Annotated in this window: 51 protein-coding genes and 8 pseudogenes; 31 read left to right on the top strand and 28 right to left on the bottom strand. The window is 75.1% G+C overall.

The window, feature by feature from the left end:
• On the top strand, positions 1-328 hold a 328-nt coding region (locus tag BJF88_RS19540; protein ID WP_222843951.1), incomplete at its 5' end, for a hypothetical protein.
• Position 329: 1 nt separating this feature from the next.
• Here BJF88_RS19540 and BJF88_RS07565 read toward each other — a convergent pair.
• The gene (locus BJF88_RS07565; RefSeq protein WP_075828372.1) at positions 330-1172 is read right to left on the bottom strand and encodes a VOC family protein; all 843 of its coding nucleotides are present in this window, start codon (positions 1170-1172) and stop codon (positions 330-332) included.
• 154 nt (positions 1173-1326) lie between these two features.
• Between BJF88_RS07565 and BJF88_RS07560 the strand changes: the two genes are divergently transcribed.
• A complete protein-coding gene (locus tag BJF88_RS07560) occupies positions 1327-1512 on the top strand; it encodes a hypothetical protein (RefSeq protein WP_075828365.1) in 186 nt (61 codons plus the stop codon).
• Positions 1513-1521: 9 nt separating this feature from the next.
• On the opposite strand, the gene BJF88_RS07555 is transcribed toward BJF88_RS07560, so the two are convergent.
• Positions 1522-3219, bottom strand: coding sequence for an FAD-dependent oxidoreductase (locus BJF88_RS07555; protein ID WP_075828364.1), 1698 nt, complete (start codon positions 3217-3219; stop codon positions 1522-1524).
• A gap of 91 nt (positions 3220-3310) precedes the next feature.
• Here BJF88_RS07555 and BJF88_RS07550 point away from each other — a divergent pair, with 91 nt between their 5' ends.
• From BJF88_RS07550 to BJF88_RS19535, 4 genes are all read left to right on the top strand, one after another.
• Complete coding sequence (locus tag BJF88_RS07550) at positions 3311-4075, top strand: DUF4062 domain-containing protein (protein WP_075828363.1); 765 nt, start codon at positions 3311-3313, stop codon at positions 4073-4075.
• The gene (locus BJF88_RS21670; protein WP_255371857.1) at positions 3973-6933 is read left to right on the top strand and encodes a tetratricopeptide repeat protein; all 2961 of its coding nucleotides are present in this window, start codon (positions 3973-3975) and stop codon (positions 6931-6933) included. Before BJF88_RS07550 ends, BJF88_RS21670 begins: the two co-directional genes overlap by 103 nt.
• Before the next feature lie 277 nt (positions 6934-7210).
• On the top strand, positions 7211-8191 hold the full coding sequence (locus tag BJF88_RS07540; RefSeq protein WP_139315966.1) for a ScyD/ScyE family protein: 981 nt from the start codon (positions 7211-7213) through the stop codon (positions 8189-8191).
• Between the two features lie 20 nt (positions 8192-8211).
• Positions 8212-8361 (top strand): hypothetical protein, encoded by a 150-nt coding sequence (locus BJF88_RS19535; protein WP_158068899.1) that lies wholly within the window; start codon positions 8212-8214, stop codon positions 8359-8361.
• Between the two features lie 111 nt (positions 8362-8472).
• On the opposite strand, the gene BJF88_RS07535 is transcribed toward BJF88_RS19535, so the two are convergent.
• Positions 8473-9861 (bottom strand): pyridoxal-dependent decarboxylase, encoded by a 1389-nt coding sequence (locus BJF88_RS07535; RefSeq protein ID WP_075828361.1) that lies wholly within the window; start codon positions 9859-9861, stop codon positions 8473-8475.
• Between the two features lie 240 nt (positions 9862-10101).
• Between BJF88_RS07535 and BJF88_RS07530 the strand changes: the two genes are divergently transcribed.
• From BJF88_RS07530 to BJF88_RS07500, 7 genes are all read left to right on the top strand, one after another.
• Positions 10102-11487 (top strand): asparaginase, encoded by a 1386-nt coding sequence (locus BJF88_RS07530; protein WP_075828360.1) that lies wholly within the window; start codon positions 10102-10104, stop codon positions 11485-11487.
• The gene (locus BJF88_RS20325; protein WP_222843950.1) at positions 11433-11720 is read left to right on the top strand and encodes a hypothetical protein; all 288 of its coding nucleotides are present in this window, start codon (positions 11433-11435) and stop codon (positions 11718-11720) included. Before BJF88_RS07530 ends, BJF88_RS20325 begins: the two co-directional genes overlap by 55 nt.
• 165 nt (positions 11721-11885) lie before the next feature.
• Positions 11886-12302, top strand: coding sequence for a hypothetical protein (locus BJF88_RS07520; RefSeq protein ID WP_139315965.1), 417 nt, complete (start codon positions 11886-11888; stop codon positions 12300-12302).
• A gap of 555 nt (positions 12303-12857) precedes the next feature.
• Positions 12858-14207 (top strand): hypothetical protein, encoded by a 1350-nt coding sequence (locus tag BJF88_RS07515; protein ID WP_139315964.1) that lies wholly within the window; start codon positions 12858-12860, stop codon positions 14205-14207.
• Positions 14192-14590: a hypothetical protein gene (locus tag BJF88_RS07510; protein WP_158068898.1), complete on the top strand. Its 399-nt coding sequence runs from the start codon at positions 14192-14194 to the stop codon at positions 14588-14590. The genes BJF88_RS07515 and BJF88_RS07510 overlap by 16 nt, the downstream gene beginning before the upstream one ends.
• Complete coding sequence (locus BJF88_RS07505; RefSeq protein WP_075828355.1) at positions 14587-15204, top strand: hypothetical protein; 618 nt, start codon at positions 14587-14589, stop codon at positions 15202-15204. The genes BJF88_RS07510 and BJF88_RS07505 overlap by 4 nt, the downstream gene beginning before the upstream one ends.
• Entirely contained in the window at positions 15201-15443 is a 243-nt protein-coding gene (locus tag BJF88_RS07500; RefSeq protein WP_139315963.1) for a hypothetical protein, read from the top strand. The genes BJF88_RS07505 and BJF88_RS07500 overlap by 4 nt, the downstream gene beginning before the upstream one ends.
• Before the next feature lie 36 nt (positions 15444-15479).
• Here the strand turns inward: BJF88_RS07500 and BJF88_RS07495 are convergent, their stop codons facing one another.
• Positions 15480-16229 (bottom strand): DUF305 domain-containing protein, encoded by a 750-nt coding sequence (locus BJF88_RS07495; protein ID WP_222843949.1) that lies wholly within the window; start codon positions 16227-16229, stop codon positions 15480-15482.
• A 79-nt stretch (positions 16230-16308) separates the two neighbouring features.
• On the opposite strand from BJF88_RS07495, the pseudogene BJF88_RS23275 reads away from it, so the two are divergent.
• The 3 genes and pseudogenes from BJF88_RS23275 to BJF88_RS07485 all read left to right on the top strand — a co-directional run.
• Positions 16309-16683, top strand: a pseudogene (locus BJF88_RS23275) (hypothetical protein); the annotation flags it as partial.
• A 1138-nt stretch (positions 16684-17821) separates the two neighbouring features.
• Entirely contained in the window at positions 17822-18079 is a 258-nt protein-coding gene (locus tag BJF88_RS23270) for a carbohydrate-binding protein (protein ID WP_369824515.1), read from the top strand.
• 147 nt (positions 18080-18226) lie between these two features.
• Positions 18227-18691: a YchJ family protein gene (locus BJF88_RS07485; RefSeq protein ID WP_255371856.1), complete on the top strand. Its 465-nt coding sequence runs from the start codon at positions 18227-18229 to the stop codon at positions 18689-18691.
• Between the two features lie 7 nt (positions 18692-18698).
• Here BJF88_RS07485 and BJF88_RS07480 read toward each other — a convergent pair whose 3' ends face one another.
• The 7 genes and pseudogenes from BJF88_RS07480 to BJF88_RS07450 all read right to left on the bottom strand — a co-directional run bounded on the left by BJF88_RS07480 (position 18699) and on the right by BJF88_RS07450 (position 25773).
• A complete protein-coding gene (locus BJF88_RS07480) occupies positions 18699-19679 on the bottom strand; it encodes a ribokinase (RefSeq protein WP_255371855.1) in 981 nt (326 codons plus the stop codon).
• A gap of 62 nt (positions 19680-19741) precedes the next feature.
• Complete coding sequence (locus tag BJF88_RS21665; RefSeq protein ID WP_075828351.1) at positions 19742-20599, bottom strand: dihydrodipicolinate synthase family protein; 858 nt, start codon at positions 20597-20599, stop codon at positions 19742-19744.
• Between the two features lie 100 nt (positions 20600-20699).
• Positions 20700-21637 (bottom strand): annotated as a pseudogene (locus BJF88_RS21660) (exo-alpha-sialidase).
• Between the two features lie 167 nt (positions 21638-21804).
• A pseudogene (locus tag BJF88_RS07465) lies at positions 21805-23330 on the bottom strand (tripartite tricarboxylate transporter permease).
• A gap of 49 nt (positions 23331-23379) precedes the next feature.
• Positions 23380-23964 carry a tripartite tricarboxylate transporter TctB family protein gene (locus BJF88_RS07460; RefSeq protein WP_075828350.1) on the bottom strand — a complete coding sequence of 195 codons (585 nt, stop codon included), beginning with the start codon at positions 23962-23964 and terminating at the stop codon, positions 23380-23382.
• Positions 23964-24941: a tripartite tricarboxylate transporter substrate binding protein gene (locus tag BJF88_RS07455; protein WP_075828349.1), complete on the bottom strand. Its 978-nt coding sequence runs from the start codon at positions 24939-24941 to the stop codon at positions 23964-23966. The genes BJF88_RS07460 and BJF88_RS07455 overlap by 1 nt, the downstream gene beginning before the upstream one ends.
• Positions 24942-25053: 112 nt before the next feature.
• Entirely contained in the window at positions 25054-25773 is a 720-nt protein-coding gene (locus BJF88_RS07450; protein ID WP_222843948.1) for a GntR family transcriptional regulator, read from the bottom strand.
• A gap of 157 nt (positions 25774-25930) precedes the next feature.
• Between BJF88_RS07450 and BJF88_RS07445 the strand changes: the two genes are divergently transcribed.
• The 4 genes from BJF88_RS07445 to BJF88_RS21655 all read left to right on the top strand — a co-directional run bounded on the left by BJF88_RS07445 (position 25931) and on the right by BJF88_RS21655 (position 30206).
• Complete coding sequence (locus tag BJF88_RS07445) at positions 25931-26956, top strand: LacI family DNA-binding transcriptional regulator (protein ID WP_075828348.1); 1026 nt, start codon at positions 25931-25933, stop codon at positions 26954-26956.
• 78 nt (positions 26957-27034) lie between these two features.
• The gene (locus tag BJF88_RS07440) at positions 27035-28558 is read left to right on the top strand and encodes an FGGY-family carbohydrate kinase (protein WP_075828347.1); all 1524 of its coding nucleotides are present in this window, start codon (positions 27035-27037) and stop codon (positions 28556-28558) included.
• Positions 28555-30045 carry a fucose isomerase gene (locus BJF88_RS07435; RefSeq protein WP_255371854.1) on the top strand — a complete coding sequence of 497 codons (1491 nt, stop codon included), beginning with the start codon at positions 28555-28557 and terminating at the stop codon, positions 30043-30045. Before BJF88_RS07440 ends, BJF88_RS07435 begins: the two co-directional genes overlap by 4 nt.
• Positions 30021-30206: a hypothetical protein gene (locus BJF88_RS21655; RefSeq protein WP_255371853.1), complete on the top strand. Its 186-nt coding sequence runs from the start codon at positions 30021-30023 to the stop codon at positions 30204-30206. Before BJF88_RS07435 ends, BJF88_RS21655 begins: the two co-directional genes overlap by 25 nt.
• Before the next feature lie 123 nt (positions 30207-30329).
• Here BJF88_RS21655 and BJF88_RS07430 read toward each other — a convergent pair whose 3' ends face one another.
• Positions 30330-30788 carry a VanZ family protein gene (locus tag BJF88_RS07430; RefSeq protein WP_075828346.1) on the bottom strand — a complete coding sequence of 153 codons (459 nt, stop codon included), beginning with the start codon at positions 30786-30788 and terminating at the stop codon, positions 30330-30332.
• 131 nt (positions 30789-30919) lie between these two features.
• Between BJF88_RS07430 and BJF88_RS07425 the strand changes: the two genes are divergently transcribed.
• Together BJF88_RS07425 and BJF88_RS07420 are read left to right on the top strand one after the other, a co-directional pair.
• A complete protein-coding gene (locus BJF88_RS07425; protein WP_075828345.1) occupies positions 30920-31897 on the top strand; it encodes a TIGR03885 family FMN-dependent LLM class oxidoreductase in 978 nt (325 codons plus the stop codon).
• A pseudogene (locus tag BJF88_RS07420) lies at positions 31894-33596 on the top strand (alpha-amylase family protein). Before BJF88_RS07425 ends, BJF88_RS07420 begins: the two are co-directional and overlap by 4 nt.
• Positions 33597-33627: 31 nt before the next feature.
• On the opposite strand, the gene BJF88_RS07415 reads toward BJF88_RS07420, so the two are convergent.
• Positions 33628-33936 (bottom strand): hypothetical protein, encoded by a 309-nt coding sequence (locus BJF88_RS07415; protein ID WP_075828344.1) that lies wholly within the window; start codon positions 33934-33936, stop codon positions 33628-33630.
• Here BJF88_RS07415 and BJF88_RS19530 point away from each other — a divergent pair.
• Both BJF88_RS19530 and BJF88_RS07410 read left to right on the top strand, forming a co-directional pair.
• Positions 33935-34075 carry a hypothetical protein gene (locus BJF88_RS19530; protein WP_158068897.1) on the top strand — a complete coding sequence of 47 codons (141 nt, stop codon included), beginning with the start codon at positions 33935-33937 and terminating at the stop codon, positions 34073-34075. The two genes, BJF88_RS07415 and BJF88_RS19530, sit on opposite strands and share 2 nt — an antisense overlap.
• A complete protein-coding gene (locus BJF88_RS07410; protein ID WP_075828343.1) occupies positions 34072-35190 on the top strand; it encodes a low specificity L-threonine aldolase in 1119 nt (372 codons plus the stop codon). The genes BJF88_RS19530 and BJF88_RS07410 overlap by 4 nt, the downstream gene beginning before the upstream one ends.
• Before the next feature lie 87 nt (positions 35191-35277).
• Here BJF88_RS07410 and BJF88_RS07405 read toward each other — a convergent pair whose 3' ends face one another.
• Positions 35278-36261 (bottom strand): hypothetical protein, encoded by a 984-nt coding sequence (locus BJF88_RS07405; protein ID WP_139315962.1) that lies wholly within the window; start codon positions 36259-36261, stop codon positions 35278-35280.
• Between the two features lie 107 nt (positions 36262-36368).
• On the opposite strand from BJF88_RS07405, the gene BJF88_RS07400 reads away from it, so the two are divergent.
• Positions 36369-36782: an SRPBCC domain-containing protein gene (locus BJF88_RS07400; RefSeq protein ID WP_075828341.1), complete on the top strand. Its 414-nt coding sequence runs from the start codon at positions 36369-36371 to the stop codon at positions 36780-36782.
• A 57-nt stretch (positions 36783-36839) separates the two neighbouring features.
• Entirely contained in the window at positions 36840-38054 is a 1215-nt protein-coding gene (locus BJF88_RS07395; protein WP_075828340.1) for a glycoside hydrolase family 3 N-terminal domain-containing protein, read from the top strand.
• A 17-nt stretch (positions 38055-38071) separates the two neighbouring features.
• On the opposite strand, the gene BJF88_RS07390 is transcribed toward BJF88_RS07395, so the two are convergent.
• The 3 genes and pseudogenes from BJF88_RS07390 to BJF88_RS07380 all read right to left on the bottom strand — a co-directional run.
• A complete protein-coding gene (locus tag BJF88_RS07390) occupies positions 38072-38353 on the bottom strand; it encodes a hypothetical protein (RefSeq protein WP_255371852.1) in 282 nt (93 codons plus the stop codon).
• 11 nt (positions 38354-38364) lie between these two features.
• Positions 38365-39633, bottom strand: coding sequence for an inorganic phosphate transporter (locus BJF88_RS07385; protein ID WP_083648961.1), 1269 nt, complete (start codon positions 39631-39633; stop codon positions 38365-38367).
• Positions 39634-39699: 66 nt separating this feature from the next.
• A pseudogene (locus BJF88_RS07380) lies at positions 39700-42056 on the bottom strand (S9 family peptidase); the annotation flags it as partial.
• A 60-nt stretch (positions 42057-42116) separates the two neighbouring features.
• On the opposite strand from BJF88_RS07380, the gene BJF88_RS21650 reads away from it, so the two are divergent.
• Positions 42117-43214, top strand: coding sequence for a diguanylate cyclase domain-containing protein (locus BJF88_RS21650; protein WP_255371850.1), 1098 nt, complete (start codon positions 42117-42119; stop codon positions 43212-43214).
• 59 nt (positions 43215-43273) lie between these two features.
• Here BJF88_RS21650 and BJF88_RS21645 read toward each other — a convergent pair whose 3' ends face one another.
• The 9 genes and pseudogenes from BJF88_RS21645 to BJF88_RS21625 all read right to left on the bottom strand — a co-directional run.
• Positions 43274-43846 (bottom strand): PQQ-binding-like beta-propeller repeat protein, encoded by a 573-nt coding sequence (locus BJF88_RS21645; RefSeq protein WP_255371860.1) that lies wholly within the window; start codon positions 43844-43846, stop codon positions 43274-43276.
• A 518-nt stretch (positions 43847-44364) separates the two neighbouring features.
• Positions 44365-45063 carry a hypothetical protein gene (locus BJF88_RS21640; RefSeq protein ID WP_255371849.1) on the bottom strand — a complete coding sequence of 233 codons (699 nt, stop codon included), beginning with the start codon at positions 45061-45063 and terminating at the stop codon, positions 44365-44367.
• A gap of 29 nt (positions 45064-45092) precedes the next feature.
• Positions 45093-45812 carry an ABC transporter ATP-binding protein gene (locus BJF88_RS07360; protein WP_075828336.1) on the bottom strand — a complete coding sequence of 240 codons (720 nt, stop codon included), beginning with the start codon at positions 45810-45812 and terminating at the stop codon, positions 45093-45095.
• Positions 45799-46749, bottom strand: coding sequence for an ABC transporter ATP-binding protein (locus tag BJF88_RS07355; RefSeq protein ID WP_075828366.1), 951 nt, complete (start codon positions 46747-46749; stop codon positions 45799-45801). Before BJF88_RS07355 ends, BJF88_RS07360 begins: the two co-directional genes overlap by 14 nt.
• A 98-nt stretch (positions 46750-46847) precedes the next feature.
• A complete protein-coding gene (locus BJF88_RS21635; RefSeq protein ID WP_255371848.1) occupies positions 46848-47102 on the bottom strand; it encodes a hypothetical protein in 255 nt (84 codons plus the stop codon).
• The gene (locus BJF88_RS07350) at positions 46991-47878 is read right to left on the bottom strand and encodes a branched-chain amino acid ABC transporter permease (protein ID WP_255371847.1); all 888 of its coding nucleotides are present in this window, start codon (positions 47876-47878) and stop codon (positions 46991-46993) included. The genes BJF88_RS21635 and BJF88_RS07350 overlap by 112 nt, the downstream gene beginning before the upstream one ends.
• Before the next feature lie 373 nt (positions 47879-48251).
• Positions 48252-49196: pseudogene (locus BJF88_RS07345) on the bottom strand (branched-chain amino acid ABC transporter permease); the annotation flags it as partial.
• A gap of 117 nt (positions 49197-49313) precedes the next feature.
• Entirely contained in the window at positions 49314-49856 is a 543-nt protein-coding gene (locus tag BJF88_RS21630) for a branched-chain amino acid ABC transporter substrate-binding protein (RefSeq protein WP_304441367.1), read from the bottom strand.
• A 106-nt stretch (positions 49857-49962) separates the two neighbouring features.
• Positions 49963-50184: pseudogene (locus tag BJF88_RS21625) on the bottom strand (ABC transporter substrate-binding protein); the annotation flags it as partial.
• A gap of 785 nt (positions 50185-50969) precedes the next feature.
• Between BJF88_RS21625 and BJF88_RS07335 the strand changes: the two are divergent.
• From BJF88_RS07335 to BJF88_RS07325, 3 genes are all read left to right on the top strand, one after another.
• Positions 50970-51479, top strand: coding sequence for a nitroreductase family deazaflavin-dependent oxidoreductase (locus BJF88_RS07335; protein WP_075828335.1), 510 nt, complete (start codon positions 50970-50972; stop codon positions 51477-51479).
• Between the two features lie 315 nt (positions 51480-51794).
• Entirely contained in the window at positions 51795-51998 is a 204-nt protein-coding gene (locus tag BJF88_RS07330; protein ID WP_024841308.1) for a cold-shock protein, read from the top strand.
• Between the two features lie 448 nt (positions 51999-52446).
• Positions 52447-53256 (top strand): hypothetical protein, encoded by an 810-nt coding sequence (locus BJF88_RS07325; protein WP_075828334.1) that lies wholly within the window; start codon positions 52447-52449, stop codon positions 53254-53256.
• Positions 53257-53302: 46 nt separating this feature from the next.
• Here BJF88_RS07325 and BJF88_RS07320 read toward each other — a convergent pair whose 3' ends face one another.
• A complete protein-coding gene (locus BJF88_RS07320; RefSeq protein ID WP_075828333.1) occupies positions 53303-54898 on the bottom strand; it encodes an ATP-binding protein in 1596 nt (531 codons plus the stop codon).
• Here BJF88_RS07320 and BJF88_RS19905 point away from each other — a divergent pair.
• Complete coding sequence (locus BJF88_RS19905) at positions 54857-55108, top strand: hypothetical protein (protein WP_187346204.1); 252 nt, start codon at positions 54857-54859, stop codon at positions 55106-55108. The two genes, BJF88_RS07320 and BJF88_RS19905, sit on opposite strands and share 42 nt — an antisense overlap.
• 281 nt (positions 55109-55389) lie before the next feature.
• On the opposite strand, the pseudogene BJF88_RS23265 reads toward BJF88_RS19905, so the two are convergent.
• Positions 55390-55620, bottom strand: a pseudogene (locus BJF88_RS23265) (ribonuclease H-like domain-containing protein); the annotation flags it as partial.
• Positions 55621-55833 lie beyond the last annotated feature (213 nt).

Here is a 55833-nt window from a genome sequence, read left to right as displayed (position 1 = left end):
TCGGTTCCACGCGCCGGGCGCGTCGCGCCGCGGCCTGGTCACGTTCACCGCCGTCCACGTCCACCCGCTGGTCGTCGCGGCGCTCGTGGGGCCTGCCGTGGTCGACGGCGCTCGTCACCTACGCGGGGATCCTCGGCGTGGTCGCCGTCGTCGCGCTGCTCGTGCCCCCTGCCGTGCGGGCGCCGTCGCGTTCGCGGGCGCCGCCGTCCTGGTCGCGCTGCTCGTCACGGTGCTCGCCCCCGAGCCGTGGGTGGCGTGGGTGGGGCCGCTCCTCGTGCTCAAGCTCGTCCTGTCCCACGCGCTCCCGCACGCGCCCGCGCCGGCGTGACTCAGTCCGGCACCTCCGGCACGCCCTGCGGCGCGAACTCCGAGAGCGTGAGCTCGGCCCCCTGCGGGTCGCGGACCACCGCCTCGCGGGTCCACTCCGTCTCGACCGTCGACACGATCGCGGCACCGGCGGACTCGGCCCGGGCCGCCGCGTCGTCGCGGTCCGCCACGGCGAACGTCACGGTGAACCGGGCCGGGCCCCCGTCCTTCTCCATCCCCGCGACGACGTCGGCGAAGCCCGGGGGCGCGAACGACTGACGCTCGTGGATGTCGGGGTCGACCGTGCGCGCGAGGTGCTCGCCGTACGCGTCCACGCGGACCATGCCCGCGCCGAGGTCGGGCTCGACCTCCCACCCGAGCAGCGGGCCGTAGAAGTGGAGGGCGTGCTCGGGGTCGGGGGTGCGGAGGATGCTGAAGTTCCACGCCCCCGGCTCGTTGACGCGCTGCGCGCCGAGGCGCTCTCCCGCCTGCCAGAGCCGGAAGGTCGCGCCCTGCGGGTCGCGCACGACGGCGACCTCGCCCGCGTCGCCCACCTCCGTCGGGCCGTCGAGGACGGCGCCGCCCAGGTCGGGCACCCCGCGCGCCGACGCGTGGACGTCGTCGACCGCCACGTACGTGGTCCACGTCGGCGTGCCGTCGGCCGCGCCGATCGCCGCGACCTCCTGCCCGCCGAGCTGCGCGACGACGTAGCGGCCGCCGGGCGTCGGGCGCTCCTCGAACGACCAGCCGAACAGGGCACCGTAGAACGCGAGCGCCGCGTCGACGTCGGGCTGCGCGGTGTCCACCCAGCACGGCACGCCGTGGGGGTAGGTCCGCGGCCGTGCCGCGGGAGAGCCGTCGCTCATCGCGCCTCCTTCGTGGACGCTCGTCGTGCGCCTACTCTTCGCCGGTCGGTCCGCGGGCGCAAGGGATCGGCCGGCGTCGTCGCCGCCGCGCGAGCGGGACCCCGTCGGCCTAGCGTCGAGGTCCGACGACACCTCACCGAGCTGGAGGACGACCATGTGGGCCTTCCTGGGACGCCGCGTGCGGACCCTCGTCATCGCCGTCGTGCTGATCCCCGTCGTGGGGTGGGTGGCGCGCAAGCTGGCCGACCGGCAGGAGTCGAAGCACGGCGGGCCGACGACGCTCTCGCGCGGGCTCCGGTCCGCCGACGGGCTCGTGCAGAAGGCACGCCGGCTCTTCTGACGACCCCCGTCACCGGCGCTCGGCGAGCGCCTGGTGCACGGAGGAGACGACGACGCTGCCCTCCCCCACCGCCGACGCGACGCGCTTGACCGAGCCGCGCCGCACGTCGCCGACGGCGAACAGCCCGCGCGCGGAGCTCTCGAGCGGCCAGGGCTCGCGCTCGTGCGGCCAGGCGCGCCGCCCGCCCTCGGCGAGCACCTCCCGCCCGGTCAGCACGTAGCCCCACGGGTCCCGCAGCACGTCCCCGGGCAGCCAGTCGGTGTGGGGGCGGGCGCCGATCGTGATGAACAGGGCGTTCGACGGCACGGTCGTCTCGTCGCCGGTCACCCGGTGGCGGAGCACGAGGTGGTCGAGCCGGCCGGCCGCGCCCCCGCCGCCGACGACCTTCGTCTCGGCGAGGATCGCGACCCCCGCGGCCGCGAGCTGGTCGACGAGGTACTGCGACATGCTCGCCGCGAGGTCGGGCCCGCGGACCACGAGGGACACGGACGCGGCGTACCGCGCGAGGTGCAGCGCCGCCTGCCCCGCGGAGTTGCCGCCCCCGACGACGTGCACGACCCGCCCGGCCTGCCCCTTCGCCTCCACGGCCGAGACTCCGTAGAACACGGCGGAGCCGACGAACGGGTCGAGGCCGGGCACCGCGAGCCGCCGGTAGGTGACGCCGTCGGCGAGCACGACGGTCCGGGCGCGCACCGTGCCGTCGCCCGCCACCCGCAGGACGAACCCGCCGGTCCCGCCCGCCGCCTCGCGCGGGTCCCGGGCCGCGTCGTCGTCCACCACCTCGAGGCCGACGGCCTCGCGCGTGTGCGCGAACTGCGCGCCGAACACCCAGGCCTGCTGGTACGCGCGGTCCGAGAGGTCCGCCCCGGAGACGCCGCGCGGGAAGCCGAGGTAGTTGCGGATCAGGGAGCTCGACCCCGCCTGCCCGCCGACGGCGTCGCGCTCGAGCACGAGCGTGCGCAGGCCCTCCGACGCCGCGTACACCGCCGCGGCGAGCCCGCCCGGGCCGGCCCCGACGATCGCGACATCCACGGGCTCGGCGGGCAGGTCCGTCGTGAACCCGTGGGCACGGGCGAGGTCGGTGTTCGTCGGGTCGACGAGCTCGCGCCCGTCGGCCAGCCGCACGACGGGCGCGCCCTGCCCCGGCGCGGACGCGAAGCGCAGCCCTGCCCGCGCGAGGAACCGACGGATGTCGTGCACGCGCGGCGCGGCGTCGTCACCCGTCACCACGACGTCGGCGCGGTCGCCGCCGCGCGCGGCCCGCTCCCAGTCGAGCAGGAACTCGGTGACCGCGCGGTGGAAGTACTCGTCGGGGGCGTGCCGCGGCCGCACGACGTAGTAGTCGACGAGCGTCGCGGCCATGAGCCCGAGCACGGCGTCGACCGTCTCCCGGTCGGTCCACGAGCCCCACTCGATGACGAGCGCGCGCCGGACGTCCGGGAACGCGCGCCGTGCCACGACGAACACCGAGTCGGTGCGCCCGACGGCGTCGCGGTCGTCGGACAGGACGAGCGCGACCTCGCGGCCGGCCGCCGCGGCCTCGCCGAGCAGCGTGACGGCCTCGGCGCCGTCGCGCGCGGCGACGACGTCGTAGTCGGGGGCGTAGCGGCGCTCGAGCTCGGCGACGAGGCGGGCGCGGGCGTCGTCCGCCGCGGCCGCGACGAGCACCAGGGGTGCCGCGACCGGGGTCTTCGGGGCGTGGTCCATGCGCACCTCCCGCCGGCTCTCGCACGGTACCACCGGCGCGTCGCAGCCGGTCCGGTGGACACTGCTGTGGCCCAGGTCACAGAATGCGAGGGTGGACCCGAGCAGCGGGAGCATCCGCACGCCCGACCAGCGGCTGCGCGTGTTCGTCAGCTCGACGCTCAAGGAGCTGGCCCCCGAGCGCCGGGCGGTCCGCGCTGCGGTCGAGCGCCTCCACCTCGCCCCCGTGATGTTCGAGCTCGGCGCACGCCCGCACCCGCCGCGGGCGCTCTACCGGTCCTACCTCGGCCAGAGCGACGTGTTCGTGGGGATCTACGGGGAGCGGTACGGGTGGGTGGCGCCGGGCGAGGACGTGTCCGGCCTCGAGGACGAGTACCGCCTGGCCCCGCCGAGCATGCCGCGCCTCGTCTACGTCAAGGAGACGGCGGGCGCGCGCGAGCCCCGCCTCGTCGAGCTGCTCGACCGGATCAAGGGCGACGACACGGCGTCCTACACCTCGTTCGCCGACGCGACGCGCTCGGTGAGCTCGTCGTCGCCGACCTCGCGGTGCTCCTCGCCGAGCGCTTCGACGCGAGCCGCGTGCCGCCACCGGCCCCGGCCGCCGCCACGGCGCCGCCCGGCGCGGCCCCGACCGCCGCCGACGAGGACCGCGCCGGGGAGGGAGAGGCCGAGGCGGGCCGCGTCGCCGGGGAACCCGGGGAGGACCACGCCGCGCTCCCGACGCCGCCGACGCCGCTCATCGGCCGCGAGCGCGAGGTGGCCGACGTCCTGCACCTGCTGGGCGCCGGCCCCGACCCCGTGGCCGGCACCGGCACCGCGCCGGGCACCGGCACGGCCGCACCGCCCGCGCGCATGCTGACGCTCACCGGGCCCGGCGGCATCGGCAAGAGCCGTCTCGCCCTGGAGGTGGCGGCCCGCCTGCGGCCGGCCTTCCCGGACGGGGTGCACTTCGTCGACCTCACGCCCGTGCACGACGCCGCGCTCGTCCCCGGCGCGGTCGCCCAGGCCCTCGGGGTGCGCGACACGGGCGACGGCCCGATCGCCGACAAGCTGGTCATGGCGCTGCGCGAGCGCCGGATGCTGCTCGTGCTGGACAACCTCGAGCAGGTGGTGGGCGCCGGGCCGTTCCTCGCGACCCTCCTCTCCGCCGCCCCGGGCCTCGTGCTGCTGCAGACCAGCCGCGTGCTGCTGCGCGTGTCGCCCGAGCACAGCTACGAGGTGGGACCGCTCGCGATGCCCGGCCGCCACGGGGACCTCGACGCCGCGCGGTCGGCCCCCGCCGTCGCGCTGTTCGTGGAGCGCGCCCGGGCCCTGCGGCCCGACTTCGACGTCACCGCCGTCAACGTCGACGCGGTCGTCGCGATCTGCGCCGCCCTCGACGCGGTGCCCCTCGCCATCGAGCTCGCGGCCGCGCGCGTGCGGGTCCTGCCGCCGGTGGCGATGCTCGCGCGGCTGGACCGGCGGCTGCCGCTCCTCACCGGCGGGGGCCGTGACCTGCCGGAGCGTCAGCAGACGCTGCGCCGCACGATCGAGTGGAGCGTCGACCTGCTCGACGACGACCAGCGCGCGCTGCTCACGACGCTCGGCGTGTTCGACGGTCCGTTCACGCTCGAGGCGGTGGAGGACGTGGGCGGGCCGGGCGGCGCCGGGACGGGCACCGACGCGGACGACGCCCTCTCGCTGCTCGGCGCGCTCGTCGACTCGAGCCTCGTGCGCCAGCGCGACGAGGAGGACGACCCGGAGGGCGTGCCGTCGTTCACGATGCTCGCAACCGTGCGCGAGCACGCCCGCGAGCGGCTGGAGGCCGACGGCCGGCTGGACGCGGTCCGCGACCGGCACGCCGAGCACTACGAGCGGCTCGGGCGCGAGGCCGGCCCGCTCCTGCTCGGCCCCGGCCTGCGCACCTGGAGCGCGCGGCTCGCGCTCGAGGACGCGGAGCTGCGCGCGACCGCGCGCCACCTGCTGGACCGCGGCGAGCTCGACCGGGCCGCCGCGTTCGCCTGGTCGTTGTACACGTACTGGTGGGTCGGCGGGCGGCTCGGCGAGGTGCGGCGCTGGATGGACGAGGTGCTGGCCGCGCCCGGCGACGTCGCCCCGCGCACGCGCGCGACGGCGCTGTACTTCACGCGGGCCATCACGTTCTGGCAGGACCCCGACGACCTGGTCGTGCCCGGGCTCACCGAGAGCGCGGAGATCTTCCGCGCCGAGCACGACCCGTGGGGCGAGGCGCTCGCGCTCGTGTCGCTCGCGCTCGCCCGGCTGACCGCCGCCACGCCCGACCCGGCGCGCGCCGCGGAGGCGCTCGGCACCGCGCTGGAGCTGTTCCGCGGTGCGGGCAGCCGGTGGGGCGAGGCGATGACGCTCGTGACGCAGGGCCGCGTGGCCATCCTCGAGGGACGCGTCCCCGAGGCCGCGGGCTGCTTCGAGGAGAGCCTCGCCGCGGCGCGGCAGGTCCACGACCCGCTCGGCGAGGCCATCGCGCTGCACCACCTCGGCTGGGCGCGGCTCCTGCTGGGCCGGGTGCGCGAGGCCGACGCGGACTTCCGCGAGAACCTGCGCCTGTCCGCGCGCCTGCGCCACGACGACGGCGTCGCGTACGGGCTGGAGGGGCTCGTCGCCGTCGCCGCCTCGACCGGCGACGTGGAGCGGGCGGGCACGCTGCTCGGTGCCGCCGAGGCCCTGCGCGAGCAGACCGGCCTCTACAACTCCCCGACGTCTCCTTCCACCTCCTCACCCTCGACCAGGTGCTCGACGACGAGGGCCGCGCCCGGCTCGAGACGGCCCGGGCCGCGGGGCGGGACCTGGCGGTCGCGGACGCGTCGCGCTCGCGCTGAGCACGACGGGCGAGCCGGCCGAGGCCGCCGGGGGCGCGTCGTGACGCGCTGGCGCGCGGTCCCGGGCGACGACCGGGTGCTGCCGTTCACGCTGGGCGTCTCCTGGCTCGTGCTGCCGTTCCTCCTCGTCGCGCTCGTGCTGCTCTACCTGCTGCCCGAGAGCACCGACCGGCTGTTCGCGTGGACGATCGAGCCGCCGCTGACCGCGATGTTCCTCGGCTCGGCGTACATGGGCGGCATCTGGTTCTTCACCCAGGTGGTGCGGCTGCGGCGCTGGCACCGGGTGCAGTACGGGTTCCCGGCGGTCGTGCTGTTCGCGATGCTGCTCGGCGCCGCGACGCTGCTGCACTGGGACCGGTTCCACCACGGGCACGTGTCGTTCGTCGCGTGGGCGGTCCTGTACGTCACGACGCCGTTCCTCGCCCTCGTCGCGCTGCTGCTCAACCGCTCGGCCGACCCGGGGGTCCCCGAGCAGCTCGACGTGCGCGTGCCGCGGCCGGTGCGGCTCGTGCTGGGGATCGGCGGGGGCGTGGCCCTGCTCGCCGGCCTGGTGCTGTTCGCCGTCCCGTCCGTCGGGATCGAGCTGTGGGCGTGGGAGCTCACGCCGCTCACGGCGCGGGTCGTCGGGGCCGTGCTCACGCTGCCGGGCGCCGTCGACCTGTGGCTCCTCGTCGACGACCGGTGGACCTCGTTCCGCTGGATGTTCCAGGCGCAGCTCGCGAGCCTCGCGCTCATCAACGCCGCCTGGATCGTCGAGCGCGACGACCTGCTGTGGGACCGGCCCCTCGCGTGGCTGTTCGCCGGCGGTGTCGCCGGCGCGCTCGTCGTCTACGCGGCGCTGTACCTGTGGGGCGAGCGCGCGCTGCGGGTGCGGCCCGGCTGACGGACAGGCGCCCCGGGCGACGATCGTGGCGCGACCGGGCCCCTCGGGTGCACACTCGTTCCTGCTGTGCTCATGGCCGACGCACAGGTCGGCGGTCGCGCAGCACGCGTCCGGCCGGCTCCCCGTCGACCGCACGGCACCGTCGCCCCGCGACGTGCGCCTCGTCGTCCGGCCCGACGACTCCCTCACCTCCCGCCCGGTCCCCGCGCGCCTCGCGCGCACTCGTGCGAGCCGGAGTCGTCGCCGAGACCGGGCGCTGCCGGATCCTGGAGCACCCATGAGACGAGTTCCCACCGTCCTGGCCGCAGCGGCGACGGCGCTGCTGCTGGCCGCCGCCCCCGCCACCGCGCACGGCGGTCGGCACGACCCCCGTCCCCCGACGGTCACCGACATCGCGACCGGCCTCGTCGGCCCGCTCAGCCTCGCCGTCGGGCCGCACGGCACCACGTACGTCGCGCAGAGCTTCGCCGGGCTCCTCACGGCCGTCGGCCGCGACGGCTCGCAGACCACCCTCTACGACTCGGGCGGGGCCGAGGTCGGCGGGGTCTCGTCCGACGGCCACCGGACGGTCACCTTCACCGAGACGGTCTCGGACCCGCCGGGCAGCCCGACGATCACCGCCTCGGGGGTCTGGACGCAGCGGCTCGACCGGCGCGGCGCAGCGAGCGGCGCACCGCGCCTGCTCGTGGACACGCTCGCGTACGAGCAGGCGAACAACCCCGACGGCGGCGTCACCTACGGGCTGCGCGACACCGACCCGGCGTGCGTCGCGCAGGTCCCCGCGGACGGCCCGATCCCCGCGCTGTACACGGGCGTCGTCGACTCCCACGCCTACGCGACCACGACGTCGCGCGGCACGACGTACGTCGCGGACGCCGGGGCGAACGCCGTCCTGTCGGTCGACCACCGCGGCAGGACCCGCACGGTCGCGGTGCTGCCCGCCCAGCCCGCGGTGATCACCGCGGAGGCGGCCGCCGGCGTCGGCTGGCCGGCGTGCGTCGTCGGGCAGACGTACTGGTTCGAGCCCGTCCCGACGGACGTCGAGGCCGGCCCGCGCGGGCAGCTCTACGTCTCCCTGCTGCCGGGCGGCCCCGAGGACGCGAGCCTCGGCGCGCGCGGCGCGTGTACACGGTGGACCCGTGGCGCGGGACGACGCGCCAGCTCGCGACGGGCTTCGTCGGCGCGACGGACCTCGCCGTCACCGACCGCGGGGACGTCTACGTCGCCGAGCTGTTCGGCGGCCGGATCTCCGAGGTGAAGCGCGGTGGTCCGCGGACCGTGGTCGAGGTGCCGCTGCCCGCCGCGGTCGAGCGGGACGGCCGCGGGCTGCTCGCGACGACGAACGCCCTCCCCGGCGAGGACGCGCCGCCCGACGGTCACCTCGTGCGGATCGACCTCGGCAAGCGCTGGGGCCACGGGGGCCGCTGAGCCGGGTGCCGAGCACGAGGTTCGTGCCGTTCTCACGCCGAGAACGACACGAACCTCGTGCTCGACGAGCCTCCGCGGGGCGCGGCAGACGTCCGCCGCGCGCCCGAGCGGTCAGACGTCCGCCGCGCGGCGCAGCGCGTCGAGGCTGGCGCGGACGTCGTCGTCGGTCGTCGCCCAGCTGCTCACGGAGATGCGCAGCACGGCCTCGTCGTGCCAGCGCGAGCCCGACATCCACGCCGTGCCGTCCGCGAGCACGCGCCGCACGACCTCCCGCGTCCGCGCGTCGTCCCCGAACGACGCGCACACCTGGGTGAAGACGACGTCGTGGAGCACGCGCGCGCCGTCGATCGTCGCCACCCCGTCGGCGAACGCGGTGGCGTGCCGCGCGAAGCCGTCGACGAGGTCGGCGACGCCCGAGCGCCCGAGCGCCCGCAGCACCGCCCACACCGGGAACGCGCGGCCGCGGCGCGAGAGCTCGGGCACCTTGTCCAGCGGGTCGCCGGCGTCGCTCTGGATGAGGTAGTCGCCGTGCATCCCCATCGCGGCGCGCAGCGGCGCCGGGTCGGCGACGATCGCGAGCCCGCAGTCGTACGGCACGTTGAGCGTCTTGTGCGCGTCGGTCGCCCACGAGTCGGCGCGCTCGTAGCCGGCCACGAGGTGCCGGTGCGCGGGCGACGCCGCCGCGAAGAGGCCGAACGCGCCGTCGACGTGCACCCACGCGCCGTGCCGGTGCGCGACGTCGACCGCCTCGGCGAACGGGTCGAACGCACCCGAGTGCACGTTGCCCGCCTGGAGGACGACGACCGTCGGGGCCGGCGCGTCGCCGGCCCTCGTCGCGCCCGGGCCGGCCTCGAGCGCCTCCGTGAGCGCCGCCGACGAGATCCGCCCCTGGTCGTCGGCGGCGACGACCTCCGGGGCACCGAGGCCGAGGTAGGACAGCGCGAGGTCGACCGACTCGTGGCGCTCGGCGCCCACGAGCACCCGCACGCGCGGCGCACCCGTCAGGCCGTCGCGGCGCACGTCCCAGCCCGCGCGGCGCAGCACCTGCGTCCGCGCGGCCGCCAGCGCCGTGAAGTTCGCGGTCGTCGCGCCGGTGACGAACCCGACGGCGCCGGTCGCGGGCAGCCCGAGGAGGTCGAGGAGCCACGCGCTCGTCACGTCCTCGACGGCGGTGTGGGCGGGCGTCACCGACCGCAGGGCCGAGTTCTGGTCCCACGCGCTCGTGAGCCAGTCCGCGGCGAGGGCGGCGGGGTGGCTCCCGCCGATGACCATGCCGTAGAAGCGGCCGGACGGCATCGCGGTGAGGCCCGGGCCGCACGCGGTGGCGAGGAGGTCGACGACGTCGCCGGCCGGTGTCGGGCCGTCGGGCAGGTCGGTGCCGAGGGAGTCGACGACGTCGTCGACGGTCGCCTGCGGGGGGACGGGCCGCGAGGCGAGGGCGTGCAGCCACGTCGTCGCGTGCCGGTGGGCGCGGTCCAGGGCCGTGTCGCGCTCGTCCATGCCGGGTCCTTCCCGAGGCCGTGCCCCCGTGGCGGACCGGCGTCCGTCCGCCCACCGTTCTCGAGGCGGCGGACGCCCGTCCACCCCGAAGAGACGCGCCCGGGCGCGCGGTGATACACGCGGTGGGGCTACGCCGGCCGCGCGGACCGGTGCTCAGTTCTTACGCCCAGGCAACGACCAGGCAACACGCGGTCCCTAGCGTCGGGCGGGCCAGGCTCCACCGACGGAAGGCCTCCCCCCGTGAGAACGTTCACCCTGACCCTTTCCGGGCGCGTCGTCGCGCTCGTCGTCGCCGTCGTGCTCGCGCTCGCGGCCGTCGTCGCGACCGTCGCGTACGGCGTCGCCGACGCGCGCGCCACCGCCGCCGCGGCGCGCGCCGCGGGCGCGCAGCCGCCCGTCCTCGCCGCGGGCGTGGCGACGGCGACGAACCCGCTCGGCATCGCCTCGTCCCGGTACGCGACCGCGACGGCGACGGCGAACGAGCCCGACGCGAAGCCGAAGGTCGTCGTCGTCGGCACCGGCGGGACGATCTCGGGCAAGGCCTCCGGCCGCGAGACCTTCACGAGCTACCGCTCCGGCTCCTACCTCATGGAGGACATGCTCGACGCGCTGCGGCCCGAGCTCGACGCCGTCGCCGACGTGTCGGCCGTGCAGTTCGGCAACGCCGGCTCGTCGGGCTACACGATCGCGCAGTTCCACGCCCTGACGCAGGAGGTCGAGAAGCAGCTCGAGACGGCGGACGCCGTCGTCGTGACCACGGGCACGGACACGCAGGAGGAGTTCGCCTACTGGCTCGACCTCACCGTCCAGTCGCGCAAGCCGGTCGTGACCACGGGCTCGATGCGTCCGTGGGGCGCCGCCGACAGCCCGGCGGAGGACCTGGTGTTCGGCACCGACGCGCCCGCGAACCTCTACAACGCGATCAAGGTCGCGGCGTCGCAGCAGACGTACTGCTTCGGCACCGTGCTCATGCTCAACGACGAGATCCAGGCGGCGCGCGAGGTCACGAAGACCAACTCGTACCGGACCGACACGTTCCAGTCGCGCGAGTACGGCGTGCTCGGCTGGATCGACGGCGACAGCATCACGCTGGGCCGCGCGCCCGCCCGCGTCACGACGTGCGACACCGAGGACTGGTTCACGCCGTTCGACCTCGACGACGTCGCGCCCGCGGACCTGCCGCGCACGGAGATCCTCGTGTCCTACCAGGAGGCCGGCGGCGAGGCCGTCACCGCGTTCGCGGACGCGGGCGTCGAGGGCATCGTCACCGCGGGCACCGGCGCGGGCGGCATCTCCCGGGCGATGAGCCAGGCGCGGTCGGCCGCGATCGGCGAGGGCGTGTGGTTCGTCTCGACGACGCGCACCGGCTCGGGCTCGTCGTACAGCGCGGGGAACGGGGTCATCGCGGGCGGCGACCTCACGGCGATCAAGGCGCGGCTGCTGCTCCTGCTCTCGCGCGCGTCACCGAGGACATCGACACCGCGCGCGGCTGGTTCGCGACGTACGGGACGCCGTCGTTCGACCAGTCCGAGACCGCCGAGACGGTGGGCGCGACGCCCGGCGCCACCGCGGTGCTGTTCTCCGGCACCGCGACGCCGGCGTGCAAGACGAAGAAGGCCGAGCTGACCGTCGCGATCACGAACGCCGACTCCGTGCCGATCGACGTGCGCGTCGACAGCCCCGCGGGCGGCTACAAGTTCAGCAAGATCCCGGCCGGGCAGACGGTGAAGCACACCATCCCGGCGAAGGTCGCCGAGCTCGCCGCGGGCGAGGCGAAGCTCACCGCCTACAAGAACGTCGACGGGCAGGGCATCCAGACGATCAGCACGGCGGCGTACCCCGCGACGAGCTGCGGGTGACGCGCTGACGCCGCTCCTGCGCTGACCCGCGGGCCGCCAACCCGCGGTCCCCCGGTCGCCGGGTCCCCCGGTCGCCGACCACGACGTTGCTGCCGATATCGCGCCGATACCGGCAGCAACGTCGTGCTCGGCGGGCACGGGCACCGTCACCGGCGGGGCCTGTGGATGACGCCGGCGACGGTCGCGCGCCCGTTGCTACGGTCACGGCGCGACGCGGGCACCCGGCCCGCGACGGACCGGATCGGGGGCGCGGTGGCGCACGTCGACGTCGACACGGAGGCCCTCGCGCTCGCGGCGGCACGCACGGCGGGCGCCGCGGGATCGCTGCTCGGCGTGGCCGGCCCGCAGGGCGACCCGTCGGGCGCGACGGGCGACGCGGCGCTCGGGGCGGCCGTCGCGGGGCTGCACGCCACGTGGGCGCCCGCGCACCGGGCGCTCCTCGCCGACCTCGACGCGCTCGCCGCCGCACTGCGGGGCGCGGCCGCGGTGCTCGACGGCGCGGAGTCCGCGACCGCAGGCCGGCTCGCCGAGCTGCTCGTCCCCGGCACGGCCGCGGGTCCGCTGCGGTCCCGGGCGGTGTGACGCCGTGAGCGAGCCCGAGCTCGGGCCTCTGAGCGGGGACCCGACGGCACTGTCCGCCGCGGCCGAGGCGTTCGGGCGCGCCCAGGCCGCGCTCGCGGCCGTGGGCGACGGGCTGGCGCCCGTGCGCGACGCGCTGGTCGGGCAGCGCAGCACCGCCGTGGCGCTCGCGCTCGGGCACGTCGACGACCTCGCGACGCGAGCCGGCACGCACGCTGCCCTGCTCGGGGTCGCCGCGCCCGCGCTGCGCACGTACGCCGACCGGCTCGCCGTCCGGCAGGCCGACGCGGCGGCGGCGGTGGTCCGGCGCGAGGCCGCGCTGGCCGAGGTGGAGCGCTGGACGCGGGAGGAGTGGGCCGCGCGCAGCGGGTCCGCCTGGGCCCCGCCGGGGGGCGGCGACCCGGCGGCGGACGAGCGTGCGCGCGTGGCCCGTCAGCGCGCCGACGCCGCGCGCGACGACGCCCGCCGTGCGGAGGACGAGTGGCGCCGGGCTCGCGACGCGAAGCGCGACGACGCGCCGGGCGGCGTCAGGTCACGGCGCTGCACGACGCCGGCGCGGTGCGGGCCTGGGTCGGCGCGGGCGGCGACCTCGCGTCGTTCCCGTCGTCGACCGCGGGCCTGGCCGCCGCCCGGCTGGTCGACACCGTCGTGGGCCGCGGCGTGCGCGGCGCGGCGCGCGAGGCGGCGGTCGCCGAGCTGGCCCGGCAGCTCGACAGAGCCGGCGACGACCCCGCCTTCTGGGCGGCCTTCTACCGCGAGACGAGCCCGGCGGACCTGTACGTCCTGCTCGGCGAGGACGGCGTCGCGGTCGACGTCGACGGGTCGGTGCTGGACCGCTCGTCGCCCGCCGGGGAGGCCGCCGCGGCGGTGCGGTCGAGCTTCGGTACGTGGACGGCGACCCTGACGCCCGCGGAGCAGGAGGCGCTGGGTGCACGGGTCGTCGACGACCTCGGGACGCGGACCATCCCGGTCGGGTGGTCGTCCACCGCGACGCTGCTCCTCGCCGGCGCGCACGTGCACCCCCGCGTGCACGCGGGCGCCGTCCGGAGGATCGAGGCGGTGCGCCGCGACCTCGCGGCTTACCCCGACCCGCTGACCCCGATCCCGTTCGAGCGGGACACGGCACACCTGACCGCCGCCGCCCTCGAAGGGATGGCCGCGTCGTCCGAGGAGTCGCTGCGCTTCCTCTCCGGCGACGGGGACGACAGCCTCGCCGCGGCGCGGTCCGCGCTGTGGTTCGGCACGCAGCCCGCGGGCGGGTGGGCGGACGGCGGCGACGGCGTGACGGCGCTGCTGCGGTCGGCCGTGCTCCACGGCGAGGCCGACGCCGACCACCAGCAAGCCTCTGCCCTCGTCCTGTCCCGGGCGACGGTCGAGCTCCCCGGCGGCCTGCTCGCGCACGACGGTCTGCTCGCGGCGCGGGGCCTCCTCCCGTTCGAGCTCTCGGAGACGGCGCAGCGCCGCCTCGCCGACGCGTACGTGCCCTACGTCGACGCGTTCGACCGCAACGTCAACTCCATGGACGACTTCCCTGCGGTCGGGACGTGGACGGCGCTGCCCGACGCTCACGACGCCGCCTTCCCGGGCATCGCCGGTCGTCACCTGCCGTACCTCGAACCGCAGAGCCTCAGCGACGTGCTGTCCGCCACGATGGCCGACGAGGCGGGGACGGCACGGTGGCAGCGCGAGATGCTCGAGCACTACGAGCGGTCGGCGCGCGCCGTCCTCGCGCCGGGCTCGGACGTCCGCGGGCGGGCGGAGACGATCTCCGTCGTCGACGCCTTCCTGCACGCCCACGACCACGCGGTGTCCGACGCGGCGTCATCGCCGGCAGCATGCACCGGGCGGCGCTCGAGCACGCGGAGGACGGGAACGCGCGGTACGAGGCCCAGGTGTCGACCCTCATGACGGCGCTCGGGCTCCTCGCCCCGACACGGGGAGCGTCGGCCGCCGCCGCTCCCGTGCTCACCGTCGCCGGCGACTACCTCGTGAGCCTCGACGGCCAGGTGCGGATGGCCGTCGACGAGGCGGCGGCGGAGGGTCACGCCGAGCAGGTCGTCCTGGCGAGCCGCGGACGGAGCCTCCTGCTGGCCGCGCTCGTCGAGGACGGCGTGGACCCCGGGGAGGCCGAGCGACTCGTCGCCGCCCGCCTCGCCCTCGACGACGGCACCTCCCGTGCCGCCTTCACGTCCGCGTTCAAGGAGGCCGCCGGACTCGCGGAGCCCACCGGCACGCCCGAGCTCGACCCCACCGCCACCGCCGATCCCTCCGAGCCGGAGAGCACCCTGTGAGATCGATCCTCGTCACACCCCTCGTCCGCATCCTCCTGGTCGCCCTCGCCCTCTCGGGCGTGCTCGCCGTGTCGCTCCTCGTCGGGCGGGCGCAGGCGGAGCATTCCCGGCTGCGCGCCGAGGAGGAGCTGCGGACGGACCTGCGGACCTGGCCGACGGCGCGCTGGAGCATCGGGCCCGACGCCTTCCCCGGCGAGGACGTCGTGGACCTCGAGCGCCCGCCGGTGCCGAAGGGCTCGCACCTGTCCGCGATCCGCGCGATACCCCTCGTCGATCCGCTGGGCAAGTACAGCGCGTTCCTGTACGAGCACGAGCTGGCGGTCGCCAACGACGACGGCGCGGTCGCCGACAGGTGGCTGCGCGTCGGGGAGGTCGACGTCCTGTCGAGCGTCGTGCAGACGACGCGGCACCCGACGCCGGACCCCTTCGTCGGGGAACGGGCACCGCAGCCTGAACGGGTCGACGCCGCCTACGAGTCGCTGTGCCACGACTTCCGAGGGATCGCGCGGCGACCGACGGTGCCGCCATGGTCAGGCTGGAGGGCGTCGACGACCTCTGCGAGGACGAACCCTGGCTCGCCGGCGTGCCGGTCCTCCCGGACGACGGGCCGGTGACCGCCACGGGCGTCCGCGGCGTCCAGATCGACGACGTCCACGTCGCCGACCTGCCCGGCGACCTTCCCGAGATCGAGGTCCCGCGGCGGACGACCCTGGTGACGACACGCGTCGAGGACGCGATGCTCCTCGTCGGCGTCAGCGGACCGCTGGACGCGGCGCAGGACGTCGACGCGGTCGCTCTCCTCGAGGCCCTCGCCGCCCAGGTGCGCGCCGACCCACCGACCTACGACGACTGAGCCGGACGCTCCGCAGCACACCCCGGCCCGCCGGGGTCACAGCGCGTCGAGCAGACCCCGCATCCGGTCGATCTCCGCGCCCTGACCCGCCGCGGTGTCGGCGGCGATCTCGAGCGCGTACGTGTCCTGCCCGTCGACGAGCACGACGTCGGCCATGTCGAGCGCGCCCTGGTGGTGCTGGATCATCCCCTCGAGGAAGAGCCGGTCGAACTCCGCGCCGGTCGCGCCCTCGAGCGCCGCCATCTGGTCCGCGCTGAGCATGCCCGCCATGCCGCCCGCGCCGTGGTCGTGCCCGGCGTCGGGGACGCGCGGCCCGGTGCCGTCGAGGGCCTCCGCCTCGGCGGGCACCGGCAGCTCGCGCTCCTGGAGCCACGCCGCGAGGGCGTGGATCTCCGGTCCCTGCGCCGCGGCGATCCGCTCGGCGAGCGCGACGACGTCGGGCGACTCGGCACGGTCGGGCGCGAGCGCCGCCATCTCGAGCGCCTGCAGGTGGTGCCCGATCATGTCGGTCACGAACGCGACGTCGGCCGGGTTCCACTCCCCCGGGTCGGCCGGCCCGGCGAAGTCCTCGGGCGCCGTCGTGCGCGCGGTCTCGCCCGGCTGCCCCGGCTGCACGACGACGCTCGACGGCGTCGCGGTCGCCTCGTCGTCACCGGTGCACGCGACGGCCCCGAGCAGCGTGGCGACGACGACGGCGCCGGTCAGTGCGCGGTCGCGGCGAGCACGCCGCGGATTACCACCAGGAAAACTCTCCACGCCGCCTGTTCCCTCCGTGTAAAAGGTCACGAAAGATGCCCGATATGGGTAGCCGGGTGCGGTATCTCCCGACAGAATTCGGGCACCCTACCAAGGAGGTGTTTCCCCCGTGCATCGATCGACGCACAGGCAACGGAGCCGGGGCCTGGTCGCCTCAGCACTGGCCGCGGGACTCGCGGTCTCGTCCCTCGCCGTCGCGGCACCGGCGCTCGCCGAACCGTCCGACGGCTCCCCCGAGGCGGTCGCGGACCTCGTCGACCTGCCCGCGCAGCGCCTCGCGCCGCTCGCCGTCGAGGACCCCGTCCTCGGGGTCGGCGAGATCGCGAGCAGCCCCAACCTCGAGCTGGTCGCCACCATCCCCAAGAACGGCGCCTTCGCGCCGGAGGGCCAGTACAGCTCCGACCTCGCGTTCCAGGGGCGGTACGCGTTCGCCGGCAACTACGGCGGTTTCACCGTCTACGACGTCTCGGACCCCACGAACCCCGCGCAGGTCGCGCAGGTCGTGTGCCCCGGCTCGCAGAACGACATCTCCGTGCACGGGAACCTCCTCGTCCTCAGCACCGACTCCTCCCGCAGCACCGACTCCTGCGACAACGTCGCGCAGAGCGCCACGGTGAAGGAGTCGTGGGAGGGCATCAAGGTCTTCGACATCTCCGAGCCGACGTCGCCGCAGTACGTCGCGTCGGTCGAGACGCAGTGCGGCTCCCACACGCACTCCCTCGCGCCGAGCAAGGACGGCGAGGACCTGTTCGTCTACGTCTCCTCCTACAGCCCGAACCGGTCGTTCCCCGACTGCCAGCCGCCGCACGACCTCATCAGCGTGGTGCAGATCCCGCTCGACGACCCGGCGTCGTCGGCCGTCGTGTCGACGCCCGTCCTCTTCCCGGACGGCGGCAACCCGGGGGGCAACGGCTCGAGCACGACGTCCGGCTGCCACGACATCACGACCTACCCGTCGAAGGACCTCGCGGCGGGCGCGTGCATGGGCGACGGCATCCTCATGGACATCACCGACCGCGCGCACCCCGTGGTGACCGAGGTCGTGCGCGACACGGAGAACTTCGCGTTCTGGCACTCGGCGACGTTCAACAACGCCGGCACGAAGGTCGTCTTCACCGACGAGCTCGGCGGCGGCGGCGCGCCCACGTGCAACGCGACGGTCGGCCCGGAGAAGGGCGCCGACGCGATCTACGACATCGTCGACGGCGAGCTCGTCTTCGCCAGCTACTACAAGATCAGCCGGGAGCAGGCGCCGACGGAGAACTGCGTCGCGCACAACGGCTCGCTGATCCCCGTGCCCGGCCGCGACATCATGGTCCAGGCCTGGTACCAGGGCGGCATCTCGGTGTGGGACTTCACGGACTCGGCGAACCCGGTCGAGATCGCGTGGTTCGACCGCGGTCCGCTGTCGAGCGAGCGGCTGATCCTCGGCGGGTCGTGGTCGGCCTACTGGTACAACGGCGCGATCATCTCGAACGACATCCAGCAGGGCCTCGACGTGCTCCTGCTGGACGACCCGGCGACGAACGCCGCGAAGTCGGTCCTCACGGACGAGTTCAACCCGCAGGCGCAGCCGACGTACGTCGAGCCGGCCGCGTGGTCGAAGGGCACCACGTACCAGGGTGGCGCGACGGTCACGTACGCGGGCGCGTCTGGCGGGCCCAGTGGTGGACGACGGGCCAGGTGCCCGGCGCCGACCCGTGGGGCCCGTGGGAGGAGATCGCGGGCGTCGACTCCGAGGCGTCGGCGCGTGGAAGCCGTCGCGCGTCTACGTCCAGGGCGACGTCGTCGTCCACGACGGCACCGAGTACACCGCGAAGTGGTGGACCCGGAACCAGGAGCCCGGCGACCGCTGGGGCCCGTGGGAGCCGTCGTCCTGACGCCGACCCCCTGAGGTCGGGCGTCTCGACCGAGCATGCGGGCGTGGCCCGTCCGGTTCTCCGGGCGGGCCACGACCGCGTGGCCGGCGGGTCGGGGTCGTGCCGGGAGAAGGGGTCGAGGCGGTGTGCGGCCGTAGGCTCGTCCTCGTGGCCTCCCCGTCCTCCCCGCTGCCCGACGACGCGCGCTGCCCCTGCCTGTCGGGCGACACCTACGGGGAGTGCTGCGGGCGGTACCACGCGGCGCTGCGGGCGCCCGGCGGCACGGCGTCCGGGTCCGCGCCGTCCGTGGCCCCGACGGCGGAGGCGCTCATGCGCTCGCGGTACAGCGCGTTCGTCGTCGGCGACGCCGACTACCTGCGCGCGACGTGGCACCCGTCGACCCGGCCGGAGACGCTGGACCTCGACGACGACGTGGAGTGGCGGCGCCTCGACGTGGTCCGCACCGCGGCGGGCGGCCCGTTCGACGACACGGGTGTCGTCGAGTTCGTCGCGCACCACCGCTCGCGCGCGCACCCGTCCGACCGCGGCCACCTGCACGAGGTGAGCCGGTTCGTCCGCGAGGACGGCCGCTGGCTCTATGTCGACGGCTCGCTCGACGGCACGGACGGCTGAGCGCCCGTCACCCCGCAGACGCGTCGAGGGCTGCGAGCACCTGGTCCCGGCCCGGCACCGCGTCCTGCGCTCCCGGCCGCGTGACGGCGAGCGCCCCGGCGGTCCCCGCCACCCTGGCCGCGGCGACGAGGTCCGTCCCGCGGGCCAGCTCCGCGGCGAGCACCCCGCAGAAGGTGTCCCCCGCGCCGGTCGTGTCGACGACGTCGACGCGGCGGCCGGCCAGCCGCACCGGCTCCTCGCCGCGACGGGCGACGAGGCAGCCGTCGCCGCCGAGCGTCACGACGACCGCGGACACCCGCGTGAGCAGGGAGGCCGCGAGGCCGTCCGGGGCGGCGTCGGATCCCGCCCCGGCGAGGTCGGCGGCCTCGTGCTCGTTGACGACGAGGACGTCGATCTCACGCCACAGCTCGTCGGGCAGCTCGCGCGACGGCGCGGCATTGAGCACGAACAGGACACCGCGACGGCGCGCCCGGGCAGCCGCGACGACCGTCCCGACCGGGATCTCGAGCTGCGCGAGGACCACGTCGGCCTCGGCGAGGAGCCGGCGCTCGGCGTCGTCCACGACGACCCGCCCGTTGGCGCCCGGCGCGACGACGATCGCGTTCTCGCCGCCGGGCGAGACCGTGATGAGCGCCGTCCCGGACGCGCCGGGGACCGTGCGGACCGCGTCCGTGCCGACCCCCGCCCGGTCGAGCGAGGCCCGGAGCAGGCGCGCGCCGTCGTCGTCCCCGAGCGCCCCGACGAAAGCGGTCACGGCGCCGCCCGCGAGCGCCGACGCGACCGCCTGGTTCGCGCCCTTGCCGCCGGGCGCCCGGCGCAGCTCCCCGCCGAGCACCGTCTCGCCGCCGTGGGGGTGGCGCGGGACGTCGACGACCACGTCGACGTTCGCGCTCCCGACGACGACGACGCGGCCGTCGCCGGTCGGACGACCCGCCCCGGCGTGCGTCCCGTCCGTCCCGGCGCGCGTCCCGTCCGTCTCCAGCTCCACGCCGTCCATCCTGCCTCGAACCTGCCTCGTACCTGCCTCGTACCTGCCTCGGCCCGCGCCGGTCAGCGGTGCGCGGCCACGGCGTCGTCGATGCGCGCCCGGGTGTCCGCGTCGACGGCGGGCAGGGACATGCGCGAGGCCCACGTCGCGCCGTCGCGCGCGGCCATGGCGGCCTTGAGCCGCGGGATGGTCGGGCCGACGAGCGGCACGATCTCCTGCACCGTGCGCTGCAGCGCTTCGGCGGCCGCGTCGCCCGCGTCCAGGGCCGCGGCGAGCGCGGCGAACGTCTCGGGGAACGCGCTCGAGACGCCGGAGACGACGCCGGTGCCGCCGGCGGCGAGGACGGCCGGCAGCGTCGAGTCGTCGCCGGAGTACAGCTGCTGGCCGTCGCGCAGCACGGCGGCGTACTCGGGCAGGCGCGCGGCGGCGCCGCCGGACAGCTTGACGCCGACGAGTCCGGGCAGCTCGAGGACCCGGCGCAGCGTCTCGGGCGACACCTCGGAGCCGGTCCGCTCCGGGAAGAGGTAGGCGTACACCTCGGCCCCGGGGTGGGCCTGCGTGAGCGCGCGGAAGAACTCGACGACCCCGTCGTCGTCGGTGGGCAGGTAGTACGGCGTGAGCAGCGCGAAGCGCGTGATCCCCAGCTCGGCGGTCGCGGCCGCGAGGCGCAGGACCTGCCGCGTGCTGCCGTGGCCGAGGTGCGCGATGACGCGCTCCGCGCCGAGCACGTCGACGGCGCGGCGGAACAGCTCGACCCGCTCGTCGTCCTCGAGCGCGGGGAACTCCCCCGTCGTGCCGGCGACGAGCGCGCCGCCGACGTGCGGGGCGATCGCGGCGAGCGCCTTCTCGTACGTCCCGAGGTCGAGCTCGCCGTCGGTGGTGAACGGGACGGGGACGGCGCTGACGATGCGTGCGGTCATGATGTCCTTCCGGTGGGCCCCGGCCGTGGGCGCGGGACGTCGTGGTGCGGGTCTGCTGGAGGGGGCGGATCGGCCGGACGGCGTCGGCGACGCCGGGCGGTCAGGCGGAGCGGAGCAGGTCGAGCGGGACGCGCGCCTCGACGACCCCGCGGCGCTGCCAGGTGTAGGTGACGAGCAGGGCGTCGCGCTGGAGCACGGCGGCCGGGTAGGAGTACTCCCCCACCCCGGCGGTCTCGACGCCCTCGTCCGCGGGGGCGAAGGCGGCGACGCCCTGCGGGGGCAGCGCCGGGACGAGCAACGGGTCGTCGTCGACCGGGGTGCGGCCGTCCTCGACCGTCGCGGCGTGGCGCCAGGTGCGGCCGTCGTCGTCGGACACGGACACGACGAGCGGGCAGCGCGCGGCCCAGTCCCCGGACACCGGGTTGTGGACGCACGCGACGCGGCCGCCCGGCAGCGCGACGGCGGTGAGGCCCGAGTTGTTGTTCGGCAGGTCCGCGGGTTCGGCGGTGGACCACGTCCGCCCGCCGTCGGCGGACGACGAGCGCAGCGCGTGCCCTCCGTGCTGCGCAGCAGCGCGTGCACGGTCCCGTCGGCACCGGCCCAGAGCGCGGGCTGGATCGCGCCGGCGCCCCGCATGCCGGCGCGGTCGAGCGGGATCGGGGTCTTCTCCCAGGTGCGGCCCGCGTCGGTCGAGCGGTCGACGAACGGCGCCCACTCGGGCCGCTCGCCCCAGCGCTCGGTCGACCCGGGGGCGAGCCACGCGCCGTCGGGCAGCAGGAGCGGCGGGTTCTTCACGGGACCGCGCCCGCCCGCGTCGCCCGGGACGAGCTCACGGGCGTCGGTCCACGTGCGCCCGCCGTCGGTCGAGCGGGCCACCCACGTCGACCACGCGGAGATCCGCGGGCCGCGCTTGGCGAAGAGCCAGACCGCGCCGTCGGGGCCGTGCGCGAGCACGGGGTTCCAGTGCGGGACGTCGGCGTCGAGCACGACCTGCGGCTCGTCCCACGCGCCGTCCGGCGCCCGGCGGGCGAGGCGCACGCGCGTGTCCGCGGCGCCCTCGCGCGTGCCCGCGAACCAAGCCACGAGCACGTCGCCGCCGACGACGAGCACCGACGAGGCGTGCGCCTGGAACCGCTCGGGCCCGTCGACGTGCACCCAGCGGCGCCGCACGCGGCGGTCGACGGCGGGCGCCGCGGCGGCGGCGGTCACCGCGCGCTCCCGCTCGTCGCCTTCTCGAGCTCCGCCTCACGGGCGGCGCGCTCGCGGCGCGCCGTGCGGGCCCGGGCGACGATCGGGGTCGCGAGGCCGACGAGCGCGAGCACGAGGAGCACGGCCGCGATGGGCTGGGTGACGAGCACCGCCGGGCCGTCGATGAGCAGGGCGCGGCGCAGGTTCGCCTCGGCGAGCGGGCCGAGGAGCAGCCCGAGCACGACCGGCCCGGCCGGGAAGCCGGTGCGCTTCATGATCACGCCGACCACGCCGGAGACGAGCATGACCCACACCGTGTACATGTTGTTCGTCGTCGTGTACGTGCCGACGACGCAGAACACGAGGATGCCCGCCCACAGGTAGTGGTTCGGCAGGTCGAGCAGCTTCACCATGCCGCGCATGCGCACGAGGCTGATCCCGAGGGACAGCACGGTGGCGACGATCATGATGGTCGCGATGGTCACGACCAGGTCGGGGTTGTTGCTGAACAGCGACGGCCCCGGCTGCAGGCCCCAGATGACCATCGAGCCGACCATGACGGCCATGACGGAGTCGCCCGGGATGCCGAGCGCCATCGTCGTGGTGAGGGACCCGCCGAGGGTCGCGCTCGAGGAGGTGTCCGCCGCGGCGAGACCCTCGACCGAGCCCTTGCCGAACTTCTCCGGCTCCTTCGACATCCGCTTGGCGCGGTCCCAGCCGATGAGGCCGGCGATGTCGCCGCCCGCGGCGGGCACGACGCCGACGACCGTGCCGATGACGGAGCCGAGCGCGAACGGCTTGCCCATCTGCTTGAGCTCGCCGCGCGTGGGCCGCCACCGGCCGAGCGACGAGATCGGCTTCACGACGTGCGCCCGGTGCGTGAGGATCTGGTCGAAGAGCTCGGCGATGCCGAACAGGCCGATGATCACGGCGATGAACGGCAGGCCCGAGTTGAGGTCGTTGACGCCGAAGACGAAGCGCCCGTCGCCCGTGATGGGGTCGCGGCCGATCGTCGCGATCGCGAGACCGACGATGCCGGCGATGACGCCCTTGAGGATCGAGCGCGACGAGATGGAGATCATCACCGTCAGGCCGAACACGACGAGGGCGAACATCTCGGCGGGCCCGAACTCGAGTGCGAGCTGCGCGATGGGGCGGGCCGCGACGAGGAAGACGGCCATGACACGAGGATGCCGCCGGTGGTGACGAGCGAGGACGCGACGAGCGCGAACCCGGCCTTGCCCTGCTTCGCCAACGGATAGCCGTCGAGCGTCGTCGCGATCGCCGCCGGTGTGCCGGGGGTGTTGACGAGGATCGAGGGGATGCGGTCGCCGTAGTTCGCGCCCACGTAGATGGTGAGCAGCACCGCGAGGCCCTGCACGGGCTCGAGCGTGAGGGTGAAGCCGGCCGCGAGCGCGACCGCCATCGACCCGGTGACGCCGGGGAACGCCCCGACGAGGGTGCCGACGAGCAGGCCGGCGAGGAGGCAGACGAGGACCGTCGGGTCGAGCAGCGGGGACAGTCCGTCGAGGACGACGTTCACAGCGGCACCTCGAGAAGCGTGTGGAAGAGCAGGTAGATCCCCGCGGTCGTCAGCAGCGGGAAGAGGACGAGCGTCCGCCAGCCGCGGGCGCGAACAGGACGACGGCGGCGAGCAGGAAGACGGGCGTCGCGACGAGGAACCCGACGAGCGGCCACAGCACGAGGTACCCGGCCGCGAGCGCGACCGTCGCGACGAGCCGCACGACGCCCGAGCGGGTCGTCGCCTCGAGGTCGCCCCGGTCCGACGGCCGCACGACCGCCACGACGAGGAGCGCGACGGCGAGCGCCGCGCCGACGGTCCCGAGCAGCTCGGGCCACCAGCGCGGGTCGATGCCCCCCGTCTCGGCCCGCACCTCGATGCGGCGCGCGAGGAACGCGAGGGTGCCGAGGACCGCCAGCGCGACGAGCGCCGACCCGACCTCGAGACGCCGCGACGGACGCGCCGCCGGGACGGCGTCGTCGTCCCGGGTCGCGGCGTCGGACGAGCTCGCGTCGGTCGTCGCGGCATCCACCAGATCGGCGTCGGTCGGCCCGCCGGTCGTGGCGGCGTCGGCCGCGGCGCCCTCGGCGGGGGCCGCCGCCCCGTCCGCACGGGACGGGGCGGCGGCACCGCGGGTGCTGCGTGCGATCTTCATCAGTCGTCCCCGAGCAGCGTCCCGAACCGGTCGTACTCGCTGTTGACGAAGTCGGTGAACTCGTCCGCGGTCTTGTAGACCGGCAGGTTGCCGGACTTCGTCACGGTGTCGACGAAGCCGTCGGACGTCGCGGCCTCCTCGATCGCCGACTCGAGCGTGGAGCGCACCTCGTCCGGCAGGCCCGCGGGCGCGTAGATGCCGCCCCAGCCACCGAACTCGAGGTCGTAGCCGGCGTCCGCGGCCGTCGGGACGTCGGGCAGGTCGGGGTACGCCTCGTCGTGGAACACGGCGAGCGCCTTGACCTGACCCTCCTCGACCGCGGCCGACACCTCGCCGGCACCGGCCACGGCGGCGTCCACCTGGCCGCCGACCGCGGCCGCGAGCGCCGGGGCGCCGCCGTCGAAGGGCACGGGGCTGAGCTGAGCGCCCGTCTCCGCGGCGAGGCCGAGCGCCGCGGCCTCCCAGATGGAGCCCGCGCCGGAGTTGGCGACGGACAGCGTGCTCGACTGCGCGGCGTCGACGAAGTCCTCGAGGGTGTCGTACGGGCTGTCGGTCGGGACGACGAGCACGCCCGGGGCGAGCATGATCTGGCCGAGGAAGTCGTAGTCGGCCGGGTCGACGTCGAAGCCCGTGTGACCGAGCATCGCGATCTCCACGGGGGAGAACCCGATGGTGTAGCCGTCCGGCTCCTGCCCGGCGACGTACTGCATCGCCGTCGAGCCGGAGGCGCCGGGGCGGTTCTCCACGACGATCGACTGCCCGAGGATCGGCTCGAGCTCGGACGCGAGGGCGCGCGACGTGAGGTCGGAGCCGCCGCCGGCCGCGGCCTGGACGATCAGGGTGATGTCGTCCGTGGGGAACTCCTCGCCGCCTCCGCCGCCGGAGCCGGTGCCGCCGTCGGAGCAGGCGGCGAGCGCGAGGCCGGAGGCCGCGAGGGCGGCGCCGAGGGCGAGCGAGCGGGTGGTGCGTCGGGTCATGGTCGTAACAACTCCCTTGTCGGTACTCGGGTGGAGCGGGGGTACGGGTCGTGCGGGTCGGTGCGGCGCCCGGCGATGGGCGTCGGGACGGGGGCGTCGGGACGGGGGCGTCTCAGACGGGCGCGCCGTCGTCGCCCTGGGCGGTGGCCACGAAGCGCGAGTACGCGGCGAGCATGCGGCGGTGCGACCCGTCGAGGTGCGCGTCGAGCAGGGCCACGGCCTGCTGCTGGTCGCCGTCGCGGATCACGCGCAGCAGCTCGGCGTGGTCGTCGAGCGTGGGCGCGAGGTCCTGGTCCTCCGCGTTGGTCACCGTGAGCATCCCGGCGAACGTCGGGCGGTACTGCTGCCAGATCGTCTCGAGACGCCGGTGGCCGGACGCGGCGTAGAACGCGGTGTGGAAGTCGAGGTCGGCGGTCGCGAACGCGGCGGGGTCCTGCGCCGTCGCGGCCGCGGCCATGCGGTCGAGCGCGGCCTCGGCCGCGGCGTGGTCGACACCGGGCTCGCCCATGCACAGCCGCACGGCCTCGAGCTCGAGCAGCCGCCGCAGCACGTACAGCTCCTCGATGTCGTCGAGCGTGAGGCCGATGACGAAGACGCCGCGGCGGCGGGACTCGACGAGGCCCTCGGTCTCGAGCTGGCGCAGGGCGTCGCGCACCGGGCCGCGGCTGACGTCGAAGGTCCGCGAGAGCTGGGCCTCGACGAGGTGGGTGCCCGGGCGGAGCTCGCCGGTGATGATGAGACGGCGCAGGTGGTCGACGACGTGCTGCCCGAGCGCGGGAGCCGGCCGCACGCTGAGCGCGGTGCGCCCTCGCTGGCCGTCGGTGATGCTCACGTGGACCTCCTCGTCCGTGGTGTAATCGATTACTGCTAACGGTTGACCGTCAACATAAGCCCATGCACGCCGGGTGCGCAACACTCCTGGTCATCGCCGGTGCGTCGCCCCCGCGCCGTGCAGCAGACTGGGCGCCACCCCGACCCCAGGAGGTCCCGTGACCCGGATCGTCGACGTCGCCCGGCAGGCCGGCGTCTCGACCGCGACCGTCTCGCGCGTGCTCAACGGCAAGACCGTCCGCCCGGAGCTGGCCACGGCGGTGCACGCGGCGGTCGCCGAGCTCGGCTACGTGCCCGACCGCACGGCCCGGTCCCTGCGCCGCCGGTCGAGCGACGTCGTCGCGCTCGTGCTGCCCGACGTCGAGAACCCGTTCTTCACCGCCGTCGCGCGCGGCGTCGAGGACGTCGCCCAGCAGGCGGGCTACTCCGTCGTGCTGTGCAACACCGACGACGACCCGGCCAAGGAGGCGCGCTACCTCGACGTCGCCGAGCACGAGAACATGGCCGGCGTCCTCATCGCCGCCGCGCCCGGCGCCCCACCGCTCGGCAACCTCCTCGCCCGCGGTCGCGCCGTCGTGGCGCTCGACCGCGCGGTCCGCGACGACGTCGACCAGGTCACCTTCGACAACGCCGCCCTGGGGCGTCGCGCGACGCGCTCGCTCCTGGACCGCGGGTTCCGGCGCATCGCCTGCGTGACCGGGCCGCGCGAGACCAGCACCGCCGCGCAGCGCGCCGAGGGCTGGCGCGCCGCGCTCGCCGAGGAGGGGCTCGACGCGCCGGACGAGCTCCTGATCCACGCCAACTTCCGCGTCGACGGCGGCTACGCCGCGACGGCGGGGCTGCTCGACGCCGCTGGCGCCCCGGACGCCGTCCTCGCCACGAACAACCTCGTGGGGGTCGGCGCGCTGCGCGCCCTCGCCGACCGTCGCGTCCCGCTCGCCGGGTCCGCCGACGACCGCGGCACCGCCACGGGGTCCGCGGCCACGGGCGTGGGGATCGTGGGCGACCTGCCGTTCGCGACGTCGCGCACCGACCAGGTCGCCCTGCTCCCCCTCAACCCGCGCGGGCTCGGCGTCACGGCCGCCGAGATGCTGCTCGAACGCCTCGACGGCCTGGACTCCCCCGCGCGCCACGTCGTCCTCGACGGCACGCCCGCCGCGGACGCGGGGCGGGTACCCGCCTGACGCCACGCCCGTCGCGCCGTCGGCCCGCCAGTCCGCCGAGGACTTGATTCTGTAATCGATTACTGACACCCTCGCCGCATGCCCACCCTCGCTTACGTCGGCGTCGACGTCGGGACCTCGAGCACCAAGGGCGTGCTGGTCGGCCCCGACGGCGCGATCCTGCGCAGCGCCACGCGTGCCCACGCCGTGCAGCGCCCCGCGCCCGGCCACGTCGAGATGGACGCGCGCGTCTGGTGGGACGAGCTCGTCGCGATCGTCACCCTGCTCACGGACGACCTCGCGCCCGGTGCCGCCCGCGGCGCCGACGTCCCGGGCGACCTCGAGGTCGCCGCGCTCGGCGTCTCCGGCATGGGACCGTGCGTCCTGCTCGCCGACGAGGCGGGCGAGCCCGTGCGGCCGGCGATCCTCTACGGCGTCGACACCCGCGCCACGCGGCAGATCGCGGAGCTCGACGCCGCGCTCGGCCGGGACACCGTCCTCGACCGCTGCGGCTCGGCCCTCTCCTCGCAGGCGGCGGGGCCGAAGATCGCCTGGGTCCGCGAGCACGAGCCCGACGTCTGGGCACGCGCCCGACGCCTGTTCATGCCGGCGTCCTACCTGGCGTTCCGGCTCACCGGCGCCTACGTGCTCGACCACCACTCGGCGTCGCAGTCGACCCCGCTGTACGACCCGCGCACCCACGCGTGGATCGACGACTGGGCGGACCTCGTCGCGCCGGGGCTCGAGCTGCCCGCGCTGCGGTGGGCGGGCGAGGCCGCCGGCGTGACGCGCGAGCCGCTCGGCGGCGTCCCGGCCGGCACGCCCGTGACCACCGGCACGATCGACGCCTGGTCCGAGGCCGTCAGCGTCGACGCGCACCGCGTCGGCGACCTCATGGTCATGTACGGCACGACGACGTTCCTCGTCGCCACCGTCGCCGAGCCGCTGCGCAGCGAGACGATGTGGGGCACGGTCGGCGCCTACCCGGGCACCCACAACCTCGCCGGCGGCACCGCGACGTCGGGCGCGATCACGTCCTGGCTGCGCGAGCTCACCGGCGCCGACTACCCGGACCTCCTCGCCGAGGCCGCGGCGTCGGGCCCCGGCGCGCAGGGGCTGCTCATGCTCCCGTACCTCGCCGGCGAGCGGACGCCGGTCCAGGACCCGCACGCGCGCGGCGTCGTCGCGGGCCTCACGCTCGAGCACACGCGCGGCGACCTGTACCGCGCGGCGCTCGAGGCCACCGCGTTCGCCGTGCGGCACAACCTGGAGACCATGCGCGACGCCGGTGCCGAGATCACGCGTGCCGTCGCCGTCGGGGGCGGCACGCAGGGCGACCTGTGGACGCAGATCGTCTCCGACGTCACCGGCCTCCCGCAGGCCGTCCCCGCCCGGACCATCGGCGCGAGCTACGGCGCCGCGATGCTCGCGGCGGGGATCGCCCACGAGCACGGGCACCTGGTCGACGTCGCGGCCTGGAACCCGCCCGTGCGCGTCGTCGAGCCCGACCCGGCGCTGCGCGCCACCTACGACGAGCTGTACGCCCTGTACCGGGACCTGTACCCGGCGAGCCGCGCCGTCGTGCACGCCCTCACCCACCGCACCGAAGGAGCACCCGCATGACCGAGGCACCCGCCTACGCGGTCCCCGCGCTCGCCGAGCCGGCCCCCGCGCCCGAGAACACCGTCTACCTCGTCGCGTCGGGCGACCTGCGCGAGTCCGCGAACGTCGCCGGCTGGCCCACCCAGGTCGAGCTCGAGCGCGTCCTCACCGACGCGTTCGCCGCGAACGGCTGGAAGGTCGTGCGCGCCAACGAGGTCGACCCGGCGACCGGGCACGGCTTCATCAGCTCCCAGCGCATGGGCCTCGACGTGTTCGCGACGATCCCCCCGGACGCCCCGCTCGTCGTCGCCGAGGCCGTCTGGCAGTACAGCCACCACGTCCTCGCGGGCCTGCGGACCCACCGTGGCCCGATCCTCACGGCCGCGAACTTCGCGGGCGACTGGCCCGGCCTCGTCGGGCTGCTCGGCCTCAACGCCGGCCTGACGAAGATGGGCCGGGACTACTCGACCGTGTGGACGGTCGACGGCACGGACGCGTGGTTCCAGGACGCGGTCCGCTCCTGGGTGACGACCGGCCGCATCGAGCACGACGCCTCGCACGTCCACCCGCTGCCGGAGCTCCCGGCGACCCCGGAGAAGGAGCTCGGCGACGCGCTCGCCGCCCAGCTGCTGCGCGAGAAGGCGATCATCGGCGTCTTCGACGAGGGCTGCATGGGCATGTACAACGCGATCTTCGACGACGAGCTGCTCAACGGCATCGGCATCTACAAGGAGCGGCTGTCGCAGTCCGCGCTGTGGGCGGAGATGCAGCGCGTGTCCGACGCCGAGGCCGACGAGGTCCAGCGCTGGCTCGAGGACGCGGGCATGACGTTCCGCCTCGGCACCGACGAGGCGACCGAGCTCACGCCGGCCCAGCTGCGCTGGCAGCACAAGATGTACGTCGCGGCGCTGCGCATCTCCGACGACTTCGGCCTCGACGCCGTCGGCATCCAGTACCAGCAGGGCCTCAAGGACCTGTCCCCCGCGTCCGACCTCGCCGAGGGCCTGCTCAACAACGTCCAGCGCCCGCCGGTCCGCTCGCGCGACGGCGCGCGCGTCCTGTGGGAGGGCGAGGCGTTCCCGCACTTCAACGAGGCCGACGAGGGCGTCGCGGTCGACGCGCTCGTCACGAACCGCGTGTGGACCGCGATGGGTCTCGACCCGGCCACGACCCTGCACGACGTGCGCTGGGGCGAGGAGCACGACGGCAGTTCGTGTGGGTCTTCGAGATCTCCGGCTCCGTCCCGCCGTCGCACCTCGAGGGCGGCTACGCCGGCGCCGAGGGCTGGCGCCAGGACCCGGTGTTCTTCCCGGCGGGCGGGTCGACGATCAACGGCGTGTCGAAGCCGGGCGAGATCGTGTGGTCGCGCGTGTACATCGCCGACGGGATCCTCCAGGTCGACCTCGGCCGCGCGAGCGTCGTGGCGCTCCCGGAGGAGGAGACGCGCCGCCGCAAGGAGGCGACGAACCCCGAGTGGCCGATCATGCACGCCGTGCTGCACGGCGTGAGCCGCGACCAGTTCATGGCCCGCCACAAGGCGAACCACCTCAACGTCGCCTACGCGCCCGACGCCGCGACGGCCGACCGCGCGCTGACCGCCAAGGCCGCGTTCTTCGCCGGCCTCGGCATGCCCGTCCACCTCTGCGGGGACACCGCCCTGTCCCGCTGAGGTGGTCCGACGAACCCCGGGTTGCACGCCGATCCACCGCCCGGACGGCGTGTAACCCGGGGTTCGGCACGTCCAGCCGCCGGCAACCCGGGGTTCGGCGCCTCCGGGCGGCCGGACGCGCGCTCAGCCCGCGACGCGCGGACCGCGCCGGGCCCCGACGACGGCGAGGACGGCTGCCGCCGCGAGCGCCCCGAGCAGCGCGCCGCCGGTGTTGAGGACGACGTCCTGCACGGTCGGGACGCGGCCCGGCAGCACGTTCTGGGTGAGCTCGATCGCCGCCGAGAGCGCCGCGCCCGCGAGCGTGACGAGGCCGACGGCGCGCCAGGTCCCCGGCACCGTGCCCCACCGGCGCCTCGCCGCCCCGCGCAGCAGCGGCAGCCCGAGCGCGCCGAACGGCAGGAACATCACGACGTTCGCGGACGCCTCGAGTACCGGGAGCGTCAGGGGGATGCCGAGCCCGCGAAGCACGTCGAGGGTCGCGGTGGCCCAGCCGGGCGCGGCGGTGGACTGCGGCGAGGGCCAGAGCGTCACGACGAGGACGGCGGCGAGGTAGGCGGCGAACGTCCACGTCAGCAGGCGCATCGGGCCAGCGTAGGGCGGCGCCCGGTGCGGCGTCCGGTCCGGTATCGCCGCCCCGCCGGACGATCACGGACTCTCCACCGGCCCCGCCCTTCGACGCGCGGATGCGGGCGAGGCTCGGTTCACTGGGCGCCATGGTCACCGTCGGCTTCCACGCCTCCCACGAACAGATCCCGCCCGGGCCGCTCCTCGACGCCGCGCGACGCGCGCAGGAGGTCGGGTTCGACGCCGCGATGTGCTCCGACCACCTCGCGCCGTGGAGCGCGCGGCAGGGCGAGTCCGGCTTCGCCTGGTCCTGGCTCGGCGCCGCGCTCGCGACGACGTCGCTCCCCTTCGGGGTCGTCACCGCACCGGGGCAGCGGTACCACCCCGTGATCCTCGCGCAGGCGATCGCGACGCTCGGCGCGATGTTCCCCGGGCGGTTCTGGGCCGCGCTCGGCTCGGGCGAGGCGATGAACGAGCACGTGACGGGCGACCGGTGGCCGACGAAGGCGGAGCGCGACGACCGGCTGCGCGAGTGCGTCGACGTCATCCGTGCGCTGCTCGCGGGCGAGGAGGTCACGCACCACGGCCGGGTCACCGTGGACCGGGCGCGCGTGTGGTCGCTGCCCGACGTCGCGCCGCGCCTCGTCGGTCCGGCCGTCACCCCGGCGACCGCCCGGCGGCACGCCGACTGGGCGGACGGCCTCGCCACCGTGAACCAGCCGGTCGAGTCGCTGCGTCGCGTCGTCGGGGAGTACCGCGACGCGGGTGGGCGCGGGCCGCTCGCGCTCCAGGTGCACGTCGCGTGGGCCGACGACGACGAGGCGGCGTTCGCCGTCGCGCAGGACCAGTGGCGCTCGAACCTGCTGCCGCCGAGCGTGAGCTGGCACCTGGAGACGCCCGAGCAGTACGACGCGGTCGCGGACCTCGTGCGGCCCGAGGAGGTGCGCGGCACGGTGCTCGTCGAGCACGACGCGCAGCGGTTCGCCGACCGCGTCGCCGAGATGGTCGCGTGCGGGTTCGACGAGGTCTACCTGCACCACGTCGGGCAGCAGCAGGACGCGTTCCTCGACGCGGCCGGCGCCGAGCTCCTGCCGCGTCTGCGCGAGGCGTGCGGGGGTGCCGCGTGAGGATCCGCGACACCGGCGACCTGTGGTGGAAGAACGCCGTCGTCTACTGCCTCGACGTCGAGACCTTCATGGACTGGGACGACGACGCGTCGGCGACTTCCCGGGCCTCGTCCAGCGCATCGACCACCTCGCCGACCTCGGCGTCACGTGCCTGTGGCTCATGCCGTTCTACCCGACGGCCGATCGCGACGACGGCTACGACATCACCGACTTCCTCGGCGTCGACCCGCGCCTGGGCGACCTCGGCGACGTCGTCGAGCTCGTGCGCACGGCGCGCGACCGCGGCATCCGCGTCATCGTCGACCTCGTCGTCAACCACACGTCCGACAAGCACCCGTGGTTCCGCTCCGCGCGCCGCTCGACGGACGACGTCTTCCGCGACTTCTACGTCTGGCGCTCCGACGAGCCGCCGCCCACCGGGGACCAGGTCGTCTTCCCCGACCAGGAGCAGGGCATCTGGACGCGCGACGAGAAGACCGGCGAGTGGTACCGGCACCGGTTCTACCGCCACCAGCCCGACCTCAACACGGCGAACCCGCAGGTGCGCGACGCCATCGCGAAGACCGTCGGGTTCTGGCTCGAGCTCGGCATCTCGGGGTTCCGGGTCGACGCCGTGCCGTACGCGCTGACCGACGCCGCGGCGAACCCGGACGACGAGATCGACGACCCGCACGACCTGCTGCGCGTCCTGCGCGCGTTCGTCGGGCGGCGCTCGGGCGACGCGATCCTCATGGGCGAGGTCAACCTGCCGTACCAGGAGCAGGCGCTCTACTTCGGCGACGGCGACCCCGGCGACGCCGACCCGGGCGGGGTGACGAGCACCGAGCTCACCCTCCAGTTCGACTTCAACGGGATGCAGGCGCTCTACCTGTCGCTGGCCCGGCACGACGCCGGCCCGCTCGCCGGGGCGCTGCGGGCGCGCCCGCCCATCCCCCACGACACGCAGTGGGCGACGTTCGTGCGCAACCACGACGAGCTGACGCTCGACAAGCTGACCGACGACGAGCGCGCCGAGGTCTTCGCCGCGTTCGGTCCCGAGGAGCACATGCAGCTCTACGGGCGCGGCCTGCGCCGTCGGCTCCCCCCGATGCTGGGCGGCGAGCCGCGCCGCGTGCGGATGGTCTACTCGCTGCTGTTCAGCCTGCCCGGGACGCCCGTGCTGTTCTACGGCGAGGAGATCGGCATGGGCGAGAACCTCGACGTGCCGGGGCGGCTCGCCGTCCGCACGCCCATGCAGTGGTCGTCGAGGGCGAACGGCGGCTTCTCGCGCGCGCCGGCGCGCCGCCTGGCCGCGCCGCTGCCCGGCGACGGGTACGCGCCCGAGCACGTCAACGTCGCCGACCAGCGGCGCGACCCGGACTCGCTCCTGACCTTCGTGCGGATGCTCGCGCACCGCTACCGCGAGTGCCCGGAGCTCGGCTGGGGCGACCCGGAGGTCCTCGATCAGCCGAACCCCGCGGTCCTCGCGCTGCGCACCACGTGGGACGACGCCTCGATGGTCACGCTCCACAACCTCTCCCCCGACCCGGCGGTCGTCAGCGTGACCCTCGACGACCTGCCCGAGGACGCACGTCTCGTCGACGTCCTCGACGCGCAGGACGTCGAGCCCGCCCCGGACGGGTCCGCCGAGGTGCGGCTCGACGGCTACGGGTTCCGGTGGCTGCGCATCACGCACCCCGGGTCGCGCCGGCTGCTGTGAGCCCCGCCCGCGGGGACCCGCCCGCGGGGCCTCACCGCCCGGGCGTCGGCTCGTCCGGTCCGACGGGCGGGCCAGGGGAGGACGGCCGGTCCGGGTCGAGCGGGTCGTCGGTCCGCGGCTCGTGCGGCGACGTGGACGGGTCGGGCGGCGGGCCGGGCGACGCCGGCTGCTCGGGCTCCGGCTCGCCGGGACGCACCGGCTCGACCGGACCGGTCGGCTCCGCGGGGCCGGCCGGGTCGCTCGGCTCGCCCTGGTTCGCGAACCTGTCGCGCTCGTCGCGCGGCAGCCCCGAGAAGTTCGGCTCGTCGGGCACGGCGCCCGGGTCGGGGATCGTGGACATGGCTGACACCTCCGGCCTGGTCGTCGACGCCGTCGTCGGCGTCGTCCCCCTCGACGCTAGTCCCGTGCTCCGCATCCCGCCCGCGGCAGGGCCCACCCGGGGTGGCCGGCACGGCGACCGTCCTACCCTGAGCACGTGACCACGTTCGCCTCGGACAACTACGCGCCCGCCCACCCCGACGTCCTCGCCGCCCTCGCCGCCGCGAGCGCCGGCCACGAGATCTCCTACGGGGAGGACCCATGGACCGCCCGGCTGCAGGACGTCGTGCGGGACCGCTTCGGGCCGGACGCCGCGGCGTACCCGGTGCTCACGGGCACGGGGGCGAACGTCGTCGCGCTCATGGCGATGCTGCCGCGCTGGGGCGCGGTGGTCGCGACGGAGCACGCGCACCTCAACACGGACGAGAACGGCGCGCCCGAACGGGTGGGCGGCGTCAAGGTGCTCACCGTGCCGGCGCCCGACGGCAGGCTCACGCCCGCGGCGGTCGAGCGGTTCGCGGGCGACCTCGGCGACCCGCACCGTGCGCAGCCGCTCGTCGTGTCGCTGACGCAGGCGACGGAGCTCGGCACGGTCTACACGCCCGCGGAGATCCGCGCGGTGGCCGACGCCGCGCACGCCCACGGCATGCGCGTGCACCTCGACGGGTCGCGGCTCGCGAACGCCGCGGCGGCGCTCGACGTGCCGCTGCGTGCGTTGACCACCGACGCCGGTGTCGACGTGCTCTCGTTCGGCGGCACGAAGAACGGTCTGGCGCTCGGGGAGGCCGTGATCGTGCTCGACCCGTCGGCGGTCGACGGCGTGGAGTTCGTCCGCAAGGCGACGATGCAGCTCGCGTCGAAGATGCGGTACGTCTCCGCCCAACTCCTGGCCCTCTTCGAGCCGGTGGGCGACCCGGTCGCTGACGTCGATGAGCTCTCCGCCGCGGACGAGCTGTGGCGGCGCAACGCGCGGCACGCGAACGCGATGGCGGCCCGGCTGCGGGCGGGCCTCGAGGAGTCCGCCGGCTCGGCGGGCCCGGGCGTCGCGTTCACGCAGCCGACGCAGGCGAACGCCGTGTTCGCGACCCTGCCGCGCGCCGTCGTGCAGCGCCTGCGCGAGCGGCACCGGTTCTACGACTGGGCGCCCGGCGAGACGCCCGACCGCGTCGAGGTCCGCTGGATGTGCGCGTGGGACACCACGGTGGCGGACGTCGACGAGTTCGCCGCCGACGTCCGCGGCGCGCTGGCCGAGATCGCCCCCTCCGCCGCGAGGTAGTTGCTCCAGGTCGCGAGGGCACGTCGCGAGATAGAGCCCGCGGTCGCGAGGTAGCACCCGCGGACCTCTACCTCGCGACCGGAGCCTCTATCTCGCGGGGTGCGGTCCCGGCGGCAGGGCCTCGCCGACGGCGCGCGCCACCTCGGGGACCGCGAGGTACCCGGCGGGCACGCGACCGTCGAGCAGGACCGCGGCCGCGTGGTGGCCGGGCGCCCGGTTCTCGACGACGAGGTCCTCGATCCCCGGCGACACCGGCTCGAGCGGGAACGCCCCGGGCCCGAGGTCGTGCAGCGCCAGGGCGTCGCGGCGGTCGCGCGCCGCGACCCATCGGCGGACCGGTGCGGGCACGCGCAACGGCGCCCGGGCCTCGAGCACGTCGCGCACGGCACGGATCGCGAGCGGCGACCCGAGCGTGAGGAGCAGCGGCACGTCCCAGCGCCCGGCGTGCGGGGCGCGCTCGCGCAGCACGGAGTACGCGACGACGGAGCCGAGCGAGTGGGCGACGACGACGGCAGGCTCGTCCGTCGGCAGCGCGGCGGCCAGCGCGTCGTCGACGACGCGCGCCACCTCGGGGTCGTGCACGTAGGCCCACACGTCGCGGACGAGGAGGAGCAGCACCGCGCCGCTCAGCCGGGGCACGTACCGGTCGAGCGCGGACAGCAGGGCGTTCGCCACGCGGCCGAGGTCGAGGCCGAGGCCGAGGTCGCCCACGCCCCGCGCGGCGACCGCGTCCGGCGGCACCGCCGCGGCGTCGACGCCCGCACCCCGCAGGACCTCGCGCGCGACGGCGACGAGGAAGGCGAGCTCGTCGCCCGTCATCGCACCGACCTGCGCCTCGGTGTCCGCGCCGACGACCGCGTGCACCGTGACCGGCGGCGCGGTGTCGTCGCCACCGGTGAGCGCCGCGAGGGTGTCGCCGTAGAAGACGAAGGAGGCGTCGTCGTCGGCCAGGTCCCGCGGCGACCCGGCAGCGTCGAGACCCGCACGCAGCACCGCGAGCCACGTCCGCTCCAGCTCCTGCGGCACGAGACCGGCATTGTCACGGCCGTGGACGAGGACGAGTCGGGTCACGCGGGCGAACCTAGCGGGGCGTGTGACCCGCCGCACGGCCGCCCGTTGTGCCGCGCGCCGCCGGACGGTCTACGGTCGCTCCAGGCCCCACCCCCCAGGAGGTACCGATGACCGGTCACACCACGACCTGCACCGTCCACGTCGCGCGCCCGCCGGAGGTCGTGTGGTCGCAGATGGTCCACCCCGGCGCGCGCTGGATGCTCGGCATGAACGTCGAGACGGACTACCGGCCGGGCAGCCCCGTGACGTTCGAGGGCCACTACATGGGCCGTGAGTTCGCCGACTGGGGCACGGTCGTGGAGGTCGACCGCCCGCGGCTGCTGCGGTTCACGCACTTCTCCCCGACCATGGACCTGCCCGACGTCCCCGAGAACTACCACGACATCTCGATCACCCTCGAGCCGGACGACGCCGGCACGACGGTGCACGTGCTCGAGGAGAACATCGAGACGGCCGACCGGGCGCAGCGCGCCCACGACCTGTGGTGCAAGGCGCTCGCGACGCTCGCCGGGCACGACTGACCGGAGGGCCCCGGGGCCGCTCCGTGACCCGCTACGGTGTGGGGCGGAGGTGTTCCTGTGGGCAGCCGAGCGCGGACGACGTGGGTCGTCGTCGCCGTCGTGACCACGGTCGCCGCGCTGGTCGCCGTCGGGTGGTACGCCCTGCGGCCCGCGAGCCCCGGGTCCGCGCCCACGCCGGGCGCGTCGAGCCCTGACGCTCCCCCTTCGCCCTCCGCGCCGGCGCCCTCGCCGTCCACGCCGCCGCCTGACCCGCTCGCCGGGTGGACGCTCGAGCAGAAGGTCGGCCAGCTCCTCATGGTCGGCGTCGACGTGGGCGCGCCGCAGCAGGTGAGCTACGACGCGGTGTCGCAGCTGCACGTGGGGAACGTGTTCCTCGCCGGCCGGTCGCAGGCGGGCACGGGGCCGACGGCGGACCTCGTCGCCGGGTTCACGGCGCTCGTCTCCGCCGACTCGACGCGAGGGACGCCGCTGTTCGTCGCGACGGACCAGGAGGGCGGGTTCGTCCAGGTGCTGCGCGGCCCCGGGTTCTCCGACGTCCCGACGGCGCTCGACCAGTCGCGGCTCGACCCCGCCGCGCTGCAGCAGGACGCCACCACGTGGGGCTCCGAGCTCGCCGCGGCCGGCGTGAACCTCAACCTCGCGCCGGTGATGGACCTCGTGCCCGAGGCGTCGGCCGGGCAGAACCCGCCGATCGGGTACTTCCGGCGGAGCTACGGCTTCACGCCGGACGTCGTGGCGTCGCACGCGAACGCGTTCAGCGCCGGGATGGAGGCCGCGGGCGTCGACGTGACGATCAAGCACTTCCCCGGCCTCGGCCGCGTCACCGCCAACACGGACACGACCACGGGCGTCACCGACTCCGTCACGACGCGCGACGACGCGTCCGTGCAGGTGTTCGCGTCCGGCATCGAGGCCGGCGCGGCGTTCGTCATGACGTCGACCGCGGTCTACACGCAGATCGACCCGGACCTGCCCGCCGCGTTCTCCCCCGTCGTCGTCGACGGCATGCTGCGCAGGGACCTCGGGTTCGACGGCGTCGTGGTCACGGACGACGTCTCGGCGGCCGCGCAGGTGCAGCCCTGGTCACCGGCGGACCGCGCCGTCCTGACGATCGAGGCGGGCGGCGACATGGTCCTGGCCTCGGCCGACCCGTCGGTCGTGCCGGAGATGGCGACCGCGCTCGTCGAGCGCGCGGCGCAGGACGACGCGTTCGCGGCGAAGGTCGACGCTGCGGTGCTGCGGGTCCTCGCCGCCAAGGAGCGCCTGCGCTGACTCATCCGCCGCGAGTCTCAGTGGCCGCCGTTGGCGAGGAACACGATCCCGCCCGCGACGGCGAGCACGACGACGAGGAAGCAGACGCCGCCCGCGATGAGCCGCGCGATCGTGGGGCGCTCGACCGTCACGACGTCGCCCGACGGCGTGAGCTGGGCGCCGTCGGCGTCGACCGCGGCGGGCGTGGTGCGTCCGGCCGCGAGGCGGACGCCCAGCGCGAACAGGGCCGGCAGGCCGGCGCCGACGATCAGGCCCGCGACGACGACCTTGAGCAGGGAGTCGATCTCGATGAAGGACACGAGGGTTCCTCTCAGACGCCGGCGCGCTGGCGCGCGCGCTGCTGGTCGGCGGACGGTGCCGCGGTGACCGCACCGGCCTCGGGCGAGGCGGTGGCGGCGACGGCGGGGGTGGCGGCGGCGTCGGCGAGCGCGGGCTCGGCGTCGGCGGACGGGGCGGTGCCGGGCTCCCACTCGTCGTTGACGTTCCGGTGGTCGACGGGCTTGCGGCGCGACGCGACCCAGATCGCGACGGACGTGGCGATGAGGATGGCGAACACGGCCACGGTGCCGAGCGCACCGCCGATGCCGGCCTGGATCCAGTAGCACACCGCGCCGACGAGGCCGGCGGCCGGCAGGGTCAGGCCCCACGCGGCGAGCATGCGGCCGGCGACGCCCCAGCGCACCTTCGCGCCCGGCATCCCGACGCCCGAGCCGAGGATCGAGCCGGTGGCGACGTGCGTCGTCGACAGCGAGAAGCCGAAGAAGCCGGACAGCAGGATGACGGCCGCGGACGACGTCTCCGCCGACATGCCCTGGCGCGTGTCGATCTCGACGAGGCCCTTGCCGAGCGTGCGGATGATGCGCCAGCCGCCGAGGTACGTGCCCAGCGCCATGAAGAGCGCGCACGACAGGATCACCCAGAACGGGACGCTGGAGTCGGCCGGGACGGCGCCGCCCGCGATGAGCGCGAGCAGGATGATGCCCATCGACTTCTGGGCGTCGTTCGTCCCGTGGGCCAGCGAGACGAGCGAGGCGGAGCCCACCTGGCCCCAGCGGAACGCGCGGGTGCTCGTGCTCTCGGGGACCTTGCGCGTCTGACGCGCCACGAGCCACGTGCCGGCCGCGGCCACGCCGATCGCCACCAGGGGCGCCAGCAGGGCGGGGATCAGCACCTTCGCGGCGACGCCGGTCCAGATGACGCCCGAGGTACCGACGGCGGCGAGCACCGAGCCCACCACGCCGCCGACGAGGGCGTGCGACGAGCTCGACGGCAGGCCGAGCAACCAGGTCAGCAGGTTCCAGGTGATGCCGCCGACGAGGCCGGCCAGTACCACCTCGAGGGTGATCACCTGGGCGTCGACGAGGCCCTTCGCGATCGTCGCGGCGACCGCGAGCGACAGGAAGGCGCCGACGAGGTTGAGCACGGCGGAGAGGGCGACGGCGGTCTTGGGCTTGAGGGCGCGCGTGGCGATGGAGGTGGCCATCGCGTTGCCCGTGTCGTGGAAGCCGTTCGTGAAGTCGAAGGCCAGTGCGGTCACGACGACGAGCACCAGCAGGAGCGTCTCGGTCACGTCCTCCATGGTGGGGGCAGCCGGAGACCCCTCTCGACCATCCTGTGGATTCTTCTGCCAGTGTTCATCGTCAGTTCACCGAGCGTTCGAAGCGGTGTTCGAACGCTCCTCGGGGACCTCGGCGAGGCCGAGCACGTCGAGCACCCAGGCGTCCTCGTAGGCGACCTCGCGCCAGCCCTCGTACCGTCCCGAGACGCCGCCGTGCCCAGCGTTCATCTCGATCTTCAGCAGCGCCGGCGCGCCGGCCGCCCGCAGCCGCGCGACCCACTTCGCGGGCTCGACGTAGAGCACGCGCGTGTCGTTGAGGCTCGTCACGGCGAGGACGCGCGGGTAGTGCGACGCGTCCTCGGGCACGTTCTCGTACGGCGTGTACACGCGCATGTACCGGTAGACGTCCGGGTCGTGCAGCGGGTCGCCCCACTCGTCCCACTCCACGACCGTGAGCGGCAGGGACGGGTCGAGGATCGAGGTCAGCGCGTCGACGAACGGCACCTGCGCGAGGACGCCGGCGAACAGCTCGGGCGCGAGGTTGGTCACCGCGCCCATGAGCAGGCCGCCCGCCGACCCGCCCTGCGCGACCATCCGCTCGGGGCTCGTCCAACCGGCCTCGACGAGGTGGCGTGCGACCGCGACGAAGTCGGTGAACGAGTTCTGCTTGGCGAGGGTCTTGCCCTCGTCGTACCAGGCGCGGCCCATCTCACCGCCCCCGCGCACGTGCGCGACGGCGAACACCACGCCCCGGTCGAGGAGCGACAGCCGCGAGGCGGAGAACGCCGGGTCGATGCTGATCTCGTACGACCCGTACCCGTACAGCAGCAGCGGCGCGGGCTCGGCGCCGGTCCCCGTCGCGTCGAGCCCGAGCGCGTCCCGGCGCCACACGAGCGAGATCGGCACCTGGGTGCCGTCCTCCGCCGTCGCCCAGTCGCGGCGCTGCACGTAGTGGGCCGGGTCGTACCCGCCGAGCACCGGCTGGCGCTTGAGGAGGGTCAGCGCGCCGGTCTCGACGCGCAGGTCGTAGACCGTCGCCGGCGTGACGAAGCTCGTGCACGAGAGCCGGACCGTCGGCGGGTCCCACTCCGGGTTCGGCCCGAGCCCGGCGGTGTACAGCGGTTCGTCGAACGCGACCTCCTGCACGTGCCACGGCTCGCCCGGCGCGGCGGTGTCGCCCGTGCGGATCGGCGTCGGCAGTCCCACCGGGCGCGGCGCCACCTCCGTCGCCAGGTCGACGACCCCGACCCGGGACAGCGCCTCGCGCCGGTACGACAGCACGAGGTGGCCCGCGAACGCGTCCACGGCCTCCAGCCGCGTCGCCGGGTCGTGCGGCACGACGACGAACGCGCCCGCCGGCCCGATCGCGGCGGTCTCGGCGTCGTCAGGGTCGGGCAGCACGTCCACGCCGTCCGTCCCCGGCACGTCGACCACGGCGAGCTCGAAGTTCTCCGCGCCGTCGTTGTGCAGCACGAGCAGCACGTCGACCGCAGAGCCGGCCCCGGAGCCGACCGCGGAGTCGGACGCGGAGTCGGCCGCGCGGTCGCCGGGGAGCCAGGCGGCCGGGACGACCGCGTGCTCGACCGTGTACTCGACGCCCTCGCGCCGCGGCCACACCACGCGCGCCGGCGCCGTCGGGTCGGCGGCGTCGACCAGCCACGTCTCCGAGGTCACCTTCGACCCCACGTCGATCTGCACGAACCGTCGCGACCGCGACACCCCCACCCCGACCCAGTACCGCTCGTCCGGCTCCTCGAGCACGACGACGTCCTGCTCCGCCGGGGTGCCGACCTCGTGGCGCCACACGCGCCAGGGCCGCCACGCGTCGTCGACCGTGGTGTAGAAGACGAACCGCCCGTCCGGGGAGAAGACGGCGCCGGGGAACGTCCCGGGGACGACGTCCGGCAGGTCCTGCCCCGAGACGAGGTCGCGCACGCGCAGTGTGTAGCGCTCGTCGCCGACGACGTCCGTCGCGTACACGAGCAGACGCCCGTCCTCGGACACGTCGAACGCGCCGAGCGAGAAGAAGTCGTGGCCCTCCGCCTCGACGTTGTCGTCGAGCAGCACCTGCTCCCCCGGCACGGGGACGCCCGGCTCGAGCACCGGCGGGACCCACGCCGAGGGCGCGTCCGCGCCGAGCGAGTCGTCGACGGGCGAGCGGGCGTGGATCGGGTACTGCTTCCCCTCGACCGTGCGCGCGTAGTACCAGTGGCGGCCCTGGCGCACCGGCACGGACAGGTCCGTCTCGAGCGTGCGGCCCTTGATCTCGTCGAAGATCCGCTGCCGCAGCCCCGCGAGGTGCGCGAGCCGCGCCTCGGTGTACGCGTTCTCGGCCTCGAGGTGGGCGAGGACCTCCGGCGACTCCTTGTCGCGCAGCCACTCGTAGTCGTCGGTGACGGTGTCGCGTGGTGCGTGCGCGTCGTCGGGCGCCGTGGCGCGACGGGGCGGGCGGGAGGGCCGTGACGTCGTCGGGCATCCGGCCAGCGTAGTCCCGGACGGGGCGCGTGCGACGGGGCGGGCGCCGTGGGCGACGGCCGGGTGACGGGTCGCTGAACAGTGGCCGAACATCGGCGTGGACCGCCCTCCGACCCCTCCCGCGCGAGCCCCGGCGGCCGCGACACTGTGCGCGTGCACGACGCCATCACGCAGCTCGCGCGCCGGACGACGGGCCGCGCGACGGCCGACCGGACCGGTCTCGTCGGCCGGCTGGCACGGCCGGTCCTGGTCGTCGGCTCGTCCATCCCCGTCGGTCAGCTCGAGGTCGTGTTCCGCAGCCCCGACGTCGACTGCGTCGTCGTGGAGGACGACGACGGCGCCGACCGGCTCGGCATCGTCATGCGGGCGGCGCTCACGTCGGCCCTGACCGGGCGCCTCGGCTACGGCCGTGCCGTGCTCGAGCGCCGGCCGGCGTCGACCGTGACGGACTGGTCGCCCCTCGTCGTCGACCGCGCGACGACGGTCTCCGAGGCCGCGACGCACGCGATGGGCCGACCGGGGACGCGGCGCTACGACGACGTCCTCGTCGCCGGGGCCGGCCGTTGGAGCAGCGTGAGCACGGCCGACCTCATGCGCTCCCTGGTGAGCACGCTCGCCACCCAGGCGACGCGCGACCACCTCACCGGGCTCGCGACCCGGCGCACGACCTGGCACCTGCTCGCGCAGCGTGCCGGCTCGTCGCCGGCAGCGGCACGCGCGTCGCCCTGGTGCTGCTCGACGTCCGCGGCATGGGCGCGGTCAACGCCCGCCACGGCCAGGCGGCCGGCGACGCCGTCCTCGTCGAGCTCGCCGAGCGGCTCGCCGCGGCCCTCCCGCGCGGGTGCGAGGCCGGGCGCGTCGACGGCGACCGGTTCGCCGTCCTCGCCACGCTCCCCGCCATGGACGACATCCAGGCCGCCGCGTCCGTCGAGGCCCTGCGTGCCGAGGTCGTCGGCCACCTGGCCGCGCCGTCCGGCGCGCTCCCGCCGGACGCCTGGCCCGCCGTCGACACCGCGACCGTCTGGTCCGTCGCCGGTGCCGCCGACGCGGACGAGCTCGTCCGGGAGGTGGAGCACCGCCTCGCCGCCGCACGGTCCGCGGTGCCGGACCCGTACCTCACCGCCTGACGCGGGCTGCGTCGCGACGCGCCCGGCCGCACGCGTCGTCGCGGTCCGGGCCCGGCGGGTCACCCGAGCCGGGACACCGAGGCGTCCTCCACCACGAGGAGCGCCCCCTGCACCGCGAGCGGCCAGGCGTTCGCGGCGAGATCGGTCCGCCAGACGACGTCGCCGTCGGTCAGGTCGACCGCGACGAGCTGCTGGTCGCGGCCCGACCAGTCCTGCGTCGCGACGATCAGGTGCTCGCCGTCGGTGAAGGTGTTCGCGAAGCTGTAGGCGCCCGCGTCGTCCGTGACGTCAGGATCGCGCAGGCCGGCGCTCCCGAGCGTCCACCGCTCGCTCCCGGTGCTGACGTCGAGCGCGGTGAGCTCCCCCGCCGTCGCCGTGACGACGACGCCCCCGGCCACCGCGAGCACCTCCTCGGGCGCCCCCGTCCCGGACCCGGACCACCGCTCCGCGCCGTCGGCCCCGTACGCGGCGAGCCCGCCGTCGGCACGCACGAGGCGCAGGCCGAGCTCGCGTCCGTCCGACGCGCGCGGGAGCAGGAGCGGCCCCGGGGTCTCCCAGCGCACCGACCCGTCCGGCGCGAGCACGACGGAGCGCTCCTCGGTCGGGAACGCGCTGGAGTAGCCCCAGCTCATCTGGCCGGACGCGTCGCGGTACAGCGCACCGTCCGGCAGACGCAGGACGCCGTCCGCCGGCAGCTCCGGGTCGTCGAGCCGCGCGCCGCCCGGACCGAACCACGCCGACACGCCGCAACCGTCCACCTGGACCAGGTCGTCCACGACGGCCGTCCACAGGCGCTCGACGTCGGCCAGCATCCGCGAGCCGCCGTCGCCGTCGTCGACCCACCCGATGCAGTTCCAGCCCAGGCCGTCGGTGAAGGGCAGCTCGTGGCGCCAGCGCTCCTCGCCGGTGAGCGCGTCCTCGAGCACGACGACGACGTCGCGCCCCGGCGGGACGTCCTCGGGCTCGCCGCTCCTCGGGTCCTCCTCCAGCTCGGTCCCGTGCCCGGCGGGGACCTCCCCGACGCGCAGCGCGCGCACGAGCGAGCCGTCCGGCCCGGGCACCGCCCAGCCGTCGGCCGCGTCGAGGTCGCGCCGTCCGAGGACCTCGCCGTCCGCATCGAGGACCACGACCGAGCGCGCGACCGTCGGCGTCACCGGGGACACGTCGGCCGGCGCCGTGAGCTGGTCCGGGGCGCCGACCAGGCACACGAGCTCGTCGCCCGGCGCGGACCCGAACCCGTACGCGTACCCGAGCACCACGCCGCACGACACGGACGGCCCGACGTCCGTGCGCCAGCGCTCCTCGCCCGTCGCGAGTCGTGCGCGACGACGTCGTGGCCCTCGACCGTGACGACCGCCCCCGCGACGAGCTCGAGCGCGCCCGGCACGACGCCGTCGACCGACCACACCTCCTGCGGGGCGGAGATCATCGGCGCAACTCCGCCCGGGGACTCGCGCAGCCGCGCGAGGTCCGCGCTCGACTGCGCCGCGTCCACCGTCGCCATGCCGCCGAGCACGACCGCGAGCCCCACGACCGACGCCGCGACGACGCGCCGCCGACGACGGCGGGCCGCCGCGCGCCCGGGACCCCCGTCGCGCCGGGCCGTCCGGGCGCCGTCGCCGAGGTCGTGGGTATCGCGGTCATGGATGTCGAGTGCCTCGACCGGGATGTCCGTAGCGCCGGGGCGTCGGTTGTCGGGACGTCGACCGGGCTGCGGCTCGTCGCGGCGCGCGTCGGGCGGCGCGGTCAGGTCGAGGACCGGGTCCACGTCGACGTCGTCCGCCAGCCCGTCGTCGACGAGCTCGAACGTGTGGCGGTCGGCCTTGGCCGCGCGGCGTCGCAGGGGCACCCCCCGATCGTAGGCGTCGATCGCGCGGATCACGCCACGCCGAGGTACGCCTCCTTGATGCTCGAGTCGGCCAGCAGCTCGCGGCCGCCGCCCGTGCGCACGACCTCGCCGGTCTCCAGCACGTACGCGCGGTGCGACCGCGACAGCGCCTGCTGCGCGTTCTGCTCGACGAGCAGCACGGTCGTCCCCTGCGCGTTGATCTCCGAGACGATCCGGAAGATCTGCTGGATGACCATCGGGGCGAGCCCCATCGACGGCTCGTCGAGCAGGAGCAGGCGGGGCCGGGCCATGAGGGCGCGTCCGATGGCGAGCATCTGCTGCTCCCCGCCCGACATCGTGCCGCCGACCTGGTCCTTGCGCTCCGCGAGGCGCGGGAACAGCTCGAAGACCCGGTCGAGCGTCTCGTCGTGCTCGGCCCTCGACTCGAAGGTCCGCGCGTACGCGCCCATCTCGAGGTTCTCGATCACGGTCATCCCGGGGAAGATGCCGCGACCCTCCGGCGCCTGGACGATGCCCTCGAGCACGCGCAGGTGCGGCTTCATCCGCGTGATGTCCTTGCCGTCGAACAGCACGCGGCCCCGCGCGAGGGGGCGGATGCCGGAGATCGCGCGCATCGTCGTCGTCTTGCCCGCGCCGTTGGCACCGATGAGCGTGACGAGCTCGCCCTCCTCCACGGTGATCGAGATGCCGCGCACGGCCTCGATGCGCCCGTAGGCGACCGTCATGTCCTGCAGCTCAAGCAGAGGCATCGCCGCCGCCTCCTTCGCTCGTGGTGCCCGTCCCGGCGGGCGGCTGCTCCTCGTCCGGCACGCCGAGGTACGCGGCGACCACCTTCGGGTCGTTCGTCACCTCGTCGGGCGTGCCGTCGGCGATGACGCGCCCGAACTCGAGCACGACGATCCGGTCGGTCACGCCACGCACGAGGCGCATGTCGTGCTCGATGAGCAGCACGGTGTACCCGTCGTCGCGGATGTGGCGGATGAGGTCCATGAGGGCCTCCTTCTCCGCCGGGTTGAACCCCGCCGCCGGCTCGTCCAGGCAGAGCAGCTTGGGCTCGGTGGCGAGCGCACGGGCGATCTCCAGACGGCGCTGGTCGCCGTACGAGAGGTTGCGCGCCTTCTCCGTGGCGCGGCCCCCGACCCCGACGAACTCGAGCAGCGCCATGCCGCGGTCGATCGCGTCGCGCTCCTCGCGCCGGTGGCGCGGGAGCCGGAAGAGCGCGCCCGGCACGGAGGTGCGGTGCCGCGCGTCCGTGCCGACCACGACGTTCTCGAGCGCCGTCATCTCGTTGAACAGGCGGATGTTCTGGAACGTGCGGGCGATGCCGCGCTGCGTGATCTGGTACCGCTTGAGCTTGCCCACCGGGGCGCCGTCGAACACGACCTGGCCCCTGGTGGGCCGGTAGACGCCCGTCATGGCGTTGAACGCGGTCGTCTTGCCGGCCCCGTTCGGGCCGATCAGACCCAGGATCTCCCCGCGCCGGATCTCGAAGGTGACGTCGTCGAGCGCGGTGAGGCCGCCGAACTGCATCGTCACGTGGTCCATCTGCAGCAGCGGCTCGCCGACGCGCGCGTGGACGGCACGGTCGGGCGCGACCATCGCGTCGACGAGCTCGGGGTTGGCGAGCTCGGGACGCACCGCCTCGACGTCGACCACGGCCGGCTCGTTCAGGACGGCGCCGGGCATGTAGCGGTCGGCGCGCGAGGACTCCGCGCGGCCCGACGCGGCGAGGTGCTCGTCGCCGTGCTCGCCGCCCGCCCCGATGCCGCCGGGGTCGTGGGTGCTCATCGGGTCTCCTCCCCGGTGGTCGTGGCCGCGTCGCTCCTGCGGGTGGCGGCCTGCGCCGCCCGGCGCGCGGCCACGTAGAGCTCGCGGCCGTAGGCGAGCAGCTTCTGCCGGACGGGGATCAACCCCTGCGGGCGGAAGATCATGAGGACCACGAGCGCGAGACCGAAGAACAGGTAGCGGTAGCTCGCGATCTCGTTGCCGTCGATCGGGATGCCGAACAGCTCGGTGCGGCCGAGGAAGAAGTTCGGCACGTACACGATGATGAACGCCCCCAGGATGACCCCGAGCTTGTTGCCCTGTCCGCCGAGCACGACGCGCACAGGAAGAGCACCGAGTTGATGACGTTGAAGTTGGTCGGGATGACGAACTGCACCTGACCCGCGTAGAGCGCGCCGGCCACGCCGCCGATCGAGGCGCCGATGACGAACGCCCACAGCTTGAACCGGAACGTGGGGACTCCCATGATCTCGGCGGCGTCCTCGTCCTCGCGGATGGCGACCCACGCGCGCCCGACGCGCGAGCGCTCGAGGTTCCCGACGAAGAGCAGCGAGATGATGATGAACAGCAGGCTGACCCAGTACCACCACACGCCGGAGTTGAGCGTGCCGCTCGCGTTGCCCGCGGAGAACACGCCGTTCGGCAGGTCCTCCGTGACGCCCAGCCGCGGGTACGCGACGCCGCGCAGGCCCTGACCGCCGCCGGTGAGCTCGTCGAGGTTGTCGGCGAGCAGGCGGACGATCTCACCGAAGCCCAGGGTGACGATCGCGAGGTAGTCCCCGCGCAGCCGCAGCGTCGGCGAGCCCAGGATGAGGCCGGAGATCGCCGTGATCGCGACGGCGACCGGCAGGGCCGCGAGCCACGCCCACTCGCGCGCGAGCCACTCGTCGGTCTGGTTCCACGGGCTGTCCGGGCTCGTGAGGATCGCGACCGTGTACGCGCCGATGGCGTAGAAGCCCACGTACCCGAGGTCGAGCAGGCCGGCCTGGCCCACGACGACGTTGAGCCCGATGGCGATGAGCGCGATCATGCCGAACTGCGCCATCACGCCGCCGAAGTTCGTGCCGACGGTCGTCAGGACCGGGATGTTCAGGATCGGCACGAGCGCGACGAAGAGGATGAACGGCACCCCGACGAGCCACTGCGTCGGGCGCGCGAGGGCGCCCCACCACAGGCGCAGCCGGTCGCCGACGCCGCCGTGCGGCCGGTCCTTGGTCCTGACGCGGCCCGCGGGCGGGAGGGTGGGCCGCGGCGCGCCGCCGGCCGGCTGGGGTGCGGGTGTCGACGTGCTCATGCGCGGGCCCTCCCCAGCGACTCCCCGAGGATGCCCGTCGGCGGAACATCAGGACGACGATCAGCAGGGCGAACGCCACGACGTCGCGCCACTCCGTGCCGAACACGACCTGGCCGTAGTTCTCCATGACGCCGAGCAGCAGACCGCCGAGCAGCGCACCGCGCAGGTTGCCGATGCCGCCGAGCACCGCGGCGGAGAACGCCTTGATGCCGAGGATGAACCCGCCCGAGTAGATGATCCCGTTCGGCACGCGCAGCGTGTAGAGCAGCGCCGCGGCGCCGGCCAGGATGCCGCCGATGAGGAACGTCAGCATGATGACGCGCTCGCGCGAGACGCCCATGAGCGTCGCCGTCACCGGGTCCTGCGCGACGGCGCGGATGCCGCGCCCGAACTTGGTGCGGTTGATGAACAGGTCCGTCGCGAGGGCGAGGACCAGCGCCGACAGGATGATGACGAGCGTGACGTTCGTGACCGGTGCTCCGCCGATCGTGAACTGCACCTCCGGCTGCACCAGCCGGATCGGCTGCTCTGCGTTGACGCCGCCGAGCTCGCCGCCCGTGAGCCGCGGGAGCACGAAGTGCACGAACTCCTGGAGCACGAACGACATGCCGATCGCGGTGATGAGGAAGACGAGCGCCGGGGCGCCGCGCCGGCGCAGCGGCCGGTAGGCCACGCGCTCGAGCCCGACGGCGGCGCCTCCCGCCACCGCCATGCCGCCGAGCATCGCGACGCCGAGGTAGAAGACGGTCAGGCCGATCCCCATGTCCCAGGCGTCGCCCATCGGGTAGAACCCGAGGAGCAGGAGCGTGGCGTACTGCCCGAACATGCCGAGCATGAAGACCTCGGAGTGGGCGAAGTTGATGAGCCGCAGCACGCCGTAGACGAGCGTGTAGCCGACGGCCACCAGCGCGTAGATCGCGCCGTACGTGAGGCCCTCGATGGTGAGGCCCCAGAAGTTGCGCCCGAGGGCGGCGAGGTCGAAGTCGATGAGCGACTGGTGGACGAGAGGGCCGGCGGTCGCGCTGGTGAGCAGCGCGTCAGCAAGGGCGGGCATGACGCTCCTTGGTGTTCAGGTGCTGGGTCGCGAGGTTCGTGGTCCGCGACGGGACGCCCCGCCCGCACTCTCGCGCCCGGTGGCGCGGGGCAGGGGCGGGGCGTCGTCGTCGGGGAGCTACTGGACCTCGTAGATCCAGATGAGCGCCGCGGAGAGCTCGCCCGTGTCGTCCCACTCGTAGGTGCGGGCCAGGCCCTCACCGGAGTAGTTCGCGACGTAGTCGATCATCGCGGCGCGGTCCGTCACGCCCGACGCGATGCCGGAGAGCATGATCGTCGCGAGGTCGTAGCCCTCGACCGAGTACACGCCCGGGGCCTGGCCGTTCGTCTCCTCGTAGGTCGCCGCGAACTCGTCCGGCGCAGGACCGCACGGGCAGGACAGGATCGCGCCCTCGGACGAGCCGCCGGCCTGCGAGACGAACTGCGGGTCGTTCGTGCCGTCCGCCGAGACGAACGGGATCTCGACGCCGCCGTCGCGCAGCTGCTGGACGAACGGCGCCGCCTCGGCGTAGTACCCGGCGTAGAACACCGCGTCCGCGTCGGCGCCCGAGATGATCTGGACGGCGGCGGAGAAGTCCTTGTCGCCCGTCTTGACCTCGGCCGCGCAGTCCGCGTTCGCGGCGTCGCCGAGCCCGGAGGTGATCTGCTCCGCGAGACCGATGCCGTAGTCCGAGTTGTCGGTGACGACGCAGACGCTCTCGGTACCCGAGGGTGTCCGTCATGTACATCGCGACCGCCGGGCCCTGGACCGCGTCGTTGGCCAGGCCACGGTAGAAGTTGGTCCAGCCGTTCGCCGTGAGGTCGGGGTTCGTCGCGGAGGCCGTGAGCGAGAGCAGGCCCGCCTGGTTGAAGACGTCGCCGGTGGCGGCGGTCTCGCCCGAGAACGCCGGGCCGAGCAGGCCGATGACGCTCGCGTCGCCGACGATCTGCGGCGCCACCTGGGTGGCCTTCTGCGGGTCGCCCTCGGTGTCGAACTGCTTGATCTCCACCTGGCAGCCGGGTTCGCCCCGTTGACGCGTCGACCGCGACCTGCGCGCCGTAGAGGATGTTGAGGCCGAGCGCGGCGTTCGGGCCCGTGAGGGCACCGGCCATCGCGATCGACGTGCCCTCGGCGCACTCGGCGCTGCCGTCACCCGCGGGGTCGGCGGCGTCGCCCGTCTCCTGCGCCGGCACCTCCGCCCCCTCCGCGTCGATCTGGACGGACGGGACGATGCTCAGCTCCCCGCCCCCCGAGTCGCCGGTCTCCGTCGAGGTGCCGGTCGTCTCCTCGTCGCCGCCGCCCTGGGACTGGGGTCCGCAGGCGGTCAGGACGAGCGTGGCCGCCAGGAGCAGAGCCGCACCTCCGCTCGCCCGCCGTGCTGTGCGATGCATGCCAACCTCCGTGGTCCAGATCCCCCGCGACGAGGGCCGTCTGCCCTCTCCGCGTTCGATCGCCGAAATCACCGTCGAAATCGCGTGCTGAATAGTGACACAGGTCACCGTGTGCTGGTACCCACCTCGCGCACGCGCTCCCGGTGGTCCCCGCGGCATCCCGAGGACCACCGGCCCACAAATCCGCGAGAAGGGGCGCTTCCGCGTTCTGGGGTGACGCGAACGTAGGCCGGACGAGTTTCGCGAACCGGCCACAGTTGTTACCGACCTGTAACGCACTGGTCTCGTTTCCACGGCGGAGTTGGTACGGATGTTCTGATACGGGGGCGACGTCCGTCCCCGCGGCGCCGACCCGGGCGAGGTTCGGGCCCCGGCGCAGGCCCGGCCCGAGACGACCACGAGCATGACCACGAGCACGAGCGCGGCGTACGGTGCCGGGGTGCCCCTCGCCTCCGCCCTGCTCCGCACGCGGTGGCTCGTGCGCGCACCCGTCGCCCTCTTCCGGGCCGGCCTCGGCGGGCTCCTCGGCCACCGCCTCCTCCTCCTCGTGCACCGCGGGCGGTCGAGCGGAGAGGCGCGGTTCGTCGTCCTCGAGGTCGTCGACCGCCCCGCTCCCGACCGGTTCGTCGTCGTCGCGGGTCTGGGACCGCGCTCGCAGTGGTACCGGAACCTCGTCGCCGAGCCGCGCGTCCTCATCCGGACGGGTGCGCGCCGCGCCGCCCGGGCGCGGGCCACGACGCTCTCCCCGGACGACGGCGCCCGCCTCCTCGACGACTACGGGGCGCGCTCGCCGCGAGCCTGGTCCACGCTCGAGCCCGTCCTGCGCGAGTGGGCGGAACCTCTCGCCGCGTCGCACGGCGTCGACGACTGGCACCACGTGGTCCCGGTGGTCGAGCTCGCCGTCGTCCGCTGACCCGCAGCCGCAGCTCGGCCGACGGGACGCTGGGGCGGGATGACGGCGCGACGACGGGGCACGACGGGGCACGACGGGGCACGACGACGAGATAAACCACTGCGTCCGCGGTCCGTCCACAGATCCGTAGCCAGGAACCGGCCCAGCCTGTACCGTGTTCCCCGAGATTGCAGTGCCTCGCTTGTCCTCGCGCTGAGGTGACACCCTCGGGTGCACCCCGGCGGACCTTGTTACCCCAAGAGTTGACGACGAACACCGTGATGTACGCCCCCGCGACCGTGGGGGGTGAAGGTTGACACTCTTGAAGGAGTAACCATGGCTACCGGAACCGTGAAGTGGTTCAACAGCGAGAAGGGCTACGGCTTCATCGCCCCCGAGGACGGCTCGGCCGACGTGTTCGCGCACTACTCCGCGATCCAGTCGCAGGGCTTCCGCACGCTGGAGGAGAACCAGCGCGTCGAGTTCGACGTGACGCAGGGCCCCAAGGGCCCGCAGGCGGAGAACATCCGCGCCCTCTGATCTCGACGGTCGCCGGCCAGCCCGGCGCGTCCGATTTTCTCCGAGCGCCCCTCGACCGTGACGGTCGAGGGCGCTCGTGCGTCCAGGCCCGACTCGGCGCAGGTCGCCCGACCCGCCGCCACACCGCATCCGCCGAACCCCGGGTCGCGCACCCATCGGGCTCACGATCGGTCGACAGGCCGGGGTTCGCAACCGCCCGGCGCCGAACCCTGGGTTGCGCGTCACGCTGGCCGCTCGGTGGCGCTCAGGCCCGGGTTCGGCACCTCCGGGCGTCGAACCCTGGCCTGTGCGTCACACAGGCCGCTCGGTAACGCACAACCTCGGGTTCGGCGAGGAACCGGCGACCCGTGGCGGTCGTTGCACGGGAGAGGTCGTCGACCACGCGGGCAGCGCGGCGCCGACCGGGACCGTCCCCACGACCAGACCGCCACACCCCCGGAGGAGAACCATGGGATTCCTCGACCGACTTCTCGGCCGCGAGCCGCGCGACCCGCAGGGCGCTCCGCACGGGCAGGCGGGCCACGGGCAGACCGGTCCGCACACCGGCTACGGGCAGAACGCACCGCAGCCGACGCAGTACCCCGCCGCGTACCCGACGCCCGGGGCCGCGCCGGCGTACGGCACCCAGGACGCGCCCGACCCGTCGCAGCAGGGCTCGTTCCGGCAGCGGACCCCGGACGAGATCGCGGTCGACCGCTACCGGTACATGCTGCGCACCGCGCCGCCGGACGCCGTCGAGCAGGCGCACGCCGAGGCCTTCGCGCGCCTGACCCCGGAGCAGCGGCGCCAGGTCCTCGCCGAGCTCGGTCAGTCCGTGCCGGCCTCCGAGCGCGCGGCGACGGATGCGCCGCAGGACCTCGCCCGCATGGCGACACGTGCCGAGATGCGCCAGCCCGGCACGTTGGAGCGGTCCTTCGGCGGGCGCGGCGGAGCGCCCGGCTTCGGCTCGATGGTGGGGTCGAGCCTGCTCGGGACGGTCGCCGGCGTGGTCATCGGCTCCGCCGTCGCGAACGCGCTCTTCGGCCCCGCGTTCGGCGACCCGACGCAGCCCGCCGCGGAGGACGCCGCAGCCGGGGGCGAGGACCCGGGGGCGGCGGGTGGCGGCGAGGAGGGCGGCGGGGACGCCGGTGCCGAGCCGGGCGGCTCCGAGGCCGGGGACGCCGGCATGACCGAGGCCGGCGCCGCCGACGGCGGTGACGGCGGGTTCGGCGACTTCGGCGGGTTCGACGACTTCGGGGGCGGGTTCGGGGAGTTCTGAGAGCCGGCGCCGCCGGAGGATGTCACGGCGACGGCCTCGCCCCCGTTCAGGCCGGCGTCGGCCCCGTTCGGGCCGGCGTCGGCGGGGAGCAGAGCCCGAGGAACGCGCCGAGCTCCTCGAGCCCGCGCGGCGTCCCGGGGAGGTGGTCGGTGAGGCCGGGTGCGCGCACCACCACGGCGGCCCACCGGGCGCGGGACACGGCGACCGTGACGCGCTGGCGCGAGAGGAGGAACCCGAGACCGCGCGACACGTCGCGACCGGACGACGCCGCCAGCGTCACGACGACGACGGCGGCCTCCCTGCCCTGGAGGCCGTCGACCGTCCCGACCTCCACGTCGGGGTGGCCCGCCGCCGCGAGGGCGGAGCGCACCTCCCAGACGTGGGCGTTGTAGGGCGCCACGACGAGGACGTCCCGCGGGCCGAGCGGCCTGACGTCACCGTGCTCGTCGGTCCAGGCCCGGCCGAGGAACCGCTCGACCTGCCGGACGACCTCGGCGGCCTCCTCCGCGGACCGCACGGCGTTGCCCGTGTGCTCGACGAGCACCTGCTCGATCCCCGGGGCCACGCCGTCCAGGTGCCGGGCGGCGGCGACGGGGTGCGCACCGAGCCGGTCCTCGTAGGACAGCCTCGACACCGCCGCCGCGAGGTGCGGGTGCATGCGCCGGGAGAGCGGCAGGAAGTAGCCGAGCGAGTCGACGAGCACGCCGTGGTCGTCCGCGAGCCACCCGAGCGCCGACCGGTCCACGGGCTCGGGGTGCGCGCCCTGGCTGACCTGCGGGAGCTGCTGCGGGTCGCCGAGCAGGAGCAGCCGCCGTGCCGCGCGCCCGACGGCGATCGTGCTCGCGAGCGAGAACTGGCCGGCCTCGTCGACGACGAGCAGGTCGAGCGTGCGTTCCGGGAGCCGTCCGGCGGCGAAGTCCCACGCCGTCCCGCCGACGACCCGTGGGCCGGGCTCGGTGGCGAACGCCGCGAGCGCCGCGCCGTCGAGCTCCGCGCACACGGCGGTCGGTGACGGGCCGTCGCCGGCCCGCTTCTTCGCGACGAGGTCGGCGGGCACCCCCGCGGTGCCGACCACCGCACGCAGCATGTTCTCCACGGCGGCGTGGGACTGCGCCACGACGCCGACCTTCCAGCCCTGCCGCACGAGGCGGGCGACGACGTGCGAGCCGACGTACGTCTTGCCGGTGCCGGGCGGGCCCTGGACGGCGACGTAGGAGTCGTCGAGCCGCTCGACGGCGGCGGCGATCGGGCCGACGAGGTCGTCGCCGTCCGGACGGGGCAGACCTGCCTCGTCGTCGTGCTCCCCCGTCGTGGGCGCGCGTCCCGCGGCGGACGCAGTCGCGGTGCGCGGCGCAGCAGGATGTCGCTCACCGCGTCGCGGGGCAGCTCCCCCACGGCCCGCCAGCTCTCGAGGGCCTCCCGCGCCGCCGCCGCGACCGCGGTCTCGAGCGGCTTGGTCCCGGGACCGGGTGCGGGTGTCAGCGCGAGCGGGAGGGCGTCGAAGGTCTCCGCGCCGCGCGGCAGCTGCTCGCGCACGACCAGGACGTCGCGCGCGCCGGCCGGCGTCTCGCGGCGCTCGGCGCCGACGATCGTCGCGCCGGTGAGCCAGCCACGCGCGCCGTCGGCGGACGTCCTCGCGCACGGCGGCAGCGGCGGGTCGTACAGCACGTACGGCGTCGTCCCCGTGCGCAGGTCGGTGCCCTCGGGCAGCCGTCCGACGAGCTCGAGCCGCCGCGACCACGTCTGCCGGCCCGGCTCGACCTCCCAGGTGGTGGCGACGACCGCCGTCTCGACGAGGAACGCGTTCCGACGTCCGAGCCACTCGTCGACGGGCAGCGCGAGCCGCGAGTAGTGCTCGTGCCAGAACGGCTTCGCCTCGCGGCGGTGGTACCCGACGGCCGCCCCGTACATCGCGAGCGCCTGCGCGGCCGCGCTCCGCCCGGCCCGGTCCTCCCCGACGACCTCCCGGATCTCGGCCTCCAGCGCGAGCGCGACCTCCCGCTCGCTCGGGATGACCTCCCCCTGCCCCGAGGACAGGTCGACGGCGCGCGCACCCGCCGACCCCGCACCCGCCCCGACCACATCACCGGAACCGGACGCGGCGACGGCGACGGCCCCCCGCAACCACTCGAGCAGCCGCAGCGTCGAGACGCAGTCGTACCGGTTGTAGTCCGCGATGCCCTGGAGGAGCTCGTCGGCCTCCGTGTCCCGGCCGGCGTCGCGCAGGTCCGTGTACTCGGCGTACGCGACGACGGACGCGGCGGCGTCCTGCACGTCGCCGGTGCGCAGGTCGTCGCCCATGTACAGCGGCTCGAGCTTCTTGATGGACCGTGAGCGGTCGGAGACGCGCAGCGCTCGGCGCACGACGCGTAGAGGTCGAGCGAGCACGCCGTCGCGCAGCAGGTCGTCGACCTCCTCCTCGTACACCCCCGTGCCGTGCGGCGATGGCGAGCAGGTGCGTCCTCTCGTACGCGGCGTAGTGGTAGACGTGCAGGCCGGGGGTGCTCGCGGCGGCGCGCGTCACGTGGTCGACGAACGCGACGAGGGCGTCACGCTCGGCGGCGAGGTCGTGGGCCC

This window comes from Cellulosimicrobium sp. CUA-896 (assembly GCF_001942335.1).
In the GTDB taxonomy this organism is placed as follows: Bacteria; Actinomycetota; Actinomycetes; order Actinomycetales; family Cellulomonadaceae; genus Cellulosimicrobium.
Note: the sequence above shows the minus strand (reverse complement) of the source record. Positions and strands in the feature narration are given on the sequence as shown.

Coding starts and splice junctions, on each gene's coding strand:
- BJF88_RS07430 (WP_075828346.1), bottom strand. CDS start 30,788: ATGCGCCTGCTGACGTGGACGTTCGCCGCCTACCTCGCCGCCGTCCTC.
- BJF88_RS07460 (WP_075828350.1), bottom strand. CDS start 23,964: ATGAAGATCGCACGCAGCACCCGCGGTGCCGCCGCCCCGTCCCGTGCG.
- BJF88_RS07325 (WP_075828334.1), top strand. CDS start 52,447: ATGGGATTCCTCGACCGACTTCTCGGCCGCGAGCCGCGCGACCCGCAG.
- BJF88_RS07400 (WP_075828341.1), top strand. CDS start 36,369: ATGACCGGTCACACCACGACCTGCACCGTCCACGTCGCGCGCCCGCCG.
- BJF88_RS07565 (WP_075828372.1), bottom strand. CDS start 1,172: ATGAGCGACGGCTCTCCCGCGGCACGGCCGCGGACCTACCCCCACGGC.
- BJF88_RS07425 (WP_075828345.1), top strand. CDS start 30,920: ATGGTCACCGTCGGCTTCCACGCCTCCCACGAACAGATCCCGCCCGGG.
- BJF88_RS07355 (WP_075828366.1), bottom strand. CDS start 46,749: ATGCCCGGCGCCGTCCTGAACGAGCCGGCCGTGGTCGACGTCGAGGCG.
- BJF88_RS07455 (WP_075828349.1), bottom strand. CDS start 24,941: ATGACCCGACGCACCACCCGCTCGCTCGCCCTCGGCGCCGCCCTCGCG.
- BJF88_RS21655 (WP_255371853.1), top strand. CDS start 30,021: ATGCACGCCGTGCTGCACGGCGTGAGCCGCGACCAGTTCATGGCCCGC.
- BJF88_RS19530 (WP_158068897.1), top strand. CDS start 33,935: ATGGCTGACACCTCCGGCCTGGTCGTCGACGCCGTCGTCGGCGTCGTC.
- BJF88_RS07520 (WP_139315965.1), top strand. CDS start 11,886: ATGACGCCGGCGACGGTCGCGCGCCCGTTGCTACGGTCACGGCGCGAC.
- BJF88_RS07440 (WP_075828347.1), top strand. CDS start 27,035: ATGCCCACCCTCGCTTACGTCGGCGTCGACGTCGGGACCTCGAGCACC.
- BJF88_RS21645 (WP_255371860.1), bottom strand. CDS start 43,846: ATGAGCTGGGGCTACTCCAGCGCGTTCCCGACCGAGGAGCGCTCCGTC.
- BJF88_RS07555 (WP_075828364.1), bottom strand. CDS start 3,219: ATGGACCACGCCCCGAAGACCCCGGTCGCGGCACCCCTGGTGCTCGTC.
- BJF88_RS07560 (WP_075828365.1), top strand. CDS start 1,327: ATGTGGGCCTTCCTGGGACGCCGCGTGCGGACCCTCGTCATCGCCGTC.
- BJF88_RS07540 (WP_139315966.1), top strand. CDS start 7,211: ATGAGACGAGTTCCCACCGTCCTGGCCGCAGCGGCGACGGCGCTGCTG.
- BJF88_RS07350 (WP_255371847.1), bottom strand. CDS start 47,878: ATGATCGCGCTCATCGCCATCGGGCTCAACGTCGTCGTGGGCCAGGCC.
- BJF88_RS07360 (WP_075828336.1), bottom strand. CDS start 45,812: ATGCCTCTGCTTGAGCTGCAGGACATGACGGTCGCCTACGGGCGCATC.
- BJF88_RS21665 (WP_075828351.1), bottom strand. CDS start 20,599: ATGACCGCACGCATCGTCAGCGCCGTCCCCGTCCCGTTCACCACCGAC.
- BJF88_RS07535 (WP_075828361.1), bottom strand. CDS start 9,861: ATGGACGAGCGCGACACGGCCCTGGACCGCGCCCACCGGCACGCGACG.
- BJF88_RS07415 (WP_075828344.1), bottom strand. CDS start 33,936: ATGTCCACGATCCCCGACCCGGGCGCCGTGCCCGACGAGCCGAACTTC.
- BJF88_RS07330 (WP_024841308.1), top strand. CDS start 51,795: ATGGCTACCGGAACCGTGAAGTGGTTCAACAGCGAGAAGGGCTACGGC.
- BJF88_RS07435 (WP_255371854.1), top strand. CDS start 28,555: ATGACCGAGGCACCCGCCTACGCGGTCCCCGCGCTCGCCGAGCCGGCC.
- BJF88_RS07335 (WP_075828335.1), top strand. CDS start 50,970: ATGACCACGAGCACGAGCGCGGCGTACGGTGCCGGGGTGCCCCTCGCC.
- BJF88_RS07385 (WP_083648961.1), bottom strand. CDS start 39,633: ATGGAGGACGTGACCGAGACGCTCCTGCTGGTGCTCGTCGTCGTGACC.